General features: G+C 70.5%; 52 protein-coding genes (1 of these 52 cut by a window edge). 23 read left to right on the top strand and 29 right to left on the bottom strand.

Annotated features, from left to right (window positions below; all coding sequences use genetic code 11):
• Positions 1-324 carry the 3' end of a DUF8616 domain-containing protein gene (locus ABT294_RS42350; RefSeq protein ID WP_350812116.1) on the top strand. Its footprint begins 3267 nt before the window's first position, so the window shows 324 of its 3591 coding nt (coding positions 3268-3591); its start codon lies off the left edge, out of view; the stop codon is at positions 322-324.
• A 144-nt stretch (positions 325-468) separates the two neighbouring features.
• Here the strand turns inward: ABT294_RS42350 and ABT294_RS42345 are convergent, their stop codons facing one another.
• Positions 469-1866, bottom strand: a complete 1398-nt coding sequence (locus ABT294_RS42345) for a GAF domain-containing protein (RefSeq protein ID WP_350812115.1) — start codon at positions 1864-1866, stop codon at positions 469-471.
• A 130-nt stretch (positions 1867-1996) separates the two neighbouring features.
• Between ABT294_RS42345 and ABT294_RS42340 the strand changes: the two genes are divergently transcribed.
• The 3 genes from ABT294_RS42340 (at position 1997) to ABT294_RS42330 (ending at position 4906) form a co-directional block, all read left to right on the top strand.
• Positions 1997-2806 (top strand): alpha/beta fold hydrolase, encoded by an 810-nt coding sequence (locus ABT294_RS42340; protein ID WP_350812114.1) that lies wholly within the window; start codon positions 1997-1999, stop codon positions 2804-2806.
• An 80-nt stretch (positions 2807-2886) separates the two neighbouring features.
• Positions 2887-3159, top strand: coding sequence for a hypothetical protein (locus ABT294_RS42335; protein ID WP_350812113.1), 273 nt, complete (start codon positions 2887-2889; stop codon positions 3157-3159).
• A gap of 73 nt (positions 3160-3232) precedes the next feature.
• The gene (locus tag ABT294_RS42330; protein WP_350812112.1) at positions 3233-4906 is read left to right on the top strand and encodes an SMI1/KNR4 family protein; all 1674 of its coding nucleotides are present in this window, start codon (positions 3233-3235) and stop codon (positions 4904-4906) included.
• 13 nt (positions 4907-4919) lie between these two features.
• Here the strand turns inward: ABT294_RS42330 and ABT294_RS42325 are convergent, their stop codons facing one another.
• Entirely contained in the window at positions 4920-5822 is a 903-nt protein-coding gene (locus ABT294_RS42325; protein WP_350812111.1) for a hypothetical protein, read from the bottom strand.
• A gap of 119 nt (positions 5823-5941) precedes the next feature.
• On the bottom strand, positions 5942-6697 hold the full coding sequence (locus tag ABT294_RS42320) for a TetR/AcrR family transcriptional regulator (protein ID WP_350812110.1): 756 nt from the start codon (positions 6695-6697) through the stop codon (positions 5942-5944).
• A gap of 125 nt (positions 6698-6822) precedes the next feature.
• Between ABT294_RS42320 and ABT294_RS42315 the strand changes: the two genes are divergently transcribed.
• Positions 6823-7839 carry an alpha/beta fold hydrolase gene (locus tag ABT294_RS42315; RefSeq protein WP_350812109.1) on the top strand — a complete coding sequence of 339 codons (1017 nt, stop codon included), beginning with the start codon at positions 6823-6825 and terminating at the stop codon, positions 7837-7839.
• A gap of 94 nt (positions 7840-7933) precedes the next feature.
• Here the strand turns inward: ABT294_RS42315 and ABT294_RS42310 are convergent, their stop codons facing one another.
• The 3 genes from ABT294_RS42310 to ABT294_RS42300 form a co-directional block, all read right to left on the bottom strand.
• Positions 7934-8752: an alpha/beta hydrolase gene (locus tag ABT294_RS42310; protein WP_350812108.1), complete on the bottom strand. Its 819-nt coding sequence runs from the start codon at positions 8750-8752 to the stop codon at positions 7934-7936.
• Between the two features lie 141 nt (positions 8753-8893).
• Entirely contained in the window at positions 8894-9052 is a 159-nt protein-coding gene (locus tag ABT294_RS42305) for a hypothetical protein (protein ID WP_350812107.1), read from the bottom strand.
• A 114-nt stretch (positions 9053-9166) separates the two neighbouring features.
• On the bottom strand, positions 9167-10858 hold the full coding sequence (locus ABT294_RS42300) for an AfsR/SARP family transcriptional regulator (RefSeq protein WP_350812106.1): 1692 nt from the start codon (positions 10856-10858) through the stop codon (positions 9167-9169).
• 436 nt (positions 10859-11294) lie between these two features.
• Between ABT294_RS42300 and ABT294_RS42295 the strand changes: the two genes are divergently transcribed.
• Entirely contained in the window at positions 11295-12884 is a 1590-nt protein-coding gene (locus tag ABT294_RS42295; protein ID WP_350812105.1) for a trypsin-like serine peptidase, read from the top strand.
• A gap of 211 nt (positions 12885-13095) precedes the next feature.
• On the opposite strand, the gene ABT294_RS42290 is transcribed toward ABT294_RS42295, so the two are convergent.
• Positions 13096-13671, bottom strand: a complete 576-nt coding sequence (locus ABT294_RS42290) for a TetR/AcrR family transcriptional regulator (RefSeq protein ID WP_350812161.1) — start codon at positions 13669-13671, stop codon at positions 13096-13098.
• 7 nt (positions 13672-13678) lie between these two features.
• Positions 13679-14065 (bottom strand): hypothetical protein, encoded by a 387-nt coding sequence (locus tag ABT294_RS42285; protein ID WP_350812104.1) that lies wholly within the window; start codon positions 14063-14065, stop codon positions 13679-13681.
• A 65-nt stretch (positions 14066-14130) separates the two neighbouring features.
• Between ABT294_RS42285 and ABT294_RS42280 the strand changes: the two genes are divergently transcribed.
• Positions 14131-14598: an anthrone oxygenase family protein gene (locus ABT294_RS42280; protein ID WP_350812103.1), complete on the top strand. Its 468-nt coding sequence runs from the start codon at positions 14131-14133 to the stop codon at positions 14596-14598.
• A gap of 37 nt (positions 14599-14635) precedes the next feature.
• Here the strand turns inward: ABT294_RS42280 and lpdA are convergent, their stop codons facing one another.
• Both lpdA and ABT294_RS42270 read right to left on the bottom strand, forming a co-directional pair.
• Positions 14636-16015, bottom strand: a complete 1380-nt coding sequence (gene lpdA, locus ABT294_RS42275; protein ID WP_350812102.1) for a dihydrolipoyl dehydrogenase — start codon at positions 16013-16015, stop codon at positions 14636-14638.
• Positions 16016-16081: 66 nt separating this feature from the next.
• Positions 16082-16456 carry a tautomerase family protein gene (locus ABT294_RS42270; RefSeq protein WP_350812101.1) on the bottom strand — a complete coding sequence of 125 codons (375 nt, stop codon included), beginning with the start codon at positions 16454-16456 and terminating at the stop codon, positions 16082-16084.
• Positions 16457-16474: 18 nt separating this feature from the next.
• On the opposite strand from ABT294_RS42270, the gene ABT294_RS42265 reads away from it, so the two are divergent.
• From ABT294_RS42265 to ABT294_RS42255, 3 genes are read left to right on the top strand one after another with little or no spacing between them, the layout of a single operon-like run.
• The gene (locus ABT294_RS42265; protein WP_350812100.1) at positions 16475-17125 is read left to right on the top strand and encodes a response regulator; all 651 of its coding nucleotides are present in this window, start codon (positions 16475-16477) and stop codon (positions 17123-17125) included.
• A 5-nt stretch (positions 17126-17130) separates the two neighbouring features.
• Entirely contained in the window at positions 17131-18198 is a 1068-nt protein-coding gene (locus ABT294_RS42260; RefSeq protein ID WP_350812099.1) for a quinone-dependent dihydroorotate dehydrogenase, read from the top strand.
• A complete protein-coding gene (locus tag ABT294_RS42255; RefSeq protein WP_350812098.1) occupies positions 18195-18758 on the top strand; it encodes a GNAT family N-acetyltransferase in 564 nt (187 codons plus the stop codon). The genes ABT294_RS42260 and ABT294_RS42255 overlap by 4 nt, the downstream gene beginning before the upstream one ends.
• Positions 18759-18789: 31 nt before the next feature.
• On the opposite strand, the gene ABT294_RS42250 is transcribed toward ABT294_RS42255, so the two are convergent.
• The 4 genes from ABT294_RS42250 to ABT294_RS42235 form a co-directional block, all read right to left on the bottom strand.
• Positions 18790-20388 (bottom strand): beta-N-acetylhexosaminidase, encoded by a 1599-nt coding sequence (locus tag ABT294_RS42250; protein WP_350812097.1) that lies wholly within the window; start codon positions 20386-20388, stop codon positions 18790-18792.
• Entirely contained in the window at positions 20385-21194 is an 810-nt protein-coding gene (locus tag ABT294_RS42245) for an N-acetylmuramoyl-L-alanine amidase (RefSeq protein ID WP_350812096.1), read from the bottom strand. The genes ABT294_RS42250 and ABT294_RS42245 overlap by 4 nt, the downstream gene beginning before the upstream one ends.
• A 28-nt stretch (positions 21195-21222) precedes the next feature.
• Positions 21223-21471: a hypothetical protein gene (locus tag ABT294_RS42240; RefSeq protein ID WP_350812095.1), complete on the bottom strand. Its 249-nt coding sequence runs from the start codon at positions 21469-21471 to the stop codon at positions 21223-21225.
• Between the two features lie 125 nt (positions 21472-21596).
• Positions 21597-22646 carry a LacI family DNA-binding transcriptional regulator gene (locus ABT294_RS42235; RefSeq protein ID WP_502912212.1) on the bottom strand — a complete coding sequence of 350 codons (1050 nt, stop codon included), beginning with the start codon at positions 22644-22646 and terminating at the stop codon, positions 21597-21599.
• Positions 22647-22792: 146 nt separating this feature from the next.
• Here ABT294_RS42235 and ABT294_RS42230 point away from each other — a divergent pair, with 146 nt between their 5' ends.
• Positions 22793-23458 carry a TetR/AcrR family transcriptional regulator gene (locus ABT294_RS42230; protein ID WP_350812093.1) on the top strand — a complete coding sequence of 222 codons (666 nt, stop codon included), beginning with the start codon at positions 22793-22795 and terminating at the stop codon, positions 23456-23458.
• A gap of 129 nt (positions 23459-23587) precedes the next feature.
• On the opposite strand, the gene bldC is transcribed toward ABT294_RS42230, so the two are convergent.
• On the bottom strand, positions 23588-23791 hold the full coding sequence (gene bldC / locus ABT294_RS42225) for a developmental transcriptional regulator BldC (RefSeq protein ID WP_013133571.1): 204 nt from the start codon (positions 23789-23791) through the stop codon (positions 23588-23590).
• A gap of 323 nt (positions 23792-24114) precedes the next feature.
• Positions 24115-24978 carry a DUF8083 family protein gene (locus ABT294_RS42220; protein WP_350812092.1) on the bottom strand — a complete coding sequence of 288 codons (864 nt, stop codon included), beginning with the start codon at positions 24976-24978 and terminating at the stop codon, positions 24115-24117.
• A 106-nt stretch (positions 24979-25084) separates the two neighbouring features.
• Here ABT294_RS42220 and ABT294_RS42215 point away from each other — a divergent pair, with 106 nt between their 5' ends.
• Positions 25085-26164 (top strand): Leu/Phe/Val dehydrogenase, encoded by a 1080-nt coding sequence (locus ABT294_RS42215; RefSeq protein WP_350812091.1) that lies wholly within the window; start codon positions 25085-25087, stop codon positions 26162-26164.
• 151 nt (positions 26165-26315) lie between these two features.
• Positions 26316-26540: a DUF3073 domain-containing protein gene (locus tag ABT294_RS42210; RefSeq protein WP_350812090.1), complete on the top strand. Its 225-nt coding sequence runs from the start codon at positions 26316-26318 to the stop codon at positions 26538-26540.
• A gap of 96 nt (positions 26541-26636) precedes the next feature.
• Here ABT294_RS42210 and purM read toward each other — a convergent pair whose 3' ends face one another.
• Together purM and purF are read right to left on the bottom strand one after the other, a co-directional pair.
• Positions 26637-27686, bottom strand: a complete 1050-nt coding sequence (purM, locus tag ABT294_RS42205) for a phosphoribosylformylglycinamidine cyclo-ligase (RefSeq protein ID WP_350812089.1) — start codon at positions 27684-27686, stop codon at positions 26637-26639.
• Complete coding sequence (gene purF / locus ABT294_RS42200) at positions 27683-29119, bottom strand: amidophosphoribosyltransferase (RefSeq protein WP_350812088.1); 1437 nt, start codon at positions 29117-29119, stop codon at positions 27683-27685. Before purF ends, purM begins: the two co-directional genes overlap by 4 nt.
• 688 nt (positions 29120-29807) lie before the next feature.
• Between purF and ABT294_RS42195 the strand changes: the two genes are divergently transcribed.
• A complete protein-coding gene (locus ABT294_RS42195) occupies positions 29808-30959 on the top strand; it encodes a hypothetical protein (protein WP_350812087.1) in 1152 nt (383 codons plus the stop codon).
• Here ABT294_RS42195 and ABT294_RS42190 read toward each other — a convergent pair.
• Positions 30956-31426 (bottom strand): sterol carrier family protein, encoded by a 471-nt coding sequence (locus ABT294_RS42190; RefSeq protein WP_350812086.1) that lies wholly within the window; start codon positions 31424-31426, stop codon positions 30956-30958. The genes ABT294_RS42195 and ABT294_RS42190 overlap by 4 nt on opposite strands.
• Before the next feature lie 127 nt (positions 31427-31553).
• Between ABT294_RS42190 and ABT294_RS42185 the strand changes: the two genes are divergently transcribed.
• On the top strand, positions 31554-33617 hold the full coding sequence (locus ABT294_RS42185; RefSeq protein ID WP_350812085.1) for a PhoX family protein: 2064 nt from the start codon (positions 31554-31556) through the stop codon (positions 33615-33617).
• Positions 33618-33652: 35 nt separating this feature from the next.
• Positions 33653-35530, top strand: a complete 1878-nt coding sequence (locus ABT294_RS42180; RefSeq protein WP_350812084.1) for an ABC transporter ATP-binding protein — start codon at positions 33653-33655, stop codon at positions 35528-35530.
• Here the strand turns inward: ABT294_RS42180 and ABT294_RS42175 are convergent.
• Entirely contained in the window at positions 35494-36918 is a 1425-nt protein-coding gene (locus tag ABT294_RS42175) for a DHA2 family efflux MFS transporter permease subunit (RefSeq protein WP_350812083.1), read from the bottom strand. The two genes, ABT294_RS42180 and ABT294_RS42175, sit on opposite strands and share 37 nt — an antisense overlap.
• A 69-nt stretch (positions 36919-36987) precedes the next feature.
• On the opposite strand from ABT294_RS42175, the gene ABT294_RS42170 reads away from it, so the two are divergent.
• Positions 36988-37674, top strand: coding sequence for a TetR family transcriptional regulator (locus ABT294_RS42170; RefSeq protein ID WP_350812160.1), 687 nt, complete (start codon positions 36988-36990; stop codon positions 37672-37674).
• A gap of 11 nt (positions 37675-37685) precedes the next feature.
• Here the strand turns inward: ABT294_RS42170 and ABT294_RS42165 are convergent, their stop codons facing one another.
• From ABT294_RS42165 to purS, 9 genes are all read right to left on the bottom strand, one after another.
• Positions 37686-38006 (bottom strand): type II toxin-antitoxin system PemK/MazF family toxin, encoded by a 321-nt coding sequence (locus ABT294_RS42165; RefSeq protein WP_350812082.1) that lies wholly within the window; start codon positions 38004-38006, stop codon positions 37686-37688.
• On the bottom strand, positions 38003-38227 hold the full coding sequence (locus ABT294_RS42160) for a hypothetical protein (RefSeq protein ID WP_350812081.1): 225 nt from the start codon (positions 38225-38227) through the stop codon (positions 38003-38005). The genes ABT294_RS42165 and ABT294_RS42160 overlap by 4 nt, the downstream gene beginning before the upstream one ends.
• A 24-nt stretch (positions 38228-38251) precedes the next feature.
• Positions 38252-39700 carry an MFS transporter gene (locus ABT294_RS42155; RefSeq protein ID WP_350812080.1) on the bottom strand — a complete coding sequence of 483 codons (1449 nt, stop codon included), beginning with the start codon at positions 39698-39700 and terminating at the stop codon, positions 38252-38254.
• 43 nt (positions 39701-39743) lie between these two features.
• Entirely contained in the window at positions 39744-40406 is a 663-nt protein-coding gene (locus ABT294_RS42150) for a Crp/Fnr family transcriptional regulator (RefSeq protein ID WP_350812079.1), read from the bottom strand.
• Positions 40407-40439: 33 nt separating this feature from the next.
• Entirely contained in the window at positions 40440-42446 is a 2007-nt protein-coding gene (locus ABT294_RS42145) for an adenylate/guanylate cyclase domain-containing protein (protein ID WP_350812078.1), read from the bottom strand.
• A 305-nt stretch (positions 42447-42751) separates the two neighbouring features.
• Positions 42752-45004 carry a phosphoribosylformylglycinamidine synthase subunit PurL gene (purL, locus tag ABT294_RS42140; RefSeq protein WP_350812077.1) on the bottom strand — a complete coding sequence of 751 codons (2253 nt, stop codon included), beginning with the start codon at positions 45002-45004 and terminating at the stop codon, positions 42752-42754.
• Entirely contained in the window at positions 45001-45687 is a 687-nt protein-coding gene (gene purQ, locus ABT294_RS42135) for a phosphoribosylformylglycinamidine synthase subunit PurQ (RefSeq protein WP_350812076.1), read from the bottom strand. The genes purL and purQ overlap by 4 nt, the downstream gene beginning before the upstream one ends.
• A gap of 135 nt (positions 45688-45822) precedes the next feature.
• Positions 45823-46209, bottom strand: a complete 387-nt coding sequence (locus ABT294_RS42130; protein ID WP_350812159.1) for an ATP-binding protein — start codon at positions 46207-46209, stop codon at positions 45823-45825.
• A gap of 221 nt (positions 46210-46430) precedes the next feature.
• Positions 46431-46676: a phosphoribosylformylglycinamidine synthase subunit PurS gene (gene purS / locus ABT294_RS42125; protein ID WP_350812074.1), complete on the bottom strand. Its 246-nt coding sequence runs from the start codon at positions 46674-46676 to the stop codon at positions 46431-46433.
• A 1786-nt stretch (positions 46677-48462) separates the two neighbouring features.
• On the opposite strand from purS, the gene pdhA reads away from it, so the two are divergent.
• The 6 genes from pdhA to ABT294_RS42095 all read left to right on the top strand — a co-directional run.
• Entirely contained in the window at positions 48463-49554 is a 1092-nt protein-coding gene (gene pdhA, locus ABT294_RS42120) for a pyruvate dehydrogenase (acetyl-transferring) E1 component subunit alpha (protein WP_350812073.1), read from the top strand.
• Between the two features lie 60 nt (positions 49555-49614).
• Complete coding sequence (locus ABT294_RS42115) at positions 49615-50595, top strand: alpha-ketoacid dehydrogenase subunit beta (RefSeq protein ID WP_350812072.1); 981 nt, start codon at positions 49615-49617, stop codon at positions 50593-50595.
• A gap of 18 nt (positions 50596-50613) precedes the next feature.
• Positions 50614-52035: a dihydrolipoamide acetyltransferase family protein gene (locus ABT294_RS42110; RefSeq protein ID WP_350812071.1), complete on the top strand. Its 1422-nt coding sequence runs from the start codon at positions 50614-50616 to the stop codon at positions 52033-52035.
• Positions 52036-52485: 450 nt separating this feature from the next.
• A complete protein-coding gene (locus tag ABT294_RS42105; protein ID WP_350812070.1) occupies positions 52486-53070 on the top strand; it encodes an RNA polymerase sigma factor in 585 nt (194 codons plus the stop codon).
• Complete coding sequence (locus tag ABT294_RS42100; protein ID WP_350812069.1) at positions 53067-54119, top strand: CU044_5270 family protein; 1053 nt, start codon at positions 53067-53069, stop codon at positions 54117-54119. The genes ABT294_RS42105 and ABT294_RS42100 overlap by 4 nt, the downstream gene beginning before the upstream one ends.
• Positions 54120-54351: 232 nt before the next feature.
• Positions 54352-57671 (top strand): glycosyl hydrolase 2 galactose-binding domain-containing protein (locus tag ABT294_RS42095; RefSeq protein WP_350812068.1); only part of this gene is annotated, 3320 nt, incomplete at its 3' end.

Below are 57671 nucleotides of genomic sequence, written 5' to 3'. Positions count from 1 at the left end.
GCGATCGGCAGCCAGACCCTGGACGCCAAGGTGACGGCGGCCCTGCTCCTGCACAGCCCGGGACTGTCACGCCACGACGTCATCCTGCTGGCCAACTGCCGCATCGGAGCCGGCGTGCACCCGGCGGCCGTCGCCAGGCTCACCGGACACGTCGTCATCGCCGCCGACTCCGCGATCCAGGTGACGGACGACGGCCACATGCGCGCGGTCTCCAGCGAGCTCGGCCATCTGGGCGGCCGCGGCCAGTTACGCGTCTACCTCCCGGACGACCCGGTCTCCGGCCAGGTCTTCGACACCATCAAGGGCTGGCTGCAGGCGCCCTGAGCACCCGGCACGGGGCCGCCCCTAGAAGTCAGGACTGTTGACAAGATAAAGGGCGAGTGCCCCGATTCCTACGATGGCCAGCACGGCGGCGGCGATGACGTACTGGACGATGAAGGCCATGACGGCTGCCAGCGCTTTCATGTGTCACGCGCCGCCCGGGGGGCGGGATCGCAGGGCCTGGAGGGCGGGCGGGTCGTCGCGTCCGTGGGGGGAGGTGACCCAGCGCGTGAGGGCGTCGGCGTCGCCGTCGGAGAGCAGCTTCCCGCGCAGCCTGTGATGCAGCCGGTCGCGCAGCGCCGCGACACCCTCCGAACGTGACGACGGCAGCAGCGGCCCCGGGTAGCGGTCGAGGAGCTCGCCGACTCCCGTGGCCGGCAGGTCCTCGTCCAGGGCGAGGAAGTCCGCGGACGTCGGCCCGAGCAGCCGGTACGGGTCGGAGCCCAGGCGGTGCCCGAGGACGCGGCGCAGCCGGGTCATCTCGGCGCGGACGGTGACCGTCTTGCCGCCCGGCCCGTACGCCTCGCGGGCGAGCGTGTCGGCCGGCAGCCCGGCCGGATGGGCCGCGAGCAGCACGACGAGCTCGCTGTGCCGGGAACTGAGTTCGTGGGTCGCGCCGTTGAGGTCGACCAGCGCGCGATCACGGCCCAGGGCGCGCAGGTGCAGGGTCTCGCCGGTGCCGTCCCCGCCGTCGACGTAGTGCACCGCGAAGGGGCCGGCCGAGGACAGGCGCTCGAACAGCACCTGGCGGCCGTCGGGCAGCGTCGCGGGCCCCTCCCGGGGTGGCGACGGCCAGCGCTGCGGCAGCCAGCCGTGCGGCGAGGCGTGCAGCACGCGGCCGTCGGGGCTCACCAGCGCGCTCTGGAGTCCCCTGCGGCGCATGACGCGGTCCACGTAGCGCATGCGCATCTGCTCGTCGTGCCGCCGGGTCTGCTCGCCGAGCTGCGCTTCGGCCAGTTGGGCGGCCGCGGCGACCAGGGAGAGCGACAGCGAGTTCGCGACGGGGGCGGGACACGTCACGTCGACGGCGCCGACCGTCTCGCCGGTGACCGGGTTGCGGATGGGCGCGGCGGAGCAGGTGAACTCCACCGCGACGGACAGGAAGTGCTCCCGGCCGCGCACCTGGAACGGGCGGCGCAGCGCCAGCGCCGTTCCGACCCCGCTGGTGCCGGCCTGGCTCTCGCTCCACAGCGCGCCCGGCACCAGGTTCGCCCGCTCGGCGAGCTTCCGCGTCGGACGGTCGCCGACGACCCAGAGGAGGTGTCCGGCAGCGTCGCTGACGAAGACCAGGTGGCCGGGCTCGGTCGCCGCGGCGCTCAGCGTGCCGAGCAGCGTGGGCCAGACCGCGGCCAGCGGGTGGGCGTGCTGCAGCCCGCGCACCCTGTCGTCCGCCAGTTCGACGGGCGGCAGGGACCTGTCGGGGTGCACCCCCTGGAGACGGGCACGGTTCCAGGACGCACGTACTTCGGGGCGTACCTGCGTCGTTCGGCGGCCACTCAGCGCGTCCTCGCGGGCGCGGGCCATTCGTCGCGTCGAGTCGTCCATGATCTCCCGCTGAAGAAGCTAGTACCGACTGCAACCCCTTTGCAACGCATTCGTAGCTCTTGGATGGCCGGTACCTCACCGCCGATAGTCGTTTACGGCTGGACGTTGTCGACTGCGCGGGGAGGACGAGATGCCGTACTTGGAACTGCCGGACGGTGTGCCGATGTACTACGAGGACCACGGTTCGGGGCCCGCCGTGCTGCTCCTGCACGGATGGACGATGAACAGCACCTTCTGGCAGCAGAACGTGGGCCCGCTCGCCCAGGCCAACCGGGTCATCACGGTGGACCTGCGCGGACACGGGCTGTCCGGGAAGACCGACGACGGCCACACGCTCGCCCAGTACGCCCGCGACGTGCGCACCCTGCTGACGCACCTACAGGTGGCGGACGTGTGCCTGGTGGGGTGGTCGATGGGCACCGCCGTCATCCTGTCCTACGTGCAGCAGTTCGGCTGCGACCTGGTGCGCTCGGCGGTGTTCGTCGACCAGTCGCCGCGGTTCCTCGACGCGGACGACTGGGAGTTCCCGCTGCTCGGCGGCTACTCCACGACCGACCTCGCCGTCTTCACCCAGGGCGTGCGATACGCGCGGCCGAGCGTGGTCAAGCCGTTCATCGCCGCGTGCTTCGCCGAGACGCCGCCGGACGAGGTGATCGACGCGGTCTACGCCGAGACCACCAAGATGAGCACCTCGGCGGCCCTGTCGATCTGGTACGACATGGCCTACGCCGACCTCCGCCCGGTGCTGCCCTCGGTCTCGGTGCCGACGCTGCTGATGTACGGCGCGCGCAGCAAGATCTTCCCAGGCAAGCTCGACGCCTGGCTGGCCGAGCAGTTGCCGCAGGCGCAGGTGGCCCGGTTCGACAACAGCGGTCACGCCCCGTTCAGCGAGGAACCGGACCGGTTCAACGAGATTCTTCACGTGTTCCTGCGCTCCTGACCTCGATGTTCACGCGCAGTGCCAGGACGAGATGGATGCCGGCGCAAACGGCCGGGCCGAAGGAGTGAAGGGTGAACCGGATGACGGCTGCCACCGCGGCGGCCATGGCGCAGTTCGACGAGCAGCGCAACCTCGTACGGCTCCGCGACCACCTCGCGGAGTTCGGCGTCCACGCCGAGATGCGCGACAACTACAGCGCCCTCATGGTGCGCCGCCCTGAACCCGGCCTGCCGGTGTGGGTCTTCGTCGGGTACGGCGGAGCCTTCTACTCCTGGCAGAACGCGAACAAGCGGCACTCCGTGGACGATCCGCGGGGCGCCGCCAAGATCCTGGCCGAGTACGTGGCCCGGTAGCGCACGCCTGCATGATCGAGAATCGGCCCGCATCTGTAGAAAGGGGCGCGTTCCCGAGGTCGAGGTGGGTCGCGTGACCGTTGATCGTGAGTCCGAGCTCACCGGCGTGCTCCGCACCATGGCCGAGAAGGTCGCCGCCGGAGCGCCCGCGGGCTGGCGGCGGGCCGAGGTGCGGGGGTACGCGACAGGCCCCGACGGGTCCGGCCACCGCGGCCTCACGTTCGAGCCCTCCGGGCACGGCGGCGGTGACATCGACCTGCATCCGGAGATGACCGCCGTCTACACCCTCACCGGGGCGACGAGCGGTCACCTCACCATCGAGCTGGTCGTCGAGGCCAGGGGCCGGTTCGAGGCGGTGATCAGCGAGTCGCTGGAAGCCACCGGCGAGCACGGCTTCCTCTACGTGCTCGACCGCGACGCGGTGCCGGCCGAACCCGCGGAGTTTCAGCAGGGCCCGTCGGCTGCCGTGCCGGCGGGAGACCCGAGGGAGGCCGTCGCCCTGCTGGGCGCGTACTTACGGGAACGCGACCGGATCCTGGGCGGTCCGGGCAGGGACAGGTACGCGCCGCCGCCCGCGATCCCCGAAGCGCACCGCACCTGGCTGGAGACTCAGCTGTGGCGCCGGTACGGCGTGGCGCTCCCTGACGACCTGCGTGCTCTGTACGCGCTGATCGACGGCGACGGCGGTGAGGGCCTGCTGGACCGGCACCCCTGGTTCAGCCTCGAACTGCTGGAAAGCCAGAGCCGTCCGGAGAACCGGTGGTGGTCCGGCTTCAGCTGGCGCCATCACCTGCTCCAGCCGCTCGTCGCCGACGTGGGCCCCCCGCTGGCGATCCGGCGGGCGTCGGACCACCCGTGCTGGATCCCCTTCGCCACCAGCACCGGCGGCGACTTCCTGGCGGTGGACATGGCCCCCGGCCCGGGCGGACGGCCCGGCCAGGTCATCCGCATCGGCAGGAACCACGACGACGGCCCGGTCTACGTCGCCGATTCGGTGACCAGCCTGCTGCGGCGGCACGTGGACGCCCTGCGGGCCGGTTCCTACCTGGCCGAGCAGGGCGAGCTGTGGATCGACCTCGGCGACATGGAGGAGCCGGACCGGTACGCCCACGAGGAGTCCCGCTCGCTGACGGTCGCCGGCCCCGACGCGGCTCCCGTCCGGGGCATGCACCCGCAGGTCCAGCACCTGAGAGTGAGCAACGCCCCCTGGGTCGACTTCGGGCCCGTGCGCGGGGCGCCGATGCTGTGGCGGGTGACGATGGAGAACTGCCCGGGGGCGGACCTGACGCCGCTCCGCGACACTCCGGTGGAACTGCTCGACCTGGCCATGGACGCGATCGACCTGGCGCCGCTGGAGGGCCACCCCACGCTGCGGCTGCTGGCACTGCGCACCGAGCACCCCGTGGACCTGACGCCGCTGCTGTCCTGCCCGCGGCTGTACGCGCTGGACCTGTCCCGCGCGGCCGTACCCGACCTCGGCGTCCTCAGCGAGCTGAACGGCCTGCTCTACCTGTGCCTGCGCCGCGGGCAGTGGGAGGAGCTCTGGCAGCGGGCGGGGCACCCGGCGGGGCTGGCGGCGGCCGGGCTGGCCCCCGAGCCGCGCCGGGAGAAGGCGTGGTGGTGGTCGGCCGACAGGGCTTACCACGCCCAGGAACCGTCGCTGAGGCAGGCGGTCAGGTGGGGGATCGAGCTGGCGGGCGAGGCCGCGGACGTACGGGTCCTCAGGGGCAGGTTCCGGCGGCGCTGAGGCCCGTACCCCGTCAGCCGCGGGTCGAGATCAGCTCCATGGCCCGCTGGTGCTGCTCCGGCAACGGCTGCCGTGTCCAGGTGATGCCGGGCAGCTGCTCTGCGAGCATCTGCGCCATGGCGGCGGACATGACGTCCGCGGGCTGGGCGTACTGCATCTGCGGACGGATCAGCTGGTACCTGGCGAGCACTCGGCCGTAGTCGTACATCAGCGTGTTCGTGAAGCGGCTCTGCTCGGCGTCGGCGCGCTCGAGCCCCGCGACGAAATCGGGCTCAGGCTCCTCGATCACCGCCTTGTAGATGTCGAGGCGGTTGCGGATCTCGCCGGGCGAGGCGTGGCTGTGCGCCTCGTCGTACATCGCCCGGACGTGCTCCGGCATCTCCGTGAGCACGGTGAGCATGCCGTAGCCGCCGTCCTCGTCCCCATAGCCGCCGATGCCGCCGTCGACGCCTTGTGCGTGCGTCGCCGACATCATGTTGGAGGTGAAGTCGTACTTGTCCATGCCGTCGACGGGAAGCGCCGCCATCCAGTCGTCGTCGAGGTGGAGGACGCCTCCGGCCTCCTGCTGCGCGGCGCGGCCGATCAGGTGCCGTACCGCGCCCTCCGGATCCGCGAGCGCCGCCGGGCCCATCGCGGCGAACTGCTCGGCGAGCCCGAACAGCGAGACGAGCATCGACGGCTCATAGACCCGCAGCGCCCCAGCCTCCCGATGCGGGTACACCGTGCTCTCGTTGTCGTAGGCCTCGAGCCCGGCCATGAAGGCGCGCTCCTGCTCGTCGGTGAGTAAGAGCTCCCAGGCCCACTTGCGTTCCACGTGGAACTTGTAGAAGTCCTCGCCTCTGAGCGGGTCACGGAACTTCCACCACAGGACGACGCCGATGACCAGCGCGGCGACCACGCCGAGGGCGATCAACATATGAATCCGCCTCTTTCTTGACTTTTCCCTTTTCTGGCTTCAGCCACAAGGCGTGAAGCCTAGCGGCGAAGGGCCGTCCCTCTTGGGGAAACGAAAGATCAGATTCCGAGTCGCTCGGCTCAGGGCTGTGCGCGGCGGGACGTCAGTGTGGCCTCCACGCCGTCGAGGAGGCGTTGCAGGCCGAAGTCGAAGACGTCCAGGGGGCTTTCGAAGACCCCGTCGGCGTGCATGCGGGTCATGATCGGGAAGCGGTCAGGGGTGATGACCTTCTCCAGGTAGGGGTTGCGGGACGCGTCCCAGGCCTCGTCGCTCAGGCCCGTCCGCGCCTCGACCTGGGCGGCGTCGACCAGGGAGCGGGCCACTCCACGGATGTAGCCGTCGATCGCGCCTCGCAGCGCCATCACCTCGTGGTCCGTCAGGCCGATTCCGGTCAGCGCGCGCATCGCCGCCTCCGCCGACGTCATCTCGTTAGGACCCATCGGGGGGTGCACGGTGTTCACCTGGAGCACCCACGGGTGGCGGTGGTAGGAGGCCATCGAGGCCCTGGCCCACGCGGTCATGCGCTCCCTCCAGGTGCCCGGCAGGTCGTCGAGGAGCGGCAGTTCCGCCTGGACGGTGTCGAGCATCAGGTCGATGAGCTCGGCCTTGCTGGGCACGTAGGTGTAGAGCGACATCGCCGCCACGGAGAGCTCTTCGGCGACCCTGCGCATGGACAGCGCGGCCAGCCCTTCGGCGTCGGCCACCGTGATCGCCGCCTCGACGATCCGGCGCGCCGTCAGCTTGGGCTTCGGCCCGCGTCGCGGCTGGGGCTGGACGCCCCAGAGCAGTTCCAGGGTGCGCCGGGCGTCGCCGGAGCCGCTGTACTCCGTCGTCACCGCTCCATTGTCGCGTGCCGGTAAATCCGTACGGCGTACAGAGATCTCTGCTATTGTCGTACGCCGTACGGAGTTTGTAGGCCGGATCTGTCCGGCCTAAGCGAGATTCGGGAGAGATCAGCGCGATGTTCGTCCCCCTGATGGCCGGCCTCCTGGCGCTCGCCCCCGCGGCCCCGGCGCAGGCCGGCGCCACGGAGCCGCAGTGCGGGCAGGTCACGGTCAAGGTCTCCATGGCGGCCGGTGGGCCTGCCGACCAGCGCGTCGCCGGCACCCTGTGCACGCCCCGGGGACGCCAGCCGGCCACCGTGCAACTCCTCGTTGCCGGCGGTACGTACGGGCAGGCGTACTGGTCGTCGCGTCCAGCGCCGCGCAGCCCCTCGTACGTCGAGGCGATGACCCGGGCCGGGTACGCCACGTTGGCGATCGACCGGCTGGGCACCGGGCGCAGCTCCCATCCGCCGAGCGGCAGCTTCCGGAACGAGACCCACCCCGAGACGGTCTACCAGCTGCTGCGCGGGCTACGTGACGGGCGCGTCGGCGGACGCGGCTTCGAGCGCACCGTCGTGGTCGGCCACTCGCTGGGGGCCGCGGTCGCCACCAAGGTCGCCGTCGACCACCCCGAGGTCGTGGACGGCGTCGTCCTCACGGGCGTGGCGACCAGGCAGAACGACGCCGCGTTCGAGGAGTTCGGGAAGCAGATCCACCAGGCCAACCGCGACCCCCGGTTCGCGGGGCGTGGGCTCGACGACGGCTACGTCACCACCAGGCCGGGCTCGCGCGCGGACTTCTTCTTCCACCGGCCGGCCATGGCCCCCTCCACCATCGCCAGGGACGAGGCGGCCAAGGAGGCCGACGTGTTCCCGCCCTTCGACGCGTATCCGACGCCTGAGGAGTACAAGCTCATCAAGGCTCCCGTCCTGATCGCCGTCGGCCGGTACGACCGGCTGATCTGCGGCGGGACGGGCTCCGACTGCTCCAGCTCCGCCGCGCTCCTCGCCCAGGAGTCGCCCTGGTACGGCGCCGCGGCGCAGGTCGAGGCCGTGGTGGTGCCGGAGGCGGGGCACTGTCTCAACCTCCAGCGCACGGCTCCCGCGTTCTTCTCGAGCGTCCGCGACTGGGCCGACCGGAAGATCGGCTCCTGACGGTGGTTCTGTGTGCGGACCGCGGGCGGGAAGGGCCCGCGGTCCGTCGCGTTCCGCCGGGTCCGGCCCGTTCCGTCGGGTCCGGCCCGTCGGGTCAGGACGTGAAGGTCTTGTGCAGGACGTCGGCGAACTCGCCGGGGTGTGCGCCGTAGCCGCCGTGGTCGCCAGGAAAGGTCACCGGCTCGGTGCCGAGCCGCTCCGCCAGCGCGACGGCCGAGCGGTAGGCGATCTGGTGGGCGGCCGAGGTTCCGCCGATCCCCGCGGTGACCCTGGGCGTGCCCTCGCGCAGCGTCTCGACGTCGGGGACGTAGCCGCTGATCGGGCGGACACCGTGGGCCAGGAAGAACTCGAGGTTGCCGCCGATGCGGGCCCAGCCTTCCAGCATCTCGGGGGTCGGCTCGAACTGCGGCTGCTCCATGTCGGTGGAGTCCATGCCGATGGTCTTCTCGAACGCCTTCATCCCGGCCTCCACACCCTGGCTGCGGTAGGTCTCGTAGACCCCCTCCATGGCGGCCTGAAGCTCGGCGGCATCGGGCAGCAGCCGGACGCAGGGCGGCTCGTGCGCGACCAGGGCGCGGACGCGCTCCGGGTGCCTGGCGGCCAGGTTGAGCCCGATCTGGGCGCCGCCGCTGCTGCCGAGGACGTACGCGGGCTCGCTGGTGAGGGCGGCGAGGAGGGCCGCGGCGTCGTCGCCGTGCACGTCGATGTCCTGGTCCTTGGACGGGTCGTCGGAGACGCTGCGCGAGTTGCCGCGCGGGTCGTACGCGACGACCGTGTAGCGGTCGGCCAGCGTCGCGGCCAGACCGGCGAAGATGCCGGCGTCGGTGGGGCCGCCGGGGATCATCAGCAGCACGGGGCCGGTGCCCTGGACCTCGTAGTAGAGGGTGGCGCCGGGAACGTTCAGGGTGGTCATCTCTTCCTCCTCCATCGGGCGTTGCGAGAATGACCCTCTCACCGACAAAAAAATTTGTCAAGGCCGACGGGATCGTCAAGGAACAGACGACGACGCCCCGGACGCCCGTGCGGGCAGGTCCGGGGCGCGTTCCTGAGGGGGTCAGCGCGGCGCGTCCTGGCAGAACATCCACTTGCCGTCGATCTTGCAGGCGTAGTACTGCGGCGCCATGGCCTGCGCGGGGGCGGACAGCAGGCCGAAGGTGGTCACCGTGACGGCGGTGGCCGCCAGGACCGCGGCGAAACGCTTGATCGTGCGCATACGTGAATCTCCTGTCACAGACTGGTTCGTGGAACGCTCTCGATTAGACCCGGCCGCTCTTGCCGATCACTGGGAGCCGGTTGGAACGTGCTTGGAACGCGGCCCGCCGCCAGGCTAGGGCCAGCACACGCCCGTGGCCGCCACGGGCTGCGTCGCCTGCTCCCTCGCGAACAGCCGGACCAGGCGCTGGAAGCGGTAGACGCCCGGCTCGGGCGAGCTCAGCAGCGCGCGGTCGACCAGACGCTCCGCGACCTCCTCCGCCTCGCGCTCCGGCACGCCGAGAGCGGCCGCGCAGGTCGCCAGGGTCAGCTCGGGCGCATCGCAGGCGGCCAGCAGCCGCAGAGCGGTGTGCTCCCGCTCGGTCAACTGGGCGCGCGACAGGGCGAAGCTGGCGCGCAGCTCGTCCAGGCCGCGCAGCCGGTCCACCACGTGGGCCAGCCGCCAGGAGGGACGCGCGAGCAGCCGGCCCGCCGCCAAGCGGATTGCCAGCGGCAGCAGGCCGCATTCGGCGACCAGCCGCTGTGCGTCCTCGCGTTCGGCGGCGACCCTGGCGGGCCCGACGATCGCGGCCAGCAGGTCCAGGGCCTCTTCCTCCGCCATGACGTCGAGGACGACGTGGTGGGCGGAGGGCAGCTGTGTCTGCATGACCCGGGAGGTGACCAGCGTGGCGCAGGTGGCGGAGCCGGGTAGCAGAGTGCGGATCTGGGCCTGGTCGCGGGCGTTGTCGAGGACCACGAGCAGCCGCCGGTCGGCCGTCAGCGAACGGTAGAGCGCCGCCCGCTCGTCCTCCGACTCGGGCATGCTGTCCAGCGAGCCGCCGAGCGTCACGATGAACCGCGCGAGTACCTCGGCGGACGACAGCCCGTGCAGGTCCACATAGAACTGCCCGTCGGGGAAGAGCTGGCGTACGGTGTGCGCGGCATGGACGGCCAGGGTCGTCTTGCCGATCCCGCCCATACCGGAGATCGCCACCAGCGTGTAGGCGCTACGTCCCGCGTCGCTCAGCCGTGAGGTGATGTCGGCCATCACATCCGCGCGTCCGGTGAAGTCGGCGGTGTCGGCGGGCAGCTGGGCGGGGTGCGCACCGCCGACCTGGACCTGCCGGACCACGTTCAGCGACGGGTCGGCCTTGAGTATGGCGGTGTGCAGCTCGGCCAGCTCGGGCCCTGGATCGATCCCGAGCTCGTCGGCGAGTGTCTGCCTGACCCGCTCGTAGACCGTCAGCGCCTCGCCCTGCCTGTCCAGGCGGTAGAGAGCGAGCATGTGGATGGCGTGCAGCCGCTCGCGATACGGGTGCGCCTCCACGGAGCCCTGCAGCTCGGCGGCGATGGACGCGTACTCGCCCAGGTCGAGCTCCAGCTCCAGACGGGCCACCCAGGCGGCCAGGCGCCGCTCGGTGAGCGCCGCCCGCTGTCTCTCCACGTACGGCCCGCCGCTGCCGGCCAGCGCCTCTCCACGCCAGAGCGCCTCGCCCTCGCGGTAGAGCTCCAGCGCCTCCGCCGGTTGTGACCTGGTCGCGGCGGCGGTGAGCTCGGCGAGCCTGTTCACGTCGACATGCTCGGGCACGATGTTGAGCTGGTAGCCGCCGGGCATCGAGGCGAGCACCTCGCGGTCGAGGACCCGGCGCAGCCTTCCCACGTAGGTGGAGATGGTGGCGGCCGCCGTACGCGGTGGATCGTTTCCGAAGATGCCGTCGAGCAGGTCGGAAGAGGGCACGAACTCGCCCGCGCGCATGGCGAGCATCGCCAGGACGGCCCGCTGTTGAGGTGTCCCGGTCGGGGCCTCGCGGCCGATTGAGTCTCGCAAACGCACCTGTCCTAGCAGGTCAACACGCCACACAGTCACAGTCGCCCCCGAGGTATAACCAAGTGGATCACGCAAACTCGCATATTACGTTAAACGCACCTTCAATGCGGCTCGACCTGGGAAAGTACCGCCCGCCCGGCCTTGAGATGGCCGCCGACCTGGGCGTCGAAGATTCGTTTTAAGGGTCGCGGTAGAACATCCTCGTCGACTTCTCGCTCGGGGAGGCTAATTGCGCTGAACGACGTCAACAAAGGGATGAGGGCACGCCTTTTCATAAAGGCGTGCCTTCCTTTTTTTATGGGCTCTGGCCTGAGGAAACGTCGATTTTGCGAAATAAGTTGGCTTTATCGGTGGTGGCGTGTAAGTTCTCCGTCGTTCCTCTCCGACGAAAGGGGCGCAAAAAGCGTTCCTCGTCCGACCTAGGAGTTATAAGTAAATGAAGCGCACCCTCATCGCGGCCGGCGGGTTCCTCCTCGCCGCTGGTCTGGCCACCACCCCCGCCCTCGCGGCCACCGCCTCCGACCCCGCGCAGGAGCAGCTGGCCAAGGACGCCAAGGAGGTGTCGGAGGTCCTGAAGTTCTGGACGGCCTCCAACAACGCGGCGCTCAAGCAGGCCACCGCGCTCACCTGGGACTACAAGGCCGGCGGCGCCGTCATGAAGGGCGGCTACAGCGCCGACGGCAAGCCCGGCGTCGTCGCGCCGATCGGCGAGGAGAAGAAGACGGCGGTCAAGAGCCAGAACGTCAACTTCCCCCGCACCATCGGCAAGGTCTTCTTCGTCGACGGCAAGGGCGAGCAGCGGTGGTGCTCGGCCACCTCGATCCAGTCGCAGTACCGCAACCTGGTCGCCACGGCCGGCAGCTGCGTCTACGACGAGGCGGCCAACGGCCACGTCATGGACAAGTGGGTCTTCGTCCCGGCCTACTACCAGGGCAAGACGCCGTTCGGCATCTTCGTCGGCAAGACGGCCTTCATGCACTACGACTACGCCAACTACGAGGACGGCGACCGTAACTACGCCTTCGTCACCGTCTACAACGGGCTGAACTTCGCCGACGGCAAGACCTCGCAGGTCGACAAGGCGGAGTTCGACAAGTTCGTCGGCGACAAGTGGGTGACGGACAAGGAGATCACCCAGGCGGAGTACGACGCGGGCGTGCAGAAGTACGGCAAGGACGGCCCGTTCAAGTCCAAGATCGTCGACTCCAAGACCGAGACGGTCGCCAAGCCCGCCGAGGTCAAGAACGACGACACGCTCAAGCCGTACCTGACGGCCGACGGCAAGGACGGCGTCAAGGCGGTCACCTACGAGGTCACCGAAGGCGCCTACAGCTCGGCCAAGAAGGACTACGAGAACAACTCGCAGTTCCGCTCGGAGACGCTGCCCATCTCCAAGGAGGAGTTCGAGCGCCTCAGCAAGGAGAAGGCCAACGGCAACTTCCCCGGCAAGCTGGAGGAGGTCAAGGACGGCGCCAACGTCATCGGGTGGAAGAAGACCACCTACTGGCTGCTCAAGTGGGTCAAGTCCAGCGCCAAGACCATCTACTACGTCGAGCAGTACTTCGTCCGAGAGGGCGGCCTGGTGTCCACCGGCCGCCTGGGCGACGCAGTCGGCGGTCAGGGTTTCGCCTACAACCAGCCGGTTGCCAAGTCCCCGATCAGGGTCTTCGGCTACCCGTACGCCGCGCACCCCGACGGCGCCAAGTCGTGGACCGGCGTCACCCCCAAGACGTGCTACGGCAAGACGAGCGCGAAGAACGTGACGTGGCCGAAGTACCGCATCGAGGAGAACGTCGCGCTCCGCTGCAGCATGACGCCGGGGGCCGACGGCGGACCTTGGCTGCTGAAGTACAGCAACGCCAAGCGCCTGGGGTACGTCAACGGTGTGACGGGCGGCTTCCTCGACACCGACGGCAACAACCGGATCGACACCATCATCAGCGCCTACTTCGACGGTGAGGCGGCCTCGGTCTACAGCGCCGCGGCCAAGTCCTGGAGCGGCGACATCCTGCCGGTCAAGAAGTAGCTTCCGCAGGAGGAAGGGCTCACCCCAGCGAGCCACCCCGCATGGGCCGCCCCGCCCGTGCGGGGCTTTCCTTGCCTTGTACGGGCGGGGCAGCCCGTCGCCCGTACAAGGGGGAACGGCGTGGGACCCCGCTCGCGCCTACGTCTACCTTGGCACCGTCACCCTCGCCGCCCTGGTCATCTGGCTCCGGACCTGATCCAGGAATCAGCCGCTAGGGCCGGGTCGCGCGGTCGAACGTCTCGGCGAGTTCGTCCGCGCACAGCTGCGGGTCCACGCCGTCGACCAGCCGGTCGGCCGCCGCGTCGAGCGCCGCGCGCAGCGTGGAGGCCATCATCCGCGAGTCGAACCGGCGGAACGACCCGGTGCGCCGGCCGTCGTCGAACAGCCGCGCCAGCCGGTCGACGGCGGCCTCGCTCTCGTCCTGGCCGACGGGCGTGGTGTTGAAGGCGATCTGCTGCACCGCGCGCACGTGGTCGGGGTGCGCGGCGATGAACGCCACGTTCGCCCTGATGTACGCCTCGAGCTGGGCCCGGGCGCCCTCGGCCGCGTCGAGCGCGGGCCGCATGAACGCCGCCGCGTCCGTGACGACCTGTCGCACCACGGCCGCGAACAGCTCGTCCTTGCTGGAGAAGTGGTAGGTGATGAGCCGCTTGCTGCTGAGCCCCGCCTGCTCGCAGATGGCCTCGAAGGTGGTGGCGGCGTAGCCGCGATCGGCGAGGACGGCGATCGTGGCGGCGGCGATCTGCGCCTTGCGCGCCTCGGTGGCCGCGTGGCGGCGTGCGGGCATCTCCACGTCAGCCTAGCTTGCCACGCTTGGGGAACGCCTGCCGTACGGCTCGGCGGTTGACGAGGACGGCGACGGCGGCGAGGACGACCCCGATGACGCCTTGCTCCACCTTCATCCACAGCGGATAGCCGCTGTCCGGCGCGACCAGGATCAGGATGATCCCGAGGGGCGCGACGGTGGAGATGAACCGGATGCGGACGTAGGCCGCCCGCCTGCCGCCGGCGGCCTGCCCGGAGAGCGCGACCAGCCAGGCGGACGCGGCGGCGACCGCCCCGCCGCGCAGCCACACCACCCAGTTGCCGCCGACCACCGCGGCGACGGCGAGCGCCGCGACCGAGATCGCCAGCATGACGACGAAGAGGGCGCGGACCAGGCTCCAGAGATTCTTATCCATGCGGATAAAGTTATACACGCGGATAAAACAATGCAAGAACCGGACATTAGGGGGATCATGTGGGCATGCTCTCGGTTCTGGCGCTGATCGCCGCAGCCCTCGCCATCGTGCTGAACGGCCTCATGGCGGGCGCCTTCCACGCCTTCTCCACGTCCGTCGTGCCCGGCCTCGACGCGGTCGCCGCAGATCAGGCGGCAGAGTCCATGCGCAGCATGAACAGGAAGATCCTCAATCCGCGGTTCCTGTCGGCCTTCGTGCTGGCCCCGGTCGCGTCCGTCGCCGCAGGGGGGCTCGTGCTGCCACTCGGGCAGACCGGCGCGGCCGTCGCGTTCTTCGCCGCCGGAGCGGTCTACTTCGTGGGCTCGCTCATGGTGACGGGCGCCGTCAACGTGCCGCTGAACAACGCGCTGGAGGCGGGGGAGGTGCAGTGGCAGGGGTTCTCGCCTCGCTGGACGCGCTGGAACACGCTGCGCACCGTCTCGTCCGTGATCAGCCTGCTGCTGCTGGTCGCGGGGCTGTACTTCTGGCGGTGATCGGTACGGCCCGCGCCGTACCGATCACGCGGGCGGCTCACATGTTGATCATGTGCCCCGCGAGGCCGTGGATCGCCTCCTTGACCGCCTCACCAAGCGTCGGGTGGGCGTGCACATTGCGGGCGACCTCGTGCACGGTGAGGTCCCACTGCTGCGCCAGCGTCAGCTCGGGCAGCAGCTCGGTGACCTCGGGCCCGATCAGGTGGCCGCCGAGCAGCTCGCCGTACTGGTTGTCGCTGATGAGCTTGACGAAGCCCACCGCGTCGCCGAGGCCGTGGGCCTTGCCGTTCGCCGTGAACGGGAACTTGACCACCTTGACGTCGTAGCCCAGGTCGCGGGCCTGCGCCTCGGTGTAGCCGAAGCTGGCCACCTGCGGCTGGCAGTACGTCGCGCGCGGAATCATCGCGAAGTCCAGCTCCATGGTCTCGGCGCCCGCGATGGTCTCGGCGGCGATGACGCCCATCGACTCGGCGGCGTGCGCGAGCATCAGCTTGGCCGTGACGTCGCCGATGGCGTAGATGTGCGGCACGTTGGTGCGGCCCCGGCCGTCGACCTGGATGGCGCCCCTGTCGGTGAGCGCGACGCCGGTCTTCTCCAGCCCGTAGCCGTCGACGCGCGGCTGGAAGCCGATCGCCTGCAGCACCTTGTCGGCTTCCAGGACCTGCTGCTGCTGGTCGCGGGTGACCGTGACCTTGACGGAGGCGCCGGTGTCCTCGATGTTCTCCACCCGGGTCGAGGTGAGAACCTCGATGCCGAGCCGCTTGTAGCGCTTGGCCAGCTCGACCGAGACCTCCTCGTCCTCCAGCGGCACCATGCGGTCGAGGAACTCCACGATCGTCACCTTGACGCCGTAGTTGTGCAGGACGTACGCGAACTCCACGCCGATCGCGCCCGCGCCCGCGATGATGATGCTGGCCGGGAGCTGGTCCGACAGGATCTGCTCCTTGTACGTCACCACCCGCTCCGACAGCGACGTGCCGGGGATCAGCCGGGTCGAGGCGCCGGTGGCGATGATGCAGTTGGCGAAGGTGATCGTCTCGCCGTTCACCTGGATCGTGTTGGCGTCCAGGAAGGTGCCGCGGCCGTCGTACTCCGTGATGGCGTTCTTCTTCATCAGGTAGTGCACGCCCTTGACCCGGCCGTCAGCCACCTTGCGGCTGCGCGTGAAGGCCGCGCCGTAGTCGAAGCTGACCTGGCCGCTGATGCCGAAGGTCTTGGCCTCGTTGTTGAAGATGTGGGCCAGCTCGGCGTTGCGCAGCAGCGCCTTGGACGGGATGCAGCCCACGTTCAGGCAGACGCCACCCCAGTACTTCTCCTCGATGACCGCTGCGCGCAGCCCGAGCTGGGCGGCGCGGACCGCGGCCGTGTATCCTCCCGGACCCGCGCCGAGAACGACGACGTCATAGTGAGTGCTCATGAGTCGGACCATACCGCCCGCTCAGCGCTGCCTCTGCTGCTGGTCGGTGGGGGAGCGGCGGAGCGGCTACACCTCGACGGTGTACGGCAGCGCCAGCTCGTCGGCGGGGACCCCGCGGATGCCCCAGTTGACCTTGGGCATCTCGATGATGGTGATCTCGATGTCTTCGGCCACGTACCCGGATTTCTCGTAGACGGCCCGGATCAGCGCGCGCTTCGCGTCGTCGCTGCGGCCGGTGAAGCAGACCACCTCGATGATCAGGTAGTTCTCGCTCCGCATCGGGCAGACCAGGTCGTCGGCGTCCAGCAGCAGGAACCGGTGGAACCGCTTGTCCTCCGGCAGCCCCCACGCGCTCACCAGGCACGAGTGCAGCCAGTCGGACACCTCGCGCTGCCGGCCCGCCCACACGTCGCGGCGCCCGTAGATTTTCACCTGTGCCACGTCGGCCACTATAGAGGGGTGATCCGCATACTCCTCGCCGACGACGAAGCCATGATCCGCGCCGGAGTCCGCGCCATCCTCGCCTCCGACCCGGAGCTGGACGTGGTCGCCGAGGCCGCCGACGGCAGGGAGGCGGTCGACCTGGCCATCAGCCACCACCCGGACGTCGCGCTGCTCGACATCCGGATGCCGAAGCTCGACGGCCTCGCCGCCGCGGCCGAGATCCGCAGGGCCGCGCCGGGCACGTCCGTGGTGATGCTGACCACCTTCGGCGAGGACGACTACATCGCCAAAGCGCTGGAAGTGGGGGCCGGCGGCTTCCTGCTCAAGGCGGGCGACCCCCGCGAGCTGATCGCCGGGGTCCACGCGGTCGCCGAGGGCGCGGCGTACCTGTCGCCGAAGGTGGCCCAGCGGGTCATCGCGCAGCTGGCGGGCGGCCGGATGGCGCGCGGAGCCGCCGCCCGCGACCGCGTCGCGGCCCTGACCGAGCGGGAACGCGAGGTGCTGGCCCTGCTCGGCGCCGGGCTGTCGAACGCGGAGATCGCCCGCAGGCTGCACATCGTGGAGGGCACGGTGAAGGCGTACGTCAGCACCATCCTGACCCGGCTGGACGTGCGCAACCGGGTGCAGGCCGCGATCATCGCGCACGAAGCCGGCTTGGTAGCCTGAGTCTGATGTATCGCCTCGTGTTCTCGCAGGTCTTGCGGCGTTTCGACGCCGAGGCCGTGCACCATCTCACTGTCAGGGCCTTCGCGGTCCTCTCGTCGCTGCCGCTGGTCAAGCGGCTGCTGTACCGGGCGCTCGCGCCGCGCGACCCGGCGCTTCGGGTCAGCGCGTTCGGCGTGCACTTCCCCGGGCCGCTCGGGCTCGCGGCCGGGTTCGACAAGGACGCCGCCTGCGCCGAGGGCATCGCCGCGCTCGGCTTCGGCCACGTCGAGGTCGGCACCCTCACCGCGCACGGCCAGCCGGGCAATCCGCGTCCGCGCCTGTTCAGGCTGGTGTCGCAGCGGGCGATCATCAACCGGATGGGCTTCAACAACGCCGGGGCCGCGGCCGCCGCGCGCCGCCTGCGCCGCGTCCGCGGGGTGCCGGTGGTGGTCGGGGTCAACATCGGCAAGACCAAGGTGGTGCCGGAGTCCGAGGCGGCGGCCGACTACGCGGCCAGCGCCAAGGAGCTCGCGCCGCTCGCCGACTACCTGGTGGTCAACGTCAGCTCGCCGAACACGCCGGGGCTGCGCAACCTACAGGCGGTCGAGCTGCTGCGCCCGCTGCTCGCCACGGTCAAGGAGGTCGCCGACGGCACTCCCCGGCGTACTCCGCTGCTCGTCAAGATCGCCCCGGACCTCGCCGACGAGGACGTCGACGCCGTCGCCGACCTGGCGCTGGAGCTGGGGCTCGACGGCATCATCGCGACCAACACCACGATCAGGCACGGCGGCGAGACGGGCGGCCTGTCGGGGCGGCCGTTGAAGGCGCGCTCGATGGAGGTCCTGCGCCGCCTGCGCGCCCGGGTGGGCGACCGGATCACGCTGGTGTCGGTCGGCGGCGTCGAGGACGTCGACGACGTCTGGGAGCGCCTGCTGGCGGGCGCGACCCTGGTGCAGGGCTACACCGGCTGGATCTACGGCGGCCCGCTGTGGGCCTCGCGCATCCACCGGCAGTTGGCCCGCCGGGTCAGGCGGCACGGCCTCACCTCGGTCGCCGAGGCCATCGGCCGCACCGCCCCTAGAGTGGGAGCATGATCACAGAAGCGACGCCGCTCAAGGACGGCATCCTGCTGCGTCCCGTCGTCGAGGGCGATGCGGAGGCGGTGCTGGCGGCCTACGAACGCAACCGTGAGCACCTGCTCCCCTGGGAGCCGCGCCGCGCGCCCGAGTTCTTCACCCTGGCGGGGCAGCGGGCGCGGATCAGGGAGATGGTCGAGACCCAGCGCCAGGGCCAGCTGGTCCCCTGGATCCTTGTCGACGGCGACCGGATGATCGGCACCATGACCCTGTCGGGCATCGTCATGGGGCCGTTCCGCAACGCCAACCTGGGCTACTGGGTCGACGGCGAGTACAACGGCAGGGGCATCGCGTCCCTGGCGGTCCAGACGGTCCTGCACGTGGCGGACGAGCAGCTCGGCCTGCACCGGATCCAGGCGGGCACCCTGGTGCACAACGTGGGCTCCCAGCGGGTCCTGGCGAAGGCCGGGTTCGAGCTGATCGGCCGGGCTCCCCGGTACCTGGCGATCAACGGGGTCTGGCAGGACCACCTGCTCTTCCAGCGCATCCTGCACGACCGCCCGCCGACCGCCCCCTGACGGCCAGGGGCCACCCAGGGCAGGCGGCGGGTCACATGCTCGGGCGGGTGGACTCCGCGTCGAAGGTCATGGCGTCGAGGCGGGACATCACGTCGGCGACATTCACCCTGCCCGGCCGGTGCGGGCGGCGGCGCTGCCATGGGCGCGGCCCCTCCAGGGGGCGGTACTCCACGCCGAGCGCGTCCAGCAGCCCGAGGTGGGCGCGCAGGCGCTCGTCGAAGTCGTCGCCGCTGCCGCCCGACCACGCCACCTCGGCCAGCGCGCAGGCGCGCGGCCAGAGGCGGTAGTCGAGCGTGCGGGCGTCGGGGATGCGCTCGGTCCACAGCTGCCCCTGCGCCCCGAGGACGTGGGAGCGCTCCTCGGCGGTCCAGCCGGAGGGGGCGGGGTCGAACGCGGCGACGTCCGCCACCGTGATGGTGTCGCCGATCGCCATCGGCTCGTCGGGCGAGGCGGACTCCGCGTAGTCGAAGTACAGCGGGAACACCGGTGTCGCCACCACGTCGTGCCCGGCTGCGGCGGCCCGGCGGCCGACGCCCATGCCGCGCCACGGCATCACCACGGTGTCCTGGCGCAGCCGGCCGCTGACGAACGCCTCGTCCCACACGACGGCGCGCGAGCCGCGCTCGGCGAGCGCGTCGGCGAGCCGCCTCAGGAACCACGCCTGGAGGTCCACCGCCGAGTCGAGGCCGAGCGACTCGCCGTAAGCGGTGATCTCCGGCGAGGCGGACCAGTGGTCGAGGACGACCTCGTCGCCGCCGATGTGCACGTACGGGGTCTCGCCGAGCGCGCCGATCAGCTCGTCGAAGATCGCCGTCAGGAACTCCACGGTCGCCGGGGTCGGCGACAGGATCGCCGAGGAGATACCCCAGCGGTGCAGGACGTCGTGCCGCTCCCTGGTGGCGCCGAGCGACGGGTAGGCCGCCAGGATGGCCGACGCGTGGCCGGGCACGTCGATCTCCGGGACGACCGTGACGGCCCTGGCGCGGGCGTACGCGCCGATCTCGGCCAGGTCGTCGAGCGTGTAGTAGCCGCCGTGCGGGAGGTCGTCGTAGGTCTCGGGCTCGCGGTGGTAGTTGGACGCCGTGCGCGGCCGGTGTGACGACACCTCGTGCAGCAGCGGGTAGGCCCGGCTCTCCACCCGCCAGCCCTGGTCGTCGGCCAGGTGCAGGTGCAGCCGGTTCAGCTTGTGCACGGCCATCAGGTCGAGCAGGCGCAGGATCTCCCGCTTGGGGAAGAAGTGCCTGGCGACGTCCAGGTGCAGGCCGCGCCACGAGAAGCGGGGGGAGTCCTCGATCCGCGCCCCCGGAACGATCCACTCCTCCCGCGTGGTGAACCGGTAGGACGCGTCGGGCAGCGACTGGTGCAGCGTCTGCCCCGCGTAGAAGGCGCCCGCCCGGCCGCCCGCCGCGATCTCGACCCCGCGCGACCCCGTGACCAGCCGGTAGCCTTCCGGGCCGAGCGCGGGGTCCAGCCGCAGCTCGATCGCGCCCGTGTCACCGGGACGCAGGTCCAGGAAGGGGAGCGCGAGGCGGACGGCGTCGACCAGGTCGGCGGGCCCGGAGATCGTGGCGCCCGTGGCCAGCTCGTAGGAGCCGGACAGCGGGTTGTGCAGGTTGGCGCGCGGAATCATGCTTCGAGATAGTGCTGCAGGCCGTCGGCCAGTGCCAGCGCGATCCGCTGACGGAACTTCGGATCCTGGAACTTGGCGGCCTCGGCGGGGTTCTTCATGTTGCCGCACTCGACGAAGACCTTCGGCACGGTCGAGAGGTTGAGCCCGCCCAGGTCGGAGCGGTAGTCGAGGGCCTTGCTGCCGATGTAGGTGGAGTACGGCAGGCCGGTGCCCTTCCTGAAGGAGTCGCGGACGGCCACGCCGAGCCTGCTGGACTTGCCCACCACCGGGTCGACCGGCCCGTTGATCTTCTTCGGCATGATCACGTGGAAGCCGTGCCCGGCCGGGGCCGCGCCGTCGGCGTGCACGGAGAGCGCGGCGTCGGCCTTGGCCTTGTTGCCGATGGCGGCCCGCTCGGTGATGCACGGGCCGACCCCGGTGTTGCTCGACCTGGTCAGCTTGACCTTGGCGCCGCGCGACTCGAGCAGCTTGACCAGGCGGTTGGAGACGTCCCAGGTGAAGGCGGCCTCGGTGTAGCCGCCGGTGGTCTCGGTGCCGGTGGTGTCGCAGGGCTTCCACTTGGTCAGCACGTTGACCTTGCGGTTGACGGCCGCCGGGTTCTTGTAGTTCCCGCCGTTGTGACCGGGGTCGATGACCACGACCTTGCCGTCGAGAGGCTTGGCCGTCGCGACGCCAGCGGCCCGCGCGGGCGGGGCCGGGGCCGGCTCGGCGGCCCGGCCCGCCGACGCGCCACCGGGGACGGCACCGCCACAGCCGGTGGCGATCAGGCCGCAGATGGCGAGGACGGACGCTGGGAATGCACGCATGAATTCCAACTTACGCCAACCCGGGCCATCACCAGACGCGTTCGCCGACCTCCTGCCGCTGGAGCAGCGCGGCGAGCTCCCGCGCGTCCTCGGCGTCGAGCCCGAGCACGACACGGGGGCGGCCCCACGGGTGGTCGAGGGAGTGGGCCACGTAGCTCGCCACGGACTCCGCCCCGGTGTCGCCGCTCCTGCCCCTGGACGCGCGCCACTGCGCCCAGGCGCGTTCGAGCTCGGACGCAGCGCGCTGGGCGCAGGACACCAGTTCTGGATCACGCATGACTGTCCCCCCGGATCAGCTTGTGACCGAACAAAGTCCGGTCACACCTCACCACCGCATGACCCTGATGAGTAAACCAACGTGCCGTGTTGTGGCTGGGCGGGTTGACCCAGCCTTGGGATTTCCTAGGCCGGACCCGTGCTGCGCCGCACGATCAGCTCGGGTGTCACCTGGCGCAGCCTGGCGACCTTGGCGGGGTCCCCGATCCGGTCGCTGAGCAGCGCCGCCGCCGACCGTCCCATGGTGCGTCTGGGCTGGTCGACGGAGGTGAGCGAGATGTGCTGCGAGGCCGACAGGTGCGTGTTGTCGTAGCCGACGACCGAGAGGTCCTCGGGCACTCGCAGGCCCATCTCGCCGGCCGCCGACAGCACCCCGAGCGCCACCGCGTCGTTGGCGGCGAAGATCGCCGTGGGTCTCGGGTCGCGGGTCAGCAGCGCCATTGCCGCCTGCCTGCCACCCTCCTCCGTCGACTCGGCGTGCTCGACCATGATGTACGGGGCGAGCGAGTGCCTGCGCATCGCCACGAGGTAGCCCTCGCAGCGTGAGGGGCGCGGGCCCTCGATGTGCGCGATCCGCTTGTGGCCGAACTCGACCAGGTGGTCGATGGCCAGGCGGGCCCCGAGCTGGTCGTCGTCGACCACGATGTCGACGCCGTCCAGCTCGATGTCACGTTCCCCTACGACGACGGTCGGGGTGTACGAGGTGGCCTCGATGAGGGTCTCGCTGGTCGGCGCGATGCCCAGCAGGACCAGCCCGTCGACCCTGAGCTCGAGGAAGGCCTCCACGGCCTCGTCCTCGAAGGCGGGGTCCCACTGGCTGTTCCCGATGAGCATGCGCAGTCCGTCGCCGTGCAGGCTTTCCTGTAAGCCGTCGAGGAACTCGGCGTAGAACGGGTTGTGCAGGTCGGCGACGAGCGCGCCGACGAGGTGGGTGCGGCCCTCGACGAGGCTGCGGGCCACCGCGTTGGGACGGTAGCCGAGTTCTCTGGCCGCTTGGAGCACGGCCTCGCGCCGGTGCTCGCTCACGTGCGGCGAGCCGCGCAGCACCAGCGAGACCAGCGATTTCGAGACGCCGGCCCGCTCGGCGACGTTGCGGATCGTGGGCCGGGGCCGAGGCACCGCGTCTGCCTCGCGGAGCTCGGTAATGGTTGAAGTGTTGACGGGTGGTCCTGACATGTGTCTCCCCCGCGATGCGAAGATGGGCACCTGTCTCACCAAACGATCGAGTTCCCCGCAGGGTACGGCCTCAGGTTAGGGAAGGCTGATATTGACCTGAAGGTCACACGTCCGCTATCGGGCAGGGGGTCGGCTACTGTGCAGGTGTGACACCCGGGAAGCCAGCTGAGACGGCGCGACCGGCCCGCCGCAGGCTCAGCGTCGACCGCCGTCGCGAGGAGCTCATGGCGGCGGCCCTGGAGCTGTTCAGCACGCGCGACGCCGAAGAGGTCTCGATCGACGACGTGGCCTCGGCGGCAGGCGCTTCGCGGGCCCTGGTCTACCACTACTTCGGCGGCAAGCAGGAGCTCTACGTGGCGGCGCTGAGGAGCGCGGCGGAGCAGCTGGAGTCGCGGCTGCGGCCCCAGGAGGGCGGCAGGCCGCTCGACGAGCTGGCCTCGGGTCTCAGGCGGTACTTCGACTTCGTCGAGGAGCACGCGGCGGGCTTCGCGGCGCTGCTGCGCGGTGGCCCGGCCAACCGGGCGGGCGAGGTGGGCGAGATCGTCGACGGCGTGCGCCGCCGCCTGTTCCGGCTCATCCAGAAGCAGATGAGGGTCGAGGAGCCGAGCCCGGTGCTGCGCACCACCCTGCGCTCGTGGATCGCCTCGGTCGAGACCGCGGGCCTCGACTGGCTCGAACACCGTGACATCGAGCGTAGGACGCTCGAGAAGATGCTCGTCGACCACATGGTGGCGTTGCTGGGGGTGGCCGCCGGCTACGACGGCGAGGTCAACAGGCTCCTGGAACTGCTCACCCGGGAGCAGCTGGCCTAGGGGAGGGAAGGATGGCGCCGGGCGGGCGGCGCCAGCTCCCGTTGCGACGTGTCGTCGTCACAAAGGTGGACCGGGCTTGGGAACCTGGCCCACCGTTCAACCCCCCTGAGGTTCGTGACGATCTCGGCATTACTCCGAGCGCTGCTGCGGAATCCCCGCGAGCAGTGCCCGAACCTCGGTCTCCCGGTAGCGCCGGTGACCGCCGAGTGTACGAATCGACGTCAACTTGCCCGCCTTGGCCCACCGGGTGACGGTCTTGGGGTCGACCCTGAACATGGTCGCGACCTCGGCGGGCGTGAGCAGCGGCTCGGCCTCGGGTGTACGAGCTGACATTTGTGCGGCCTCTCCTCCGTGTGGACCGTTCGTAGCGATCCGGCGACTGCGGTTGCGCGTGTCACGGATGTCCCCCTATGGCCCGAAGCGTGCGGCTTTTCTGGACCATATGCGGCATCACCCGAAGTGACCATACCGCCACGCAGAGCGATTGGCGAGCCCTTCTTTGACCCAACTGCCCGCCCACATGGCGATGTCACGCTCGGTGATTCTAGCGACACGTTTCGTGGTATCGCAGTGAAAACGGCAAACTACTCTTCTCGCAGAAGCGAGTAGCCGCGAGTCATGACCTACTCATGCAGGTCAGACGGTTGCAATGGGGCTCAGTTGGCAGATTCCAGAAGTTGCATTGACTTCCATCGAAGGACGACCCTCTGGTACATGGCGAACGCAAGCTCTTCTTGACCCGTGTCCAAACCCGTCAGGGCCGCCGACAGCTCGGCCACCGACTGGTCGGCCTGGAGCGCGTCGTCGTCCATGAGGTGGACCAGGCCGCCGTAGTCGAGTTCCACCAGCGAGTGCGGGTGGAACTCCTCCAGCCAGCGGGCCACGTCCTCGACGTCGAAGTTGGCCGCCGCGTCGCCCAGATGCCTGCGCAGGACCTGCAGCGCCCGCGCCGAGCGCCGCCTGGCCTGGGCCATGGAGGTCACGTAGATGAGGTTACGGCCCGTAGCGGTCGTCACGTCCTGGCCGGGATTGGCCGAGCCGAGCACCAGCCAGCGCTCGTTCCCGTCGAACGGCACGAACCAGGACGCTGGCACGTGCCACGCGGTGGTGCGGATGTGGGTGCGCAGCGCCGAGGAGCCCTCGCTGCGCTTGTACCGGTCGAAGTCGTCGGCCGTCTGGTCGGCGATCGCCTTGGGGACGAGACGGTCCATCAGCTTCACAGGAGTGTTGCCACGCAGCTTCGAGAAGGCCAGCCACGAGCGCAACCGGGTCTGCCAGGGACACACGTACAGACGGTCCTCTACGCGCCGCAGATAGGCGTTGTGGCTCTCCTGAGCGGGTGCCGGGTGCGGAGGCATGCCGAGCAGGCGCCTGACGGACTCGCCGTGCTCGGCGTTGAGCGCGTTGGCACGGCGCGGACGGTCACGGGAGTCGGCGTAGTCGGCCCAGACCTTGCGCTCGGATTCGGGGAACGCGGTCAGCGGCTCGTAGACGCGGAGGTACGCGGCATAGGGCAGCACGGAGGCATCGTGTCATGAAGACAACCTGCTTGCACCGTTGTGGCTACTACGCTGATAGGTGATCTCCGCCGCAAAGAGGCGGCGGACCGGACAGGGAGTCACTACCGTGACCGACGTCTTCGGGTCGTCCCACAAGGACGTCCACGAGCAGGTCGTGTTCTGCGCCGACGAGCAGAGCGGCCTGCGTGCCATCATCGCCATCCACAACACCGTGCTCGGCCCGGCTCTGGGGGGAACGAGGTTCTACCCCTACGAGAGTGAGCAGGCGGCCCTCGCCGACGTGCTCAACCTGGCCAAGGGGATGGCCTACAAGAACGCGCTCGCCGGGCTCGACCTGGGCGGCGGCAAGGCCGTCATCATCGGCGACCCCACGCGCGACAAGACCGAGGCACTGCTGCGCGCCTACGGCAGGTTCGTCGAGTCGCTCGGCGGGCGCTACATCACCGCCTGCGACGTGGGCACCTACAGCGAGGACATGGACATCGTCGCGCGCGAGTCGCGTTACGTGACCGGCCGCACCCTGGCGCACGGCGGCGCCGGCGACAGCTCGATCCTCACCGCCTTCGGCGTCTTCCAGGGCATGCGCGCCGCGGCGGAGCGCGTGTTCGGCACGCCTTCGCTGCACGGCAGGCGGGTGGGCGTCGAGGGCGTCGGCAAGGTCGGCCACCGCCTGGTGGACCTCCTGCGCGAGGACGGCGCCGAGGTCGTCGTGTGCGACGTCAGCCCCCAGGCCGTCGAGCGGGTGCGCCAGCGCCGCCCCGAGGTGGACGTCGTCGCCGACGCCCGCGCCCTCGTCACCTCCGACCTCGACGTCTTCGCCCCCTGCGCCCTGGGAGGGGCGCTGAACGACACCTCCGTGGCCGAGCTCAAGGCGTCGATCGTCTGCGGCGCGGCCAACAACCAGCTCGCCCACCCCGGCGTCGAGAAGCAGCTCGCCGAGCGCGGCATCCTGTACGCCCCCGACTACGTGGTCAACTCCGGCGGTGTGATTCAGGTCGCAGACGAGATCGAGGGTTTCAACATGGAGCGCGCCAGAGCCAAGGCGGCGCAGATCTACGACACGACTCTGAAGATCTTCACAATCGCCGCCGACGAGGGCGTTCCCCCCGCCGTGGCAGCCGATAGGCTGGCCGAGCGCAGAATGTCGGAAGTCGGACGTATTCGGGCGATTTGGCTGGGCCAGTGACGCCCCACGTCCATACGACGTACCGAGCTGGGCACAAAACAGGTACGGTAATAGGCGAACGATAGGCTGACGCCCGAAGTCAGGCGGCGTCAGTGTGTGGTGCGTTAGCGACGAGGGGTCGGGGACGACCCCACACGAGGGGGTCGAGCCAATGGGGCGCGGCCGAGCAAAGGCCAAGCAGGTCAAGGTTGCTCGCCAGCTGAAGTACAACAGCGGTGGCACGGATCTTGACCGTCTTCGCGATGAACTCGGGGTCGGAGACTCCAGTAATGACGCCGACGACCTCAACGACGAGCTGGCGGATCGCTATGCCGATTACGCCGATGACTACGGTGCCGGAGACGACGACGATGACCGTACGTCCGGCCGCCGATAGCCGTTCATCTGGTTGACGTGGCCGAGGTTCCGGCGTCGCCGGCCCTCGGTCACGCGTCGGGCCCCACGGGCAGCCATCCGTGGGGCTTTGTCATGCTCAGCGGTAGCGGGCCTGGCCCGTGCCCGGCACGATCTCGCCGAGAACCCACGAGTCGAGCCCTCTGGCGCCCAGCAGCCGGATCGCCTCGTCGGCGCTCTCGGGGGCGACCACGGCGGCCATGCCGACTCCCAGGTTGAACGTCCTGTCCATGTCCTTCTGCGCGATGCGGCCGTGACCGGCCAGCACCTGGAAGACGGGCGGGGGAGTCCAGGACGAGCGGTCGAGGACCGCGTCGAGGTGCCCGGGCAGGGAGCGGGCGATGTTGCCCTCGACGCCGCCGCCGGTGATGTGCGCGTAGGCGTGCACGTCCAGTGTGCGGGTCAGTTCCAGGCAGTCGAGCGAGTAGATGCGGGTCGGTTCGAGCAGCTCCTCGCCCAGCGGCCGGCCCAGCTCGGGCAGCACGGCGTCGAGTGACAGCGACGCCTCGCGCAGCACGTGCCGCACCAGCGAGTAGCCGTTGGAGTGGACGCCCGAGGACGCCAGCCCGAGCACCACGTCGCCAGTCCGGACCCGGTCGGGGCCCAGCAGCGCGGACGCCTCCACGACGCCCGTGCCCGCGCCCGCCAGGTCGTACTCGTCGGGCCCCATCGCGCCGGGGTGCTCGGCCGTCTCGCCGCCCACCAGCGCCGCGCCCGCCAGCCGGCAGCCCTCGGCGACGCCGCCGACGATCTCGGCGACCCGCTCCGGCACCACCTTGCCGCAGGCGATGTAGTCGGTCATGAACAGCGGCTCGGCCCCGCACACCACGAGGTCGTCGAGGACCATGCCGACGAGGTCGATGCCGATCGTGTCGTGCTTGCCGTAGCGCTGGGCGATCATGACCTTGGTGCCCACCCCGTCGGTGGACGTGGCCAGCAGCGGACGCTGGTAGCGCAGCAGGGCCGAGGCGTCGAAGAGGCCGGCGAAGCCGCTGGCGTCGTCGACCACCTCCGGGCGGCGCGAGCGGGCCACCTTGTCCTTCATCAGCGAGACGGCGTGCTCGCCGGCCTCGATGTCGACACCCGCGGCCTCGTACGTGCTGCCGGGCCCACTGGTTCGTTCGCTCACGCCTTGCTCTCCAACACGAACTTGCCGACGTTGTCCTGGTCGATCGGGATGGGGTAGGAGCCGTCGAAGCAGGCACGGCAGAGCCGGTCGGCGGGGATCGTGGTGGCCTCGGTGAGGCCCTCCAGCGAGATGTAGCCGAGTGAGTCGGCCCCCAGCGAGGCCCGGATCTCCTCGACCGTGAGCGAGCCCGCGATCAGCTCCGCCCTGGTGGCGAAGTCGATGCCGTAGAAGCACGGCCACGCCACGGGCGGCGAGGAGATGCGGACGTGCACCTCGCGGGCCCCCGCCTCGCGCAGCATCCTGACGATCGCGCGCTGGGTGTTGCCGCGGACGATCGAGTCGTCGACCACCACCAGCCGCTTGCCCGCGACGACCTCGCGCAGCGGGTTCAGCTTGAGCCGGATCCCGAGCTGCCTGATGGTCTGCGACGGCTCGATGAAGGTGCGGCCGACGTAGGAGTTCTTCACCAGGCCCTGGCCGTAGGGGATGCCGCTCTCCTGGGCGTAGCCGACGGCCGCGGGCGTGCCCGACTCGGGGGTCGGGATGACCAGGTCGGCCTCGACGGGGTGCTCGCGGGCCAGCACGCGGCCCACCTCGACCCTGGTGACCTGCACGCCGCGGCCCGCGATCGTGGTGTCGGGACGGGCCAGGTAGACGTACTCGAACAGGCAGCCCTTCGGCTCGGCCAGGGCGAACCTGCGCGAGCGGACGCCGCGCTCGTCGATGGTGAGCAGCTCGCCCGGCTCGATCTCGCGGACGAAGGTGGCGCCCACGATGTCGAGGGCGGCGGTCTCGGAGGCCACCACCCAGCCCCGCTCCAGGCGGCCGAGCACCAGCGGGCGGATGCCCTGCGGGTCGCGGGCCGCGTAGAGGGTCTTCTCGTCCATGAACACCAGCGAGTACGCGCCCTTGACCTGCGGCAGCAGCTCGGCGGCGGAGTCCTCGACGGACCGGCTGCGGTCCTGGGCGAGCAGGGTGGTGAGCACCTCGGTGTCGGTGGTCGCCCTGGTGGCCCCGGGAGCCAGCCGCTCCGCCAGCACGGGTGTGTTGATCAGGTTGCCGTTGTGGGCCAGCGCGAGCCCGCCGACGTCGGTGGAGCTCAGCGTGGGCTGAGCGTTCTCCCACACGCTGGAACCGGTGGTGGAGTAGCGGCAGTGGCCGATCGCCAGGTGGCCGCGCAGCGTGCCCAGCACCGACTCGTCGAAGACCTGGGCGACGAGGCCCATGTCCTTGTAGACGAGGATGCGGCTGCCCTCGCTGACCGCGATGCCAGCGGACTCCTGGCCGCGGTGCTGCAACGCGTACAGCCCGTAGTAGGTGAGTTTGGACACTTCCTCGCCTGGCGCCCAGACGCCGAAGACACCACAGGCGTCCTTGGGTGCACGGTCGCTGGGGTCCAGGTCATGGCCGATCCGGCCGTCGCCCTTCAGCACGTGCTTCAGTCTAGGTCGGCCGCTTCCCTGCTCGCACACCCGGGGGCCGGATCAGCGGGCGTGGGCGGGCCTGCCCCACGTCCGATCCGCTGTGGATGATCTCGCCGATGAGGTGTTCAGGGGCCCGTCAGGCCCGCTCCCGTGCCGTTCCCCGCCTGTGGGGCCGGACGGCCTGCGTGATCAGGGCTTCCGCGACCCCGCTTGGACGTTTGCTGACCGAAGAGTGAACGGATGATTGCCGTGTCACAGGGTTTTGGCGGGCGCTTCCGAGAAAAAGTGAAGTATCCGGCATTCCGACCCGTCGGGAGACGCAGACGTGACCACACCTGGGGACCCGAACCGCCCGCGCGAGGACCGTCCCGAAGAGCCCGGCCAGGAGGGGACCCCTGCCACCCCTCGGTGGGGCGAGGGGAGGACGGAGGAGCCGCCTGAGAAGCCGTCGGGCGGCCACCCCACGGCCGAACCCCCGGAGGGCGGGCGACGCGAGGCAGGGACGCCCGAGAGGCCCGGGAGAGAGTCTGGCGAGCCCGAGAGGCCGGGGAGGGGATCTGGAGCGCCTGAGGAGCCGGGGAGGGAGCCTGGCGCGCCTGAGGAGCCGGAGTTCGAGCCTGGCGCGCCTGCGAGGCCGGGGTTCGAGCCTGGGGCGCCTGCGAAGGCGGAGGAGCCGATCACGCCCGTCCCGCCGATCGTGCCGCGCCCGGAGGGCCCTGCCCCGCCGCCCCCGCCGGGACCGGCTCCGGGGCCGGGCGGCGGGCCCGGTGGACCGCGCCACCCGGACCTGCCCGACTCGCCGGAGACGCCGGAGCCCTCGGAATCCCCGCGCCCCGAGATGCCGCCGGACGCGGGCCGCGGCAACACGGACCTCCCGGAGGGCCGGAGGGACACCGGCCCTCCGGAGGCCGGCCGCGGCGAGCCCGCTGAGGCGGGCCGGGGGGATACAGGTCCTTCAGAGGAGGACAAGGGCCCTCCGGACGCCGAGCGGACCGTCGCGTTCGAGCGGCCGGGCGCCGAGGATACCCAGGTCTTCCCGGTCCCGGGGGCCACGCCTCCCTATCCGGGGTGGGGGGACACGTCCGAACCCGGCCGCCCCGGCGCCCCGCCGCCGTCCCGGTACGAACCGCCCACCCAGGGCGAGAGGCCCTCGTTCGCCGCACAGGGCGAGCAGGCCGCCCCGGGCTCCCCGTACGAGGGCGGCCCCAAGGAGTACGGCCCTGAGGCCACCTACGGCGCCGGGGGCGGTACGCAGGAGCCGCGCCCTGAGCCGTCCCCGGGCGAGCCGGCCGTCCCCGGCACCTCGCCCTCCAGCCCGTACGGCGGCCCTCCAGGCGGAGGCGGACCGCCCTACGGACCACCGTCCGGCGGCGAGAGCCGGTACCCGCCGAGCGGCGCCGAGGGCCCCTACGGCGGGCCGAGCCAGTACGGCGAGCCCGGCCAGTACGGCGGCGCGGGGCAGTACGTGCCACCTGGCGGCGGCGGTCAGTACCCGCCGCCCGGCGGGGCGGGCCAGTATCCGCCCGGCTACCAGCCGCCCAGGCCCGGCAGCGGCCTCGCCACCGCCTCCCTGGTGCTGGGCGTGGCGAGCCCGTTCCTGGTGTTCGTCTGCTTCACCGGCCTGATCACCGCGATCCTGTCGATCGTCTTCGGCGGTGTCGCGGTCAGCAGGGGAGTGGGCAAGGGCCGCGCCATCACCGGCATCGTGCTCAGCGTCCTGGCGCTGGTGCTGTTCGCGATCGTGGCGATCTGGTTCTGGAACGTGGTGCAGGAGTGCGGCCAGTTGCCCGGCCAGCTCGCCGACCGCTGCTTCGAGCAGAAGTTCCCCTGGATGAACCGCCCCCGCTAGGCGGTCGGGTCGTCCTGGAGCGGCAGGTGCTCGGAGAGGTCGGCCCTGGATCCGCTGGCCGAGACGGCGCCTTTCGCCATCGCCTCGCCCCAGGTGAGGCGGCCCAGGGCCAGTTCGATCCAGGTGCGCCCGTCGGTCTCGACGACGTTCGGGGGCGTGCCGCGCGTGTGCCGGGGCCCGGCGATGGCCTGGACGGCGGCGTACGGCGGGACGCGCACCTCGACGGTCCGGCCGGGCGCGGCGGTGGCGAGCCTGTCGAGCAGGTACCTGACGGCCTGCCGGGCGGCGTCGCGCTCGGGCTGGAGGCCGCGGTCGTAGGCGGCCAGCACGGCCGCGACGAGCGCCCGCGGCAGCGCGGTGGCGGGGCCGTCGAAGGGCGGCTCGTCCAGCGCGACCAGTTGCGCGTCGAGCGCGGCCCGTACCTTCTCCAAGTCGAGTTTGCGTGGTGGCACCTCACCATTGTCCATCTGGTGTCTCCCCGGAAGCGTTCACCGTGGCGGAGACTGCCGTTCACTTCCGGTTTGGACGGTGACCGTAACGTCCCCGCCGAACGACTGCGCACAAACGGCGCAAACAGCACAACTTGGAGGACTTGTGGCGAACCCCACGCCCGGCCGGCTGCTGCCACTGCTTTCCACCCCGCACAAGGCCGGCCGTTCCGCGCTGACCTGCCAGTTCCGATGCGGCAACGCCTGTGCGCACGACGTTGCGAACACCAGCGAGAACTCCTACTTCGGCGACGTCGTCAAGGAGGCCCTGTCCCGCCGCGGCGTGCTGCGCGCCGGCGCGCTGGGCGCGCTCGTCGTGGGCGCCGGTGTCGCGGGGGCCGTGCCGGCCCTGGCCGACGACCCCGTGGCCGAGACGGCGGACGCGGAGACCCTGAAGGGCAGCGGGAACATCCGCTTCACCCCGGTCCCGCCGAACACGGACGACGCGCTGACCGTCCCCGAGGGCTACGAGCAGGCCGTCGTGGTGCGCTGGGGCGACCCGGTCCTCCCGGACGCGCCCGCCTTCGACTTCGCCAACCAGAGCGCCGAGGCCCAGGCCAAGCAGTTCGGCTACAACTGCGACTACGTCACCCTGCTGCCGATGGGCAAGGACCGCGCCCTGCTCTGGGTGAACCACGAGTACACCGACGAGAACCTGATGTTCCGCGGCTACACCACGGGCGCCGCGGCCACCGAGGAGCAGATCAAGATCGCGCTGGCCGCGCACGGCGGCTCGGTCGTGGAGATCGAGCGGGCGGGCAAGACCGGCCAGTGGAAGCTCGTCACCAACGGACGCCGCCGCTACAACCGCCGCGTCACCGCGCAGACGCCGATGAAGTTCAGCGGCCCCGCCGCGGGCTCCGACCTGCTCAAGACGGCCGCCGACCAGGCGGGGCTCAAGCCGGTCGGCATGCTGAACAACTGCTCGGGCGGCGTGACGCCGTGGGGCACGGTGCTGACGGCCGAGGAGAACTTCGACCAGTACTTCGTCAACGGCGACAAGGTGCCCGCGGCGCAGAAGCCCTACATCTCCCGCTACACGATCCCGAGCGGCACGCCGTCGGGCAGCCGCCGGTTCGACCGGATCGAGGAGCGCTTCGACCTGGCCAAGCACCCGAACGAGGCCAACAGGTTCGGGTGGATCGTGGAGATCGACCCGTTCGACCCCGAGGGGACGCCGATCAAGCGCACCGCGCTCGGCCGGTTCAAGCACGAGGCCGCCAACACCACGCTGGCCCGTGACGGCCGCCTGGTGGTCTACATGGGCGACGACTCCCGCTTCGAGTACATCTACAAGTTCGTCTCGAAGAAGCGCTACATCGAGGGCTTCGACCGGCACAACCGGACGCTGCTCGACGAGGGCACGCTGTACGTGGCCAAGTTCACGGGCGACAGCCCCAAGGAGGAGATCGACGGGTCGGGCAAGCTGCCGTCCGACGGCGCGTTCGACGGCTCCGGCGAGTGGATCCCGCTGGTCAGCGGCGACGAGTCGCACGTCGAGGGGATGACCGCCACCGAGGTGCTGGTCTACACCCGCGTCGCGGCCGACAAGGTCGGGGCGACCAAGATGGACCGTCCCGAGGACATGGAGCGCAACCCGGTCAACGGCGCGGTCTACGTGGCGCTGACCAACAACACCAACCGCACCGCCGCGCAGGTGGACGAGGCCAACCCGCGCCCGTCCAACAAGCACGGCCACATCCTGGAGCTGGTGGAGAAGCGCGACGACGCGGGCGCGACGACGTTCGCCTGGTCGCTCCCGCTGATCTGCGGCGACCCGAAGGACCCCGCGACCTACTTCGCCGGGTACGACAAGACCCAGGTCTCGCCGATCTCCTGCCCCGACAACGTCACCTTCGACCGTGACGGCAACCTGTGGATCGCCACCGACGGCAACCAGCTCGGCAGCAACGACGGTATGTTCGTGATGCCGCTGAAGGGTAAGGAGCGCGGCCACCTGCGCCAGTTCCTCACGGTGCCGGTCGGGGCCGAGACCTGCGGGCCGATGGTGACCGAGGACCAGCTCAGCGTCTTCGTCGCGGTGCAGCACCCGGGCGAGATCGACGGCGCGACCCCCGACAAGCCCGCCAGCCGCTGGCCGGACGGCGACCAGCCGCGCCCGTCGGTCGCGGTGTCCTGGCACGGCAAGGGCAAGAAGATCGGTAGTTGACCTGAAGTTAACTTGAGCTTCTAGGCTTCCATGCCATGAGCATGGAGATGACCGCCTGGCACCAGCTTTATTCGATGAACAACCAGAAGGAGCGTCGCCCTCTGTCGAGGGCGACGCTCCGTCGCGTGGCGGCCTTCGCCCGTCCGCATCGCAAACGTCTGACGCTGTTCCTGCTGATGAGCGTGGTGATGGCCGCGCTGGCAGTGGTCTCGCCGGTCCTCGCGGGCCGGGTCGTGGACGCCATCGTCAAGGGCGAGCCGTTCGGCGTCGTCGGAGGTCTCGCCGCGCTGATCGCCGGGCTGGCCCTGGCGGAGGCGGGCCTCGGCCTGGTGGCCCGGTGGCTGTCGGCCGGGCTCGGCGAGGGCCTGATCCTGGACCTGCGCACCGCCGTCTTCGACCACGTCCAGCGGATGCCCGTCGCGTTCTTCACCAGGACCCGCACCGGCGCGCTGGTCAGCCGGCTGAACAACGACGTGATCGGCGCGCAGCGGGCCTTCACCGACACGCTGTCCGGCGTGGCCGGGAACGTCGTCACCCTCGTCCTGACGCTGACCGTGATGATCGGCATCTCCTGGCAGATCACTCTGCTCGCGCTGTTGCTGCTGCCGGTGTTCGTGCTGCCCGCCCGCCGGATGGGCACCAGGATCGCCAGGCTGAGGCGGGAGGCGGCCGACCACAACGCGGCCATGGGGACGCAGATGACCGAGCGGTTCTCCGCGCCGGGCGCGACGCTGGTGAAGCTGTTCGGCAGGCCCGCCCGCGAGTCGGCGGAGTTCGCCGCCAGGGCCAGGCGGGTGCGCGACATCGGCGTGCGCACCGCCATGACCCAGTCGGCCTTCGTCACGGCGCTGACCCTGGTGTCGGCGCTGGCCCTGGCGCTCGTCTACGGCCTGGGCGGCTTCTACGCGCTGCGCGACCAGCTCGAACCCGGCTCGGTCGTGGCGCTGGCGCTGCTGCTGACCCGCCTGTACGCGCCCCTCACGGCCCTGGCCAGCGCCAGGGTGGACGTGATGAGCGCGCTGGTCAGCTTCGAGCGGGTCTTCGAGGTGCTCGACCTCAAGCCGCTCATCCAGGAGAAGCCGGACGCGGTCGCGGTTCCCGACGGCCCGGTGACGGTCGAGTTCGACGACGTCCGGTTCGCCTACCCGGCGGCTGACAAGGTGTCGCTGGCCTCGCTGGAGGAGGTCGCCGTCCTCGATGGCCGGGGCGGGGCCGAGGTGCTGCACGGGGTCTCGTTCAAGGCCGAGCCGGGCCAGATGGTGGCCCTGGTGGGCTCGTCGGGGGCGGGCAAGTCCACGATCGCGCAGCTCCTGCCCCGGCTCTACGACGCCGACTCGGGCGCGGTGCGGCTCGGCGGCGTGGACGTCCGCGACCTGACCGCCGACTCGATCCGCGACACGCTCGGCATGGTCACCCAGGACGGCCACCTCTTCCACGAAACGATCAGGGCGAACCTGCTGCTGGCCAGGCCCGAGGCGAGCGAGGAGGAGGTCTGGGACGCGCTGGGCAGGGCCAGGCTGGCCGCGCTCATCGAGTCGCTGCCCGACGGCCTCGACACCGTGGTGGGCGAGCGCGGCTACCGGCTGTCGGGCGGCGAGCGCCAGCGGCTGACGATCGCCCGGCTGCTGCTGGCCAGGCCCAGGGTGGTCATCCTGGACGAGGCCACGGCGGCGCTCGACTCCACCTCGGAGGCGGCCGTCCAGGAGGCGCTGAGCGAGGCGCTCCAGGGCCGGACGGCCGTCGTGATCGCGCACCGCCTGTCCACGATCCGCGCCGCCGACGTCATCCTCGTGATCGAGGACGGCCAGGTGGTCGAGCGCGGCACGCACGCCGAGCTCCTGGCCGCCGGCGGACGCTACGAGGAGCTGTACCGCACTCAGTTCGCCGAGCCCACCACGGTGGAGGCGGCCTGAGGCGCGTCCGTCTCGCGAGGGGTGCGGCGGGCGCGCAGCGCGTAGAGGCTCACCGGGATCCCCGCCAGCACGATCACGGCCGCGATCACCAGCGTGACCTGGTAGGCGTCCAGGAAGGCGGCCAGCGGCGGCTTGCCGCTGGCGCTCTGCCCGGACGTCAGGATCGCGCCCAGCACCGTGATGCCGAGCAGCCCGAACACCTCTCGCGACACGTTCAGCACCCCCGAGGCGACGCCGGACCTGCCCTGGGGCATCCCGCCGAGGATCGCGGCGGTCAGCGGCACGAGCAGCCCCGCGCCCACGCCGTACAGCGTGAACCAGGGCAGCACGTCGCCGTACCCGCCGTCGGCGCCGACGCCCGAGAGCATGAAGATCGCGACGGCCATGAACGCCAGGCCGAGCGCGACCGTCGGGCCGATGCCGAGTTGCCGCCCGACCCGCTGCGACAGGATCGCGACGACCGCCATGATCAGCGCCATCGGCACGAACGCGGCGCCGGCCTGGGTGGGGGTGAAGCCGAGGACGTTCTGCAGCCAGAGTGCGCTGAAGAAGTAGATGCCGAACACGCCGAACGACCAGATGCCCGTGGTGAGCATGCCGCCGCTGAACACCCGGGCCCTGAAGAGCGACAGGTCGATCATCGGCTCGGCCGAGCGCGCCTCGACGAGCACGAAGGCCAGCGCGGACGCCGCCGCGACGCCGAAGGCGGCCAGGATCTCGGGCGAGGTCCAGCCCGCGCCGTTGCCCTCGATGAGCCCGTAGGTCAGGGCGAACAGCGCCAGCGCGGACGTGGCCAGCCCGAGCAGGTCGAGGCTGTGCCGTACCCGGACGAACGCGGGCCGTACCGCCCAGAGCGCGAGCCCGAGCGTGACCGCCCCGACCGGCACGTTGATCAGGTAGATCCAGCCCCAGTGCAGGTTCTCGCTGATGAAGCCGCCCGTCACCGGGCCGAGCGCCATTGACAGCGCGCCTGAGGCGCTCCAGATCCCCACGGCTCTGCCGCGCTCGCCGGGGTCGGGGAAGATCTGCGTCAGCAGCGAGAGCGCCGTGGGGGTCAGCATCGCCGCGCCCACGCCCTGCACGGCGCGGGCCGCGATCAGCGTCGCGCCCGAGGTCGCCAGCCCGGCGGCGAGCGAGGAGAGGGTGAAGACCGTCAGGCCCGCGAGGAACACCCGCCGGGCGCCGAACAGGTCGGCCAGCCGCCCGCCGACCAGCATCAGCCCGGCGAAGACCAGGATGTAGCCGGTCGCGATCCACTCAAGCCCTGAGACGGTCAGCTGCAGCTCCCGCTGGATCGTCGGCAACGCGACGTTGCCCACGTTGTTGTCCAGGTACGTCATGAAGGTCCCGAGCGTCACAGCCGTGAGCGCCCACCACTTCCTGTCCACAGCATCTCCTATACGCCGTACTTGTACGACGTATAGTTGAACTTGTACGACGTATAGTTGTCAACCGTGATGGGAAAACTGACCGCGCACGCGATCGTGGAACGGGCCCTGGAGATCGGCGACACCGAAGGGCTCGACGCCGTGACCATCAGGCGTCTGGCCACCGACCTGGGCGTGACGCCGATGGCCCTCTACTGGCACTTCAAGAACAAGGAACAGCTCCTCGTCGGCATGGCCGACCACCTCATCTCCGGCTTCGCCCCCGAGCCCGCCGACGACCGCTCGTGGCAGTGCCAGCTACGCGACCTGGCGGAGGGGCTGATCCGGGTGCTGCGCCGCTACCCGTGCGCGAAGAACGTCCTGGCGCAGGTGGACCAGGCCGCCGTGCCCAGCTTCCTCGCCGTCTGGGACCAGGCCCTCGGCCTGGCCCGCGAGGCCGGGTTCAGCATGGAGGAGAGCTGTCTGATCTCCAAGTACCTACTGCAGAGCGCCATCGCCATCGCCGACGCGCCCGTCCACTTCTCCTCCGGCCGCACCCCCGAGGAGATCGCCGAGCTGGTGCGGGTGAAACGCCTGGGCCTGGAGTCCCTGCCGGCCGACAGGTACCCGAACCTGGTGGAGATGGCCGGCCCGATGGTCGAGGGCATGAGGCCCGGCTTCTACGACACCTTCGGCGTCGACCTCGTCCTCACCGGCATAGAGGCCCTGGCCACCGCCCGCCGGAACCCTGCCTCGGAGGTCGTGGATACCACCTGAGAACAGGTTCCTCAGATGAGGCCGAGCTTCAACATCAGGGCACGATCGACGTCGGCGGCCTCGTGCGCTTCCAGCGCGCCCTTGAAGTCACCGAGCCTGGACGGCGACACGGAATAGATCTGGTCGGTCAGCACGCGCGCCTTGGTGCCGTCGAACTCGATCTCTGGCCGGTAGATGGCAGGGCCTGCGCTCGATGAGGTGAGCGCTACCGTGATGGTGCTGGTGGTGAAGTGATCCGACTGGATGATGACTGCGTACCGGCGCCCCTGTTGTTCGTGGTCTCGAGCCCCAGGCAGCGCTTTGATCTCGTAGATCGCGCCCCGGAAGATCACTCTGCTACGCCCATGAAACGCTGGATCGCCAGCATTTCGGCCTGGTCGTCGGGATCGTTTCGCAGCCGGTCCGCATCGGCTGCGGCCTGCTCGAGCAACATTTCCTTGTAGGTGTGAAGCACGGCGTAGCGAACCGCCTCAGAACGGGTTCGCCGGTCTCCCGCAAGTGCCCGGAGGGCGGTCTCCATCGCCTCGTCAGTACGAACGTTAAGAGTTCCCACGGAAAGAGTGTAACACGTTTCGTGTTACGTCGACGGGTGGCGCGGGCGCGCCAGGGCGGCCAGGGCGGCGCCCGCGAGGGCGACGGCGAACAGCACCGCGTACGTGCGCTGGAAGCCGCCCATCAGCTGGTCCACCGCCACCGGCGAGAGCCTGGCCAGGGTGGCGGCGTAGACCTGGGCTCGCAGCTGGGGGCCCACCGACCCTGCCAGGACGCTCAGCGACAGGCCCACGCTGAGGACGATGCCGACGTTCATCACCATGAGCCGGAAGCCGTTCACCACCCCGAGGCTCCCGCTCGGCAGGGCGCGCATGACCTGCGTGGTGTTGCCCGTCAGGAACGTGCCGCTGCCGCACCCGGCGACGAAGAGGCCCACGCCGATGATCCAGTACGGGGTGGCGGGATCCGCCGTGAGCATCAGCGTCGCCAGCCCGGCCGCGCTCATCAGGCAGCCGCCGACGGACAGCGCGTACGGCGACACCCTGCGCCCGATCGAGCCCGCGATCGGCGAGGCCAGGGCCATGCCCACCGGCACCGGCAGGACGCTCAGGCCGGCGGTGAAGGCGTCCACGCCTCTCGCCGCCTGGAAGTACAGGGCCACCACCAGGATCAGCGCCGCACGGGCCACCGCGTTGCAGAACGACGCCAGGTTGGCGCAGGCCAGCATCCGCCCGCCGAACAGCCGCAGGTCGAGCACCGGATGCGAGGCCCGCCGCTCCACCAGCACGATCAGCGGCACCAGCGCCACGAACACCGCCGATCCACCCAGCACGAGCGGGCTCGACAGGCCGCCCGCGCCCGCCTCCGACAGCGCCATCAGCGCCGCCGACAGCGCCGCGAACACCAGCGCGTTGCCCAGCGCGTCCACCGGCTCCTTCGGCCCCCGGGGCACCTTGCGCAGGATCATCGCGCCCCAGCCCAGCGCGACCAGCCCGGCGGGCACGTTCACCCAGAAGATCCACTGCCAGCCCGCCGCCTCCGCGATCAGCCCGCCGAGCGTCGGGCCGGCGAGCTGCGCCACCGACAGCGTCCCGATGTAGACGCCCATGCCCTGGCTGAGCCTGTCGGGCGGGAAGGCGTCGGTGATGATGACCGTGCCGTTGGCGAGGATCATCGCCGAGCCGACAGCCTGTAACACGCGCATCGCGACCAGGAACCACACGTTCGGCGACAGCCCGGCGAGCAGCGAGGCCACGGTGAACAGCGCGAAGCCCGCCAGGTACACCTCCCGCCTGCCCAGCAGGTCGGCGACCCGGCCGAAGAACACCAGGCTCGCCGTGTTGACCAGGAGGAACGACAGGAGGATCCAGCCCGACTGGAACGGGTCGGCGTGGAAGTGCCGCACGACCGCCGGCAGCGCGACGTTCAGCGTGCTGCCCGCGATGCCGATGAGGACGAGCCCCAGGCTGGTGACGGAGCAGACGCGCCAGGCGTAGCGGAGGCGGTTGTGCTGCTCGGGGGAGACCGCGACCATGACCTCCACTATGACGTACGACGTACGTCCTTTTTGTGGGGGGTTATCGGGCGCGCTTGCGCAACCCCTCGAGGTCGTGGATCGTCACCCGGCGCCTGCCCGTCTCGATCAGCCCGCGGTCGCGCAGCGTGCGCAGCGCCTTGCTGACCGCCTCCCGCGAGGCGCCGGTCCACCCGGCCAGCTCGTCCTGGGAGAGCGGCAGCGCCACCCGCACCCCGGCGCTGGTCCGCTCGCCGTACCGCTCGGCCAGCTCGATCAGCCGCGTCGCGACCCTGCCCGTCGTGTCGAACGCGCCATACTCGACGCGCTTCCTGTCGGCGTCGCGCAGCCGCTCGGTCACGAGCCGCATGAGCAGGACGGCGACGCGCCCGTGCTCCTGCAGGAACGCCGGGAAGTCACGGACGACGACGCCCGCGACCGGCTCCAGCGCCGTCACCGTCGCCGAGCGCGGCGACCCGTCGATGGCCGACATCTCGCCCAGCAGCCCGCCAGGCCCGCGCACGGCCAGCACCACCTCGGTGCCGCTGGAGGTGTGCGACGACACCTTCACCCGGCCCTCGGTCAGCACGAGCACCCAGTCGGAGGTGTCGCCCTCGGTCATCAGGGTCGTCCCGCGGTCCCACCGCCGGAGCCGGCCCGCGTCGCGCAGCGCCTCGACCTCGTCGGGCGTGAGCATGGACAGGAACTCCCCGGCCTCTGGCGTCATGCGCCGATTATGTCGGGACGACTCGGCGCGGTTCTATGCCAAAGCGGTGAGAACGTACGCCTCCACGCGTTCCGCCTTGCCCTTGAGGCTCAGCTTGCCGAGCGGGTTCACCGTCGCGGCCCCGCCGAGCTGCCCGAGCGTCGTCGAGCCGATCACCACCGTGCCCGGCTCGGCCAGCGCCTGAAGCCTCGCGGCCACGTTCACGCAGTCGCCCATCGCGTTGAAGCCGCGTAGCTCCGGGCTGCCGATGTTGCCGACCAGCGCCGGCCCGGTGTTGACGCCGACACGGAACGTCGGCCAGGCCACCGTGTCCGTCCCCGTGCCCGTGTCCGCCCGCCGCCACACCGCCTCCTCCGCCACCTCGGCCGCCGCCTGCTGCATGGCGAGCGCGGCCCGGCAGGCGGCCCTGGCGTGGTCGTCCTGCGTGGCGGGCGCGTTGAACAGGGCGAGCAGCGCGTCGCCGACGAACTGCACGATCGTGCCGCCGTTGTCCAGGATGCAGGGCACCGCGGCCGTGTGGTACCGGTTCAGCATCTCGACGATCTCGCCCGGCGCCACCTGCTCGGAGAACGTGGTGAAGCCCTTGAGGTCGGCGAACAGCGCCGTCAGCTCCTTCAGCTCGCCGCCGAGCGCGGCCTGGGCGGGGTCGGCGAGCAGGGCGTTGGCCACGTCCGGCGACATGTACTGGCGGAAGAGGGTGTCGAGTTCCTGGTAGAGGCGGGCGTTCTCCAGCGAGATGGACAGCTGCCCGGCCAGCGTGGCGGCCAGGGCCTCGTCCTGCTGGGTGCGGCCGACCGGCACCTCCAGCACGCCCGCCAGGTGGCCCTTGACGGTCAGCGGGAAGGCGAGCAGGTGGTCGCGCCTGATCGGCTCGTCGCCGCTGAAGTCGCCCCTGAAGTCGTACGCGCGGGAGCCGATCTGCGCCCTGCCGTCGGCGACCAGCCCGATCCGCACGTCGCCGTACGCCTGCCTGACCCGATCCAGGGCCGTCGCCAGGAGTTGGTTCTCCGGCAGCCCGACGCGGGTCTGCGCGCTCACCGCCACCAGGGCGCCCAGCCGCTCCGACAGCTCGCGCTCGTTGGCCAGCGCCTCACCCGCCCGGTCGAGGACGGCCGCCTGGCTCTCGTTCAGCCGGAACTTGCCCGACAGTCTGGTGGCCGCCAGTGACTCGCCGCGCCGCACGTGCTCGACCAGTTCCTCCAGCGCCTCGTCGTACTGCTGCTGGATGCGGGCCACCGTGGCCGCCAGCGTCACCGAGTCGAACAGCCCCGCGCTCGACCCCTCGCGTCTGAACTGCAGGTACGCGCTGTAGGCGACGAACACGAAGGCCAGCGTCAGCAGGACGTGCCACTCCCACCAGGACAGGTGCCAGTTGAGCTGCGACATCCCGGCGACCATCGCCTCGGCCAGCAGCGCGTACGCGGTGATCAGGCTGATCAGCATGGCCGAGGGACGCCGTCTGTGCAGCAGGAACATCATCACGCTCGCCGCGCCGTACAGGGCCAGCCCCGGGAGCGACAGCCAGGCCACCCAGTCCACCGGCGTGGCCAGCGGCGGCCGGCTGAGCGGCGTCAGGTCCGGGATCAGCGACGCCAGCCCCCACACCACCATGAACCCGAACAGCACCGTGCGCACGAGGTGCTGCGCTCCCAGGACGGCCCGCGCCGCGCGCTCACCCAGCGGCAGGGCCGAGGCGAACGCGAACGCCGCCGCGATCGTGAGCCCGACCTGCTGTCCGAGGTCGAACCCGAGCGAGCCGGTGGGCAGGATGACGCGCGGCGTGGCCAGCCCGTGCAGGAAGAAGAAGCCGGCGCTGGTCAGGAAGACCATCGAGACCAGGAAGAGCCTGGCGTCGTCGCGCCTGCGCGAGGCCTCGCTGATCAGCATGCCGAGGACGACGTTGATGCCGGCCACGGTGACGATCATCCAGAAGTGGCCGGCGTTGTGCTGCCAGGCGATGTTGAGGTCGTTCTGGGCCAGTAACAGCCAGAGGCCCAGCATCGGCAGGATCAGATGGATGGCCCAGACGACCCCTCGCACCGGTTGCGTGGCAGGGGGGAGGTAAGGACTGGGAGTCGGCACGGTCGGTCCTCCGTGAGACATGGTGCGCCCCGAACAGAGCCGATTATCCCTTGCGGATCCGGGCGGCGACCGCGTCCTTTTACGCAGACTGGAGCTCTTTGACGGGTCAGCGGCGAGACCGGCCCCCAGGGCCCCAAGGGCGAGCCCGGCCCCAGGGCGGACGATGTGCATGAAGAAGGCGTAACACCCGAAGGGGCCGCGCACCGGCCTGACAAGCAGGAAGAGGGCCCGATACGCCGTACCGGGCCCTCTTCTCACGTGCGTCAGCCGAACAGGGCGGGGAGCGTGCCCGAGTGGACCTCGCGCAACTCCGCCACCGGAACCTCCAGCACGCCCTCCACCGCCAGCGCGTCGCCGCCCGTGGTGCCGAGGCCGTAGCAGGGCACCTCGTGGTCGCCGCACAGCGCCGCGAACTCGTCGAACGCCTCGGGCCGGACGGCCACCAGCGCCCGCCCCGCCGACTCGCTGAACAGCGCGGTGAACGCGTCGCCGCTCAGCGTCACGGTGGCGCCGACGCCCCGCACCAGGCACGACTCGGCGAGCGCGATCGCGAGCCCGCCGTCGGACAGGTCGTGCGACCCTTCCAGCAGCCCCCGCCTGGCGGCCTCCACCAGCACGGTGGCCAGCGCCTGCTCGGCCTCGAGGTCGGCCACGGGCGGCAGCCCGCCGAGGTGGCCGTGGGCGACGTGCGCCCACTCGGAGCCGCCGAACTCGTCGCGGGTCTCGCCGAGCAGCGCGATGCGCAGCCCCTCGGCGGTGAAGCCCGGCTTGACCCGCTTGGTGACGTCCTCGATCACGCCGAGCACGCCCACCACCGGGGTGGGGTGGATGGCGGTCGAGCCGGTCTGGTTGTAGAAGGAGACGTTGCCGCCGGTCACCGGCACGCCGAGGGTCTTGCAGGCGTCGGCGAGCCCGCGCACGGCCTCGGCGAACTGCCACATCACCTCGGGGTCTTCGGGCGAGCCGAAGTTGAGGCAGTTGGTGACCGCCAGCGGCTTGGCCCCGGTGACGGCGACGTTGCGGTACGCCTCGGCCAGCGCGAGCTGCGCCCCCGCGTACGGGTCGAGCTTGGCGTAGCGGCCGTTGCCGTCGGTGGCCAGCGCGATTCCCCTGGTGGTGGGCTCGGCCCCGGCCATGACCTCGGAGATGCGCAGCATCCCGGCGTCGGCGGGCTGCGCCAGCACGGTGTTGGACCGGACGTAGCGGTCGTACTGGGAGGTCACCCACTCCTTGGACGCCAGGTTGGGCGAGCCGAGCAGCTGGAGCAGGGTGGCCCGCAGGTCGGCCGGCCTGTCGAGACTGTCGGGGGTGTCGGCGTTGAGCGCGGCCTGCCCGGCCGGCTCGTGGAACGGCCGCTCGTAGACGGGCCCCTCGTCGGCGGCGGTGCCGGGCGGGATGTCGACGATCGTCTCGCCGTTCCAGGTCATCACCAGCCGGCCGGTGTCGGTGACCTCGCCGATGACGGTCGCGGGGACGTCCCACTTCTCGCAGATCGCCATGAAGGCCGGGATGTCGGACGGACGGACGACGGCCATCATCCGCTCCTGCGACTCGCTCATCAGGATCTCTTCGGGCCTGAGCGAGGGGTCGCGGAGCGGGACCAGGTTGAGGTCGACGTGCATGCCGCCGGTGCCCTTGGCGGCCAGCTCGGTGGTCGCGCAGGACACACCGGCCGCGCCGAGGTCCTGGATGCCCACGACCACGTCGGCCGCGTAGAGCTCCAGGCAGCACTCGATGAGCAGCTTCTCCATGAACGGGTCGCCCACCTGCACGGCGGGCCGCTTGGCGTGTGACTCGTCCTCGAAGGTGGCGCTGGCCAGCACGGACGCGCCGCCGATGCCGTCGGGCCCGGTGGACGCGCCGAACAGCACGACCTTGTTGCCCGGCCCCGGCGCGGTGGCCAGCTTGATCTGGTCCTTGCGCAGCAGGCCCACGCAGAGCGCGTTGACCAGCGGGTTGCCGATGTAGCAGGGGTCGAACACGACCTCGCCGCCGATGTTGGGCAGGCCCAGGCAGTTGCCGTAGTGGCCGATGCCCTCGACCACGCCGGGCAGCACCCGCCGGGTGTCGGTGGCGTCGGCGCCGCCGAAGCGGAGCGCGTCCATGACCGCGATCGGGCGGGCGCCCATCGACATGATGTCGCGGACGATCCCGCCGACGCCGGTGGCGGCGCCCTGGTGCGGCTCGACGTACGACGGGTGGTTGTGCGACTCGATCTTGAAGGTGGCGGCCCAGCCGTCGCCGATGTCGACGACGCCCGCGTTCTCGCCCATGCCGACCAGCAGCGCCTCGGACTTCGGCGCCTTGGTGCCGAACTGCCGCAGGTGCACCTTGGACGACTTGTACGAGCAGTGCTCCGACCACATCACGCTGTAGATGGCCAGCTCGGAGCCGGTGGGGCGGCGGCCGAGGATCTCCTTGACCCGGTCGTACTCGTCCTGCTTCATGCCCAGCTCGGCGAAGGGCATCGGCTCGTCGGGCGTGCCCTCGGCTCTCTTGACGGAGTCGGTGCTCATGCGTTCACTACCAGCTTCTCGAGGATGGAGGTGAAGAAGCCGAGGCCGTCGGTGCTCGGTGCGCCGACCAGGTCCTCGACGGCGTGCTCGGGGTGCGGCATGATGCCGACCACGTTGCCCGCCTCGTTGCGGATGCCCGCGATGTCGTTCATCGCGCCGTTCGGGCTGCCGCCGACGTAGCGCATGACCACCTGCCCGTTCGCCTCCAGCGTGGCCAGGGTCTCGGCGGAGGCCACGTAGCGGCCCTCCATGTGCTTGACCGGGAGCACGATCTCCTGATCCGGCGCGAAGGAGCCGGTCCAGGCGGTGTCGGTGTTCTCGACGCGCACCCGCTGGTCACGGCAGACGTAGTGCAGGGAGGCGTTGCGGGTCAGCGCGCCGGGCAGCAGGTGCGCCTCGCACAGGATCTGGAACCCGTTGCAGGTGCCGAGCACGGGCAGCCCGTTCCTGGCGGCCGGGACGAGCTCCTGCATCAGCGGGGCGAAGCGGGAGATGGCGCCGCAGCGCAGGTAGTCGCCGTAGGAGAAACCGCCGGGCAGGAACACCGCGTCGACCCCCTTCAGGTCGTGGTCGGCGTGCCACAGCGGCACCGCCTCCGCGCCCACGAGGCGCACGGCTTTGGCGGCGTCCTGGTCGTCGAGAGTTCCTGGAAACGTGACTACCCCCACACGGGCAGCGCTCATGACAGTCGTCCCCTCCGAGGAGCGCGCGGCCACCGTCTCTCCGGGGCGGACGGCGGGCGGCTTCTCTAGGCTATCGGGTGCGCCTGTGTGTTCTCGATGGCCCTCGTCAGGGCCCTCGTCAGAGCTGGGGGAAGGTCAGACGGCGGCGAGCTCGCGAGGCCGGGCGCCGGCCGCGTCATCCCAGGCGAGTTGCTTGCGCAGATGGACGGTCGTGCCGCGGCCGGGGGTGACGCCGAAGGAGATCTCGTCGACGACCGAGCGCATGATCAGCAGGCCGCGGCCGTTCTCGGTGTCGGGGGGCGGAAAGTGCGGCGGGATCGACGGCATACCACCTCCGCTGTCGGCCACGCGGACGTCGCAGCGTCCGTAGCCGATCGACGCCGTCACCTCGTAGCGGTTGGCGGGACCGCCGTGCCGCACCGCGTTGGAGCACGCCTCGGAGACCGCGAGCAGCATGTCGGAGATGCACGTCTCGCTCACGTTGAGCGAACGCATCGCATCGCCTAGCACCCGCCTGACCATCGGTATGCCGACGGCATCCCGAGGCAGTGCCAACGAGAACTCAATGTCCACCGGACTCCTCCGGGCTCCGGAATGTCACCTGGAGTAGGTTTCCCCGTGAAATCGGGGCTAACCGCAAAATCACGTTGTTGTTATTTACTGTTGGCAAGCCCGTGGCATTGTGGCACGTCGGAATCCGACTTTACCCATCAGGGGAAAATCCAGGTGGCAAATGTGCCGTTCTAGCCCTCGACGTGGACGGTGTAGTCCTCAATGACGGTGTTCGCCAGCAATGTCTCGGCCATCTTGCGGACGTCCGCGAGCGCCGCCTCGTCGGCCGGGCCGGCCAATTCGACCTCGAATCGCTTGCCCTGCCGCACGGCGGAAACGCCGGAGAAGCCGAGCCGGGGCAGAGCGCGGGCGATGGCCTGACCCTGCGGGTCGAGAATCTCGGGCTTCAGCATGACGTCCACGATGACGCGCGCCACTGGGGTCCTCCTGGTCTGGTGTGAACAGCGGTCTCAGCCTAGTGCCCGCCACGACCAGCCCGGCGGCCAGGCAGGTCAGCGGGATGGCCGGCATCACGTACCGGATGTCGAACCCGGCCACGAAGGGCGGCGCGAGCACGAGCAGCGCGGCGCTCAGCGCGGGAAGCAGCGCGTCGCGGCGGGCCCGGAAGAGCGCGAGTGTGACAACCGTCACCAGCAGCGCCACGAGCAGCGGGAACGGCAGGTAGCCGAAGCGCTGGTAGGCCCGCAGCCACCCGGCGAACGGCTCGACGATCCTGGTGTCGGCCCGGCCACCCGCGTAGGCCTCCGCGGCCCGGTCACGCCGCGTCCGTTCCTCGAACGGGAACCAGTACGGGTTGGTCCTGCGGCTCGACTCGCTGTGGGCCGTGGTCCGCTCCCAGCGCAGCAACTGCCCCAGGTCCTGGCCGACCGCCCCGAGGTAGCCGCCCGGCTGGGCGAGGATCGCGCTCCTGGCGAACTCCCCGGCCAGTTTGTTGCGCTCGCGGTCGGGCACCCGCTTGAGCGGCGACCACGCCCCCCAGAGCCAGAACGGCGGCGCGGGCCGGTCGGCCCCTTGCGGGCAGAGCGCCGCCAGGCGGGGGTCCGGCCTGATCACGCCGCAGTCGGCGAACGTCGTCGTGCGGCCCCACAGGAAGATCCCGTCGGCTCTGGTCAGCGCGAACGTGCCCGCCTCCACCCGCATCCACCCCGCGTACCCGGCCAACGGGAACGTTCCAGCCAGCAGGAGGCAGAGGAGTGGCCGCCACCCGGCACGCCGAAGCAGCAGGTGGCCCGCCGCCAGCGCCAGCACCGGCACGCCGATCGTCCGGGTGATGCCCGCCAGCGCCAGCAGCACCCCGCCGACGGCGGCGGCGCGCGGGCTGACCGGGGTCCGCAGCAGCACCAGCACCCCGGCGGTGACCAGCACGGTGAAGAGCGCCTCCGCCATGATCATGTGCTCGAGCAGGATCAGGAACTCGTCGTAGAGCAGGGGAAGGACGGCGACCGTCGCCCCCCAGTCCGGCAGCCCGCGCCGCCGCAGCAGCGCGTACACCGCCACGGCCAGGGCCAGGCCGAGCACGTGCTGGACGGTCGTGACCAGGGCCAGGCTGTGCGCGGGCCGGAGCGCGGCGAGCAGCAGAGAGTACCCGGCGGGCCGGAACGCTCCGGGCGCGGGATCGGCCGCCGCGCGCACGTAGGTGAAGGAGTCCGCCCAGAACCAGAGCGCGGACGGGTAACCCAGCATCGCCAGCACCCGCAGCGCGATCGCCGGGACGAGAGCGATCATGATCGCCCTGTTTTCGGGCAGCCTGAACAGAACTGATGGCGCAACCATGGCTAACTCAGCGACAGACCGTCGAATGCCCGGATCTCACCGGGACCGGATGGATCACGGCCGCACCCCTGTGGCGGCTCCCCGTTGTTCTTGCGACAAGCCCTGACATGTCGCCCCCCCTGACGTGATCGTTGTCTCTTCTTGTCGCCACGAGGCCGAAGGGTTACAAGCGCGGGTGGGCCGTCGTCGTGGCGCGATCTTTACCCGTATCGCCGCGAGTGGATGGAAAGGTTCACGACCGTTCCCGCGGACGTGTCGCCGCGGACACAGAGGGAACGGGGAGGGCATGGGGCTTGCGCGGAGGGCTGTGACGTCTGCCACCATGTCCCCAAACGCGTACGAACCACCACCACATGGTCCGCACGCTCAAAAGGCTGGCCTAAGGTGGCAACCCCATCGACACCGGCCCCGACCGCACAGGAGCGGCACGTGACAGTCGACGCCTCTCGTGGTGCCGAAGCACCCCCGGAGCTCGTCCAGCTGCTCTCCCCGGAGGGAGAGCGGGTCGAGCACCCCGACTACGACATCGACCTGACTGCGGAAGAGGTCAGGTCCCTCTATCGCGACCTGGTGCTCGTCCGGCGTATCGACCTGGAGGCCGTGGCCCTGCAGCGGCAGGGCGAGCTCGGCATCTGGGCGTCGCTGCTCGGCCAGGAGGCGGCGCAGATCGGCTCGGGCCGCGCGCTGACCGACTCCGACATGGCCTTCCCCACCTACCGCGAGCACGGCGTCGCCTGGTGCCGCGACGTGGACCCGGTGAAGCTGCTCGGCCTCTTCCGCGGCGTCAACCACGGCGGCTGGGACCCGAAAGAGCACAACTTCCACCTGTACACGATCGTGATCGGCAGCCAGACGCTGCACGCCGTCGGATACGCCATGGGCATCCAGCGCGACGACGCGACCGCCGCCGCCATCGCCTACTTCGGCGACGGCGCCACCTCCCAGGGCGACGTGAACGAGTCGTTCATCTGGGCCAGCGTGTTCAACGCGCCGATCGTGTTCTTCTGCCAGAACAACCAGTGGGCGATCTCCGAGCCGCTGGAGAAGCAGACCCGCATTCCCCTCTACCGGCGGGCCTCCGGCTTCGGCTTCCCCGGCATCAGGGTCGACGGCAACGACGTGTTCGCCTGCCTCGCCGTCACCCGCCAGGCGCTGAAGAACGCCCGCGAGGGCCAGGGGCCGACGTTGATCGAGGCGTTCACGTACCGCATGGGCGCGCACACCACCACCGACGACCCGACCCGCTACCGGGTGGCCAGCGAGCTGGAGGCGTGGAAGCTCAAGGACCCCATCGAGCGGGTGAAGGCGTACCTGTTCAAGAACGAGCTGGCCGACCAGCAGTTCATCGACTCGATCGAGGCCGAGGCCGACCAGCTCGGCGCCGACCTGCGCAGACGTTGTCTGGCCATGCCCGACCCGGACCCGCTCGACATCTTCGGCCACGTGTACGCCGAGCCGCACGCGCTGATCGACGAGGAGCGCACCCAGTTCGCCGCGTACCTGGAGGGCTTCCGTGACTGAGCGAAGCGCAGGAACCAAGGGGCACAGCATGACTGTCATGTCGCCGAGGAAGGAGGCGTCATGACCGTGCTGAGCCTGTCCAAGGCGCTCAACGAGGGCATGCGCAAGGCCATGGAGGACGACCCCAAGGTCCTCATCATGGGCGAGGACGTGGGCAAGCTCGGAGGCGTGTTCCGGGTCACCGACGGGCTGCAGAAGGACTTCGGCGAGGACCGGGTCATCGACACCCCGCTGGCCGAGTCCGGCATCATCGGCACCGCGATCGGGCTGGCGCTGCGCGGCTACCGTCCGGTGTGCGAGATCCAGTTCGACGGCTTCGTCTTCCCGGCGGCCGACCAGATCATCACGCAGCTCGCCAAGATGCCGATGCGCTCGCTCGGCGCGATCAGGCTGCCGGTGGTCGTCCGCATCCCGTGCGGCGGCGGCATCGGCGCGGTCGAGCACCACAGCGAGTCGCCGGAGGCGTACTTCACCCACACGGCGGGGCTGCGCGTGGTGTCGTGCTCGAACCCGGCCGACGCGTACACGATGATCCAGCAGGCCATCCGCTCCGACGACCCGGTCATCTTCTTCGAGCCCAAGCGCCGCTACTGGGAGAAGGCCGAGATCGACACCACGTCCACCGACTGGTGGACCCCTTTCGACAAGGGCAGGGTGGCGCGGCAGGGCACCGACCTGACGCTGTTCGCCTACGGCCCGATGGTCAAGACCTGCCTGGAGGCGGCCGGTGCCGCCGAGGAGGACGGCCGCTCGCTGGAGGTGGTCGACCTGCGCTCGCTCAACCCGCTGGACCTGCCGCTGGTGATGGACTCCGTCCGCAGGACGGGACGCGCCGTGGTGGTCCACGAGGCACCGGTGAACAGCGGTTTCGGCGCCGAGCTCGCCGCCAGGATCACCGAGCAGTGCTTCTACCACCTGGAGGCGCCGGTGCTGCGCGTCGGCGGCTTCTCCACGCCGTACCCCCCGTCCAGACTGGAGGAGCACTACCTGCCCGACCTGGACAGGGTGCTCGACGCCGTCGACCGCGCCTTCGCCTACTGAGAGGGGGTTTTCGTTTCCATGCGACGCGAGTTCAAGCTCCCCGACGTGGGCGAGGGCCTGACGGAGGCGGAGATCGTCCGCTGGCACGTCAAGCCGGGTGACCAGGTCAAGGTCAACCAGATCGTCGTGGAGATCGAGACGGCCAAGTCCATCGTCGAGCTGCCGATCCCGTGGGACGGCGTGGTCTCGGGCCTGATGGCCGACGAGGGCCAGACGATCGACGTAGGCAATCCCATCATCGCCGTCGACACCGAGCCCGACGTTGTGCCCGACACCGGGCCCGAGGGCAGCACGGAGGCCGTCCCCAGCCCTCCGGCGGAGGGCGCGGTGGAACCGGGCGTCCACGGCAGCCCCGCCCCCAAGGAGGAGCGCCAGGCGGTCCTCGTGGGTTACGGCGTCAAGACCGGCCCCACCAAGCGCCGCGCCCGCAAACCCGCCACGCCCCCGCCCGCAGCGACGGTGGCCTCTCCGGCGCCCGCCGCGCCCCCGCCCGCAGTGGCGGCGGCCTCTCCGGCGCCCGCCGCACCTCCCGTCTCCACCCCGGCGCCCCCGAGCGCCGGGCCGGCGAGAGGGGCTAAGGCCCTGGCCAAGCCTCCGGTCCGCAAACTGGCCAAGGACCTCGGGGTGGACCTCACCGCCCTCACCGGCACCGGCCCCGAGGGCTCGATCACCAGGGACGACGTCCACGCGGCGGCGGCGGGCGCCACCCCGGTGGCGGCTCCGCAGGCGCCGCCCCAGCGGGGAGAGGAGCGCATCCCCGTCAGGGGCGTCAGGAAGATGACCGCGCAGGCGATGGTCGCCAGCGCGTTCACCGCCCCGCATGTCACCGAGTTCCTCCAGGTGGACATGACGGAGACGATGGAGGCCGTCACCCGCCTGCGCGCACTGCCGGACTTCGCGCAGACCAAGGTCTCGCCGCTGCTCCTGGTGGCCAAGGCGGTGCTCGTGGCCGCGCGACGGCACCCGATGATCAACTCCTCGTGGGACGAGGCCGCCCAGGAGATCGTGGTCAAGCACTACGTGAACCTGGGCATCGCCGCCGCCACCCCGCGCGGCCTGATCGTCCCCAACGTCAAGGACGCCCACGAGCTGCCGCTGCCCGAGCTGGCCAGGCGGCTCGGCCAGCTGACGGAGACGGCCAGGGCCGGGCGCACCCAGCCCGCCGAGATGGCGGGCGGCACGTTCACGATCACCAACGTCGGCGTGTTCGGCGTCGACGCCGGCACTCCGATCCTGAACCCCGGCGAGGCGGCCATCCTCGCGTTCGGCCAGGTCAGGGAGATGCCGTGGGTGGTCGGCGGCGAGCTGGCCGTGCGCAGGGTGACGACGCTGTCGCTCTCCTTCGACCACCGGATCGTCGACGGGGAGCTGGGCTCCCTGTTCCTCCGTGACGTCGGCGCCATGCTGGAGGACCCGCTCCGCATGCTCGCCTGGAGCTGACACTCCGGCCCGCGCCTGCCTTTCGAGCGGCCCGTCACCTGTACCTGGGGGGCGGGCCGCGTCAGTGCTTGGGCAGGCGGGGCGGCTCGTCGGTCCAGCCGAGCCGTCTGATGGCGAACGACTGGTAGGGCACGCCGACCCCGGCCCACGCGATCTGCGACCGCTGCCCAGGACACGGGCGCGGACCGCGTTGACGTCGACGGTACGCGCAGACGGCAGACCGGGCATGACCTCGTCGTCACCCCGGCGCTGAGCCGGTCGGCGACCAGCTGGTCGTGCCCGCTCTCGTCGGGTGGCGGGCCCGTTCTGGCCATGGGCCGTCGCGTCCGCCCCAGGGGCAGCGGAAGCCGAGTGCAGAAGATCAGGTGTAGGAATGATCTCCTGGGCGTGAATACAAATCAGGGGAACGGCGAAGTAGGCGTGTCCATGGTTCTTCTCCGAAGGGCAGGCATGCCAGCTCCCCCTCCGCAGTCGGCTCCGCCAACCGCTGAGACCGACGCACAGCTCATCGAGGTGTCACTGCGCCGTCCTGAGCGGTTCGGTGCGCTGTTCGACCGGCACCACGAGGCCATCCACCGCTACGTACACCTCCGTCTCGGAGAATCGGCGGCGGACGACATCGCCGCGGAGACGTTCCTGCAGGCCTTTCGCGGCCGTGCGCGCTACGACCTATCCCGCCCCAATGCCCGTGCCTGGCTGTACGGCATCGCCTCCCATCTGGTGGACGGTCACCGGCGCGCCGAGGCCCGCAGGTACCGCGCCCTGGCTAGGAGTGTCGAGGTCACCGACGTCGTGAGCCACGACGAGCGTGTGGTCCAGCGGGTGACGGCTGCCGTCATGCAGCCGCACCTGGCCGCCGGTCTGGCCGCGCTCTCGTCCGGTGACCGGACCGTGCTGCTGCTGGTGGCCTGCGCTCAGCTCACCTACGAGGAGATCGCCGAGGCGCTCGGCGTCCCGCGCGGCACCATCGGCTCGCGGCTCAACCGGGCCCGCAGGAAACTCCGCACGTCCATCACCATCGAGGAGTCGTCATGACCGATGACCTGCAGGAGATCAAGACGTTCCACGACGCGCTGCCCGGCCCCTCCGCCTCGGCAACCGCCAAGGCGAAGGACTTGCTCGCAGCCGAGGCGGTGGCGGAACGAACGCCTCGTACCGGCTCTGGCAAGCACCGCCTCCTGCTCAGGACGGCCGCGGTCGGTCTGGCGGCAGCCGTCGCCGCAGTCGCCTTCCTGACCGGCGCCGACGGTGGTGCGACCCCGGCCAACGCGGCGGAACTGCTTCAGGAGGCGGCCACGGCCGCCGGCCGGCAACAGGCGCCACGGCCGGGGCAGATCCTCTACGTCAACCGCACGGACCAGAGCAGGATGACCGTATGGGGTCGCGACAGCCGTTCGGAGGTCACTCAGGAGATCAACCGCGAGTACTGGATTCCCGCCGCCGACCCCGACGGCGCGCTGACCCGACTCACCTACGGCAAGCTGCGCACGCACACCGGCCAGGTCCCGACCAGTATGGAGACCCCGGGCACAGTCGAGTTCCAGCGCGCCGGGCCGTGCACCGTGAACGTGCTCTCGCCGACCAGTGAAGGCGACCTGCCCGCCGACCCGGACCAGTTGCTCGCCCGGGTTCGCGCGGACGCCGATGCCTCGGTCAAGAACGAACGGCCCGAGCCCGGCGCGGCACCACCCAGCAAGGACCAGATCGAGCGGCTCGTCGAGCACACGGTGGTGAGCCGTCTCGTCACCCTGGCCGGAAACCCCTTCCCCGGTCCCGGCCTGCGTGCGGCGGTGCTCGGCGCGCTGGCCAAGATGCCCACCGCCACCATGCGCACCGACCTCACCGACCTGGCCGGGCGACAGGGCATCGGCGCCTCGATCAGATATCAGGGCCCAGACGGATGGCAGCGCGCCGAATTGATCTTCGAACCCGGCACCTACCGCTTCCTCGGCTCGCGATACCTGTCCGTGCCAGCGGGCGGTGGCACGGAGGAACTCCGCTACGCCAGCGCAGTACTGGAAACCAAAATCACCAACGCCATGCCGAAGATCCCGGTCGACGCTCCCGCAGCGGTGACCTGCTAAGCACCAAACGCCGCGTCTCACGCTCAGTCTCTTCGACACCTTGTCGCGCCGCTTCCCCAAGCGCAACCCGGGGAGGCGGCGAGGCCAGGCCGCACCCGGACACCCGGTTTCCCCAACAGAACATCCCCTATTGCCCGCTGGCGAGAGACCCTTCCACAGGTTGGGCATTTACGAGTTCGCTCATGGCTGTTAAGAAGGTTTACTAACGAACCCCTCGGCCTTGCGAGGACTCATGGCGCGCTTCCTCCTGCTCCTGTTATCCACCTGCACGTTGCTGCTGAGCGCGGCCGGTGTGGCGGTGGCCGCACCCGCCGCACCCGCACCCGCTGCGCTCGCGACCGTCACCCCCGCGACCGCCACCCCCGCCGTCACGGCCGGCTCCTCGGCCGCGCTCGCCGGCTACAAGATCCAGTCGTCGGCCAAGGTCTCCGACTCCGGCGCGGCCATCTCCACCCCGGGCTACGCCGCGAGCGGCTGGTACCCGGTGGGCCCGCGCTCGACCGTCCTGGCCGGGCTGCTGGAGAACAAGGTCTACCCCGACCCGTTCTACTCCACCAACATGCAGTCGATCCCGACGGCGGACTTCGACGTCCCGTGGTGGTACCGCTCGGACTTCACGCTCGGCAACGAGACCGGCCTGCGCACCTTCCTCGACTTCAGCGGCGTGATCTCGAGCGCGGACGTCTGGGTGAACGGCACCCAGGTGGCCACCGCCGCGCAGGTCGCCGGCGCCTACACCAGGCACGAGCGGGACGTCACCGCCCTGGTCCACCCGGGCGCCAACTCGGTGGCCTTCCGGATCAACCCGAACAACCCCGGCAACAACCTCACGATCGGCTGGATCGACTGGGTCCAGGTCCCGCGCGACGACAACATGGGCATCTTCCGTGACGTCCTGATCCGGCGCAGCGCCGACGTCTCGCTCCGCAACGCGCACGTGATCACGAACCTGGCCGTCCCCGCCCTCGACCGCGCCGACCTCACGATCAAGGCGGACGTCCGCAACGGCTCGGGGAGCCCGGTGACGGCGACGGTCAAGGGCTCGATCGGGTCCCAGACGTTCTCCCAGGACGTCGCCCTGGCGGCGAACGAGACCAAGCGCATCACGTTCAGCCAGACCCTCACGAACCCCCAGGTCTGGTGGCCGTACACGATGGGCGCCCAGCCGCTCTACGACCTGAACCTCACGGCCACGGTGGGCGGTACGGAGAGCGACACGCTGACGCAGCGCTTCGGCGTCCGCAAGATCGAGTCGGGCAAGAACGCCAGTGGCCGCCGCTACTACAAGGTCAACGGCAGGAACATCCTGATCAGGGGCGGCGGCTGGTCGCCCGACATCTTCCTGCGCAAGAACCTCGGCTACCTGGAAGACAAGATCCGCTACGTCAAGGACCTCGGCCTCAACACCGTCCGTGTCGAGGGCCACCTGGACACCGACGAGCTGTACGACCTGGCCGACCGGTACGGCGTCCTGATGATGCCGGGCTGGGAGTGCTGCAACAAGTGGGAGGGCTCGTTCGCCGCGGCCGACTACCCGATCGCCAAGGCGTCCATGCAGGCGGAGGCGGTGCGGCTGCGCAACCACCCGAGCGTGATCTCCTTCCTCATCGGCTCCGATAACCCGCCGACGGCCCAGAAGGAGACCAACTACCTCGACGCGCTCACGGCCGCCGAGTGGCAGCTCCCGATCGTCTCGGTGGCCTCGGACAAGTCCAGCCCGCAACTGGGCAATTCGGGCCTGAAGATGCCGGGGCCGTACGACTGGGTGCCGCCGAACTACTGGTACAACAAGCGCGAAGGCGGCGCGTTCGGCTTCAACTCCGAGACCAGCGCGGGCCCCGACGTCCCGACGCTCGACTCGCTCAAGCGGATGATGACCACGTCGCAGATCGACTCGCTCTGGCAGAGCCCGAGCGCGACGCAGTACCACCGCTCGCCGTCCAGCACGTTCAACAACCTGACGATCTACCACAACGCACTCAGGGGCCGGTACGGCGCGCCGACCGGGCTGGCCGACTACGTGAAGAAGGCGCAGCTGGCGCAGTACGAGGCGGTCCGGGCGCAGTTCGAGGCGTACGGACGCAACTTCACCGACTCCAGCGACCCGTCGACCGGCGTCATCTACTGGATGCTCAACAGCGGCTGGTCCTCGCTGCACTGGCAGCTCTTCGACTACTACCTCGACCAGGGCGGCTCGTACTGGGGCACGCGTGAGGCGAACAGGCCGCTGCACGTGCAGTACTCCTACGACAACAAGTCGGTCGTGGTGGTCAACTCCACGACGCAGGCGGCCTCGAACCTGACGGTCAAGACCGACGTGTTCAACCTGGACGGCACGTCCAAGTACAGCAACACGGCGACGGTCAGCGCGCCCGCCGACGGCGGCAAGGCGACCGCGGTCACGATCCCGTCGATCAGCGGCCTGTCGACGACCTACCTGGTACGGCTGTCGCTGCTGCGCAACGGCGAGGAGATCGACCGCAACGTCTACGCGCTGTCCACCGCCGGCGACGTGATCGACTGGGCGGGCAACGACTGGTACTACGTCCCGACCAGCAGTTACGCCAACCTGACCGGGCTGAACACGCTGGCGCAGGCCCCGATCACGGCCACCGCGACCTCGCCGGAGACCGGGAAGGTCGCCGTGACGGTCAAGAACACGGGCACGGGCGCCATCCCGGCGTTCATGCTGGACGCGCACGTCGTCGACGGCTCGGGCAAGCCGGTGCTGCCGGTCCAGTGGACGGACAACGCGATCAGCCTCTGGCCGGGCGAGTCGAAGACGCTGACGGCGACCTTCCGCCCGTCGGACCTGAGCGGCGCCGCGAGCGTCAGGGTCTCCGGCTGGAACACCTCGACGGTCACCGTCCCGACGGGACCGCCCGACACCGAGAGCCCGACCGTGCCGGGCAACCCGCGCGCGACCGGCAAGACCTCGTCCAGCGTCTCCCTGGCCTGGGACGCCGCCACCGACAACGTCGGCGTGACCGGCTACGACGTCTACAACGGCACGTCGCCGGTCACCACGGTCACCGGCACCACGGCCACCGTCTCCGGCCTGGCGGCGAGCACCTCGTACACGTTCACGGTCAAGGCCCACGACGCGGCGGGCAACTCCTCGGCCGCCTCGGCCCCGGTCACCGAGACCACCGACAGCGGCCCCGCCATCTACCAGGCCGAGGACGCGACGATCTCGCAGGGCGTGGTGGAGTCCAACCATGCGGGGTTCACGGGGACGGGTTTCGTGAACTACGACAATGTGACGGGCAGTTACGTCGAGTGGACGGTGAACGCGGCCGCCGCGGGCCCCGCCAACGTGGAACTGCGCTTCAGCAATGGGACGACGACGAACCGTCCGATGTCGGTCGCGGTGAACGGCACGGCGGTGGTCACGCGTGACTTCCCGAGCACGTCCACCTGGGACACCTGGCAGACCGCCACCGTCACCGCCGACCTGGCCCAGGGCGTCAACAAGATCAGGGCCACCGCCACCACCGTCAACGGCGGCCCGAACGTCGACCGGCTCGCGGTGATCCCGCAGGCCCCGACGAC

Origin of the sequence: Nonomuraea sp. NPDC000554, from assembly GCF_040300065.1 — a bacterium.
Classification (GTDB): Bacteria; Actinomycetota; Actinomycetes; order Streptosporangiales; family Streptosporangiaceae; genus Nonomuraea.
This window is presented reverse-complemented; position numbering and strand designations above follow the sequence as displayed.

Coding starts and splice junctions, on each gene's coding strand:
- ABT294_RS42115 (WP_350812072.1), top strand. CDS start 49,615: ATGACCGTGCTGAGCCTGTCCAAGGCGCTCAACGAGGGCATGCGCAAG.
- ABT294_RS42345 (WP_350812115.1), bottom strand. CDS start 1,866: ATGGACGACTCGACGCGACGAATGGCCCGCGCCCGCGAGGACGCGCTG.
- ABT294_RS42105 (WP_350812070.1), top strand. CDS start 52,486: ATGCCAGCTCCCCCTCCGCAGTCGGCTCCGCCAACCGCTGAGACCGAC.
- ABT294_RS42210 (WP_350812090.1), top strand. CDS start 26,316: ATGGGGCGCGGCCGAGCAAAGGCCAAGCAGGTCAAGGTTGCTCGCCAG.
- ABT294_RS42130 (WP_350812159.1), bottom strand. CDS start 46,209: ATGGTCAGGCGGGTGCTAGGCGATGCGATGCGTTCGCTCAACGTGAGC.
- bldC (WP_013133571.1), bottom strand. CDS start 23,791: ATGTCAGCTCGTACACCCGAGGCCGAGCCGCTGCTCACGCCCGCCGAG.
- ABT294_RS42235 (WP_502912212.1), bottom strand. CDS start 22,646: ATGTCAGGACCACCCGTCAACACTTCAACCATTACCGAGCTCCGCGAG.
- ABT294_RS42180 (WP_350812084.1), top strand. CDS start 33,653: ATGAGCATGGAGATGACCGCCTGGCACCAGCTTTATTCGATGAACAAC.
- purQ (WP_350812076.1), bottom strand. CDS start 45,687: ATGAGCGCTGCCCGTGTGGGGGTAGTCACGTTTCCAGGAACTCTCGAC.
- purL (WP_350812077.1), bottom strand. CDS start 45,004: ATGAGCACCGACTCCGTCAAGAGAGCCGAGGGCACGCCCGACGAGCCG.
- ABT294_RS42100 (WP_350812069.1), top strand. CDS start 53,067: ATGACCGATGACCTGCAGGAGATCAAGACGTTCCACGACGCGCTGCCC.
- ABT294_RS42250 (WP_350812097.1), bottom strand. CDS start 20,388: ATGATTCCGCGCGCCAACCTGCACAACCCGCTGTCCGGCTCCTACGAG.
- ABT294_RS42255 (WP_350812098.1), top strand. CDS start 18,195: ATGATCACAGAAGCGACGCCGCTCAAGGACGGCATCCTGCTGCGTCCC.
- ABT294_RS42340 (WP_350812114.1), top strand. CDS start 1,997: ATGCCGTACTTGGAACTGCCGGACGGTGTGCCGATGTACTACGAGGAC.
- ABT294_RS42150 (WP_350812079.1), bottom strand. CDS start 40,406: ATGACGCCAGAGGCCGGGGAGTTCCTGTCCATGCTCACGCCCGACGAG.
- ABT294_RS42190 (WP_350812086.1), bottom strand. CDS start 31,426: ATGGACAATGGTGAGGTGCCACCACGCAAACTCGACTTGGAGAAGGTA.
- ABT294_RS42155 (WP_350812080.1), bottom strand. CDS start 39,700: ATGGTCGCGGTCTCCCCCGAGCAGCACAACCGCCTCCGCTACGCCTGG.
- ABT294_RS42245 (WP_350812096.1), bottom strand. CDS start 21,194: ATGCGTGCATTCCCAGCGTCCGTCCTCGCCATCTGCGGCCTGATCGCC.
- ABT294_RS42315 (WP_350812109.1), top strand. CDS start 6,823: ATGTTCGTCCCCCTGATGGCCGGCCTCCTGGCGCTCGCCCCCGCGGCC.
- ABT294_RS42290 (WP_350812161.1), bottom strand. CDS start 13,671: ATGCCCGCACGCCGCCACGCGGCCACCGAGGCGCGCAAGGCGCAGATC.
- ABT294_RS42285 (WP_350812104.1), bottom strand. CDS start 14,065: ATGGATAAGAATCTCTGGAGCCTGGTCCGCGCCCTCTTCGTCGTCATG.
- ABT294_RS42260 (WP_350812099.1), top strand. CDS start 17,131: ATGTATCGCCTCGTGTTCTCGCAGGTCTTGCGGCGTTTCGACGCCGAG.
- ABT294_RS42335 (WP_350812113.1), top strand. CDS start 2,887: ATGACGGCTGCCACCGCGGCGGCCATGGCGCAGTTCGACGAGCAGCGC.
- ABT294_RS42280 (WP_350812103.1), top strand. CDS start 14,131: ATGCTCTCGGTTCTGGCGCTGATCGCCGCAGCCCTCGCCATCGTGCTG.
- ABT294_RS42240 (WP_350812095.1), bottom strand. CDS start 21,471: ATGCGTGATCCAGAACTGGTGTCCTGCGCCCAGCGCGCTGCGTCCGAG.
- lpdA (WP_350812102.1), bottom strand. CDS start 16,015: ATGAGCACTCACTATGACGTCGTCGTTCTCGGCGCGGGTCCGGGAGGA.
- ABT294_RS42305 (WP_350812107.1), bottom strand. CDS start 9,052: ATGCGCACGATCAAGCGTTTCGCCGCGGTCCTGGCGGCCACCGCCGTC.
- ABT294_RS42110 (WP_350812071.1), top strand. CDS start 50,614: ATGCGACGCGAGTTCAAGCTCCCCGACGTGGGCGAGGGCCTGACGGAG.
- ABT294_RS42170 (WP_350812160.1), top strand. CDS start 36,988: ATGGGAAAACTGACCGCGCACGCGATCGTGGAACGGGCCCTGGAGATC.
- ABT294_RS42310 (WP_350812108.1), bottom strand. CDS start 8,752: ATGACCACCCTGAACGTTCCCGGCGCCACCCTCTACTACGAGGTCCAG.
- ABT294_RS42295 (WP_350812105.1), top strand. CDS start 11,295: ATGAAGCGCACCCTCATCGCGGCCGGCGGGTTCCTCCTCGCCGCTGGT.
- ABT294_RS42325 (WP_350812111.1), bottom strand. CDS start 5,822: ATGTTGATCGCCCTCGGCGTGGTCGCCGCGCTGGTCATCGGCGTCGTC.